This is a genomic window from Pseudomonas sp. GL-R-26 (genome assembly GCF_019947365.1).
Taxonomy (GTDB): domain Bacteria; phylum Pseudomonadota; class Gammaproteobacteria; order Pseudomonadales; family Pseudomonadaceae; genus Aquipseudomonas.
The window spans coordinates 287,059-331,974 of sequence record NZ_JAGYGI010000002.1 but is presented as its reverse complement, the minus strand read 5'-3'; the positions used below and the strand labels follow the sequence as shown (position 1 = coordinate 331,974).

The 44,916-nt window shown below is 60.3% G+C and carries 41 protein-coding genes (1 of these 41 only partly in view); 12 read left to right on the top strand and 29 right to left on the bottom strand.

Annotated features, from left to right (window positions below):
- From KGA96_RS04730 to KGA96_RS04680, 11 genes are all read right to left on the bottom strand, one after another.
- A partial coding sequence (locus KGA96_RS04730) for a methionine ABC transporter permease (protein WP_223511875.1) occupies positions 1-559 on the bottom strand: 559 nt, incomplete at its 3' end.
- Positions 549-1,670 (bottom strand): methionine ABC transporter ATP-binding protein, encoded by a 1,122-nt coding sequence (locus tag KGA96_RS04725; protein ID WP_046040757.1) that lies wholly within the window; start codon positions 1,668-1,670, stop codon positions 549-551. The genes KGA96_RS04730 and KGA96_RS04725, both read right to left, overlap by 11 nt.
- A gap of 2 nt (positions 1,671-1,672) precedes the next feature.
- Positions 1,673-2,482, bottom strand: coding sequence for a MetQ/NlpA family ABC transporter substrate-binding protein (locus tag KGA96_RS04720; RefSeq protein WP_046040758.1), 810 nt, complete (start codon positions 2,480-2,482; stop codon positions 1,673-1,675).
- A gap of 175 nt (positions 2,483-2,657) precedes the next feature.
- Positions 2,658-4,010, bottom strand: a complete 1,353-nt coding sequence (locus tag KGA96_RS04715) for an LLM class flavin-dependent oxidoreductase (RefSeq protein WP_046040759.1) — start codon at positions 4,008-4,010, stop codon at positions 2,658-2,660.
- Positions 4,011-5,204, bottom strand: a complete 1,194-nt coding sequence (locus KGA96_RS04710) for an SfnB family sulfur acquisition oxidoreductase (protein ID WP_046040760.1) — start codon at positions 5,202-5,204, stop codon at positions 4,011-4,013.
- 38 nt (positions 5,205-5,242) lie between these two features.
- Positions 5,243-6,475, bottom strand: a complete 1,233-nt coding sequence (locus tag KGA96_RS04705) for an SfnB family sulfur acquisition oxidoreductase (RefSeq protein WP_046040761.1) — start codon at positions 6,473-6,475, stop codon at positions 5,243-5,245.
- Between the two features lie 222 nt (positions 6,476-6,697).
- Positions 6,698-7,462, bottom strand: coding sequence for a hypothetical protein (locus KGA96_RS04700; protein ID WP_046040762.1), 765 nt, complete (start codon positions 7,460-7,462; stop codon positions 6,698-6,700).
- Between the two features lie 481 nt (positions 7,463-7,943).
- Positions 7,944-8,699: an L-cystine ABC transporter ATP-binding protein TcyN gene (gene tcyN, locus KGA96_RS04695; RefSeq protein ID WP_046040763.1), complete on the bottom strand. Its 756-nt coding sequence runs from the start codon at positions 8,697-8,699 to the stop codon at positions 7,944-7,946.
- 4 nt (positions 8,700-8,703) lie between these two features.
- Complete coding sequence (gene tcyL, locus KGA96_RS04690) at positions 8,704-9,369, bottom strand: cystine ABC transporter permease (RefSeq protein WP_046040764.1); 666 nt, start codon at positions 9,367-9,369, stop codon at positions 8,704-8,706.
- Complete coding sequence (tcyJ, locus tag KGA96_RS04685; protein WP_060543969.1) at positions 9,369-10,169, bottom strand: cystine ABC transporter substrate-binding protein; 801 nt, start codon at positions 10,167-10,169, stop codon at positions 9,369-9,371. Before tcyJ ends, tcyL begins: the two co-directional genes overlap by 1 nt.
- A 214-nt stretch (positions 10,170-10,383) precedes the next feature.
- Entirely contained in the window at positions 10,384-11,376 is a 993-nt protein-coding gene (locus KGA96_RS04680; protein ID WP_223511867.1) for a D-cysteine desulfhydrase, read from the bottom strand.
- 191 nt (positions 11,377-11,567) lie between these two features.
- Here KGA96_RS04680 and epsC point away from each other — a divergent pair, with 191 nt between their 5' ends.
- Complete coding sequence (epsC, locus tag KGA96_RS04675; protein ID WP_223511865.1) at positions 11,568-12,494, top strand: serine O-acetyltransferase EpsC; 927 nt, start codon at positions 11,568-11,570, stop codon at positions 12,492-12,494.
- 407 nt (positions 12,495-12,901) lie between these two features.
- Entirely contained in the window at positions 12,902-14,863 is a 1,962-nt protein-coding gene (gene betT / locus KGA96_RS04670; RefSeq protein ID WP_223511879.1) for a choline transporter BetT, read from the top strand.
- 9 nt (positions 14,864-14,872) lie between these two features.
- Here betT and KGA96_RS04665 read toward each other — a convergent pair whose 3' ends face one another.
- Together KGA96_RS04665 and KGA96_RS04660 are read right to left on the bottom strand one after the other, a co-directional pair.
- Entirely contained in the window at positions 14,873-15,133 is a 261-nt protein-coding gene (locus KGA96_RS04665) for a hypothetical protein (RefSeq protein WP_223511863.1), read from the bottom strand.
- Positions 15,134-15,197: 64 nt separating this feature from the next.
- The gene (locus tag KGA96_RS04660) at positions 15,198-15,938 is read right to left on the bottom strand and encodes an SDR family oxidoreductase (RefSeq protein WP_046040774.1); all 741 of its coding nucleotides are present in this window, start codon (positions 15,936-15,938) and stop codon (positions 15,198-15,200) included.
- A 120-nt stretch (positions 15,939-16,058) separates the two neighbouring features.
- Here KGA96_RS04660 and KGA96_RS04655 point away from each other — a divergent pair, with 120 nt between their 5' ends.
- Both KGA96_RS04655 and mgrA read left to right on the top strand, forming a co-directional pair.
- On the top strand, positions 16,059-16,949 hold the full coding sequence (locus KGA96_RS04655) for a LysR family transcriptional regulator (RefSeq protein WP_223465373.1): 891 nt from the start codon (positions 16,059-16,061) through the stop codon (positions 16,947-16,949).
- A 133-nt stretch (positions 16,950-17,082) separates the two neighbouring features.
- Positions 17,083-18,120, top strand: a complete 1,038-nt coding sequence (gene mgrA / locus KGA96_RS04650) for an L-glyceraldehyde 3-phosphate reductase (protein WP_046040777.1) — start codon at positions 17,083-17,085, stop codon at positions 18,118-18,120.
- 159 nt (positions 18,121-18,279) lie between these two features.
- Here mgrA and tauD read toward each other — a convergent pair whose 3' ends face one another.
- The 7 genes from tauD to KGA96_RS04615 all read right to left on the bottom strand — a co-directional run bounded on the left by tauD (position 18,280) and on the right by KGA96_RS04615 (position 26,688).
- Positions 18,280-19,122 (bottom strand): taurine dioxygenase, encoded by an 843-nt coding sequence (tauD, locus tag KGA96_RS04645; RefSeq protein WP_223511860.1) that lies wholly within the window; start codon positions 19,120-19,122, stop codon positions 18,280-18,282.
- Positions 19,123-19,167: 45 nt separating this feature from the next.
- Positions 19,168-20,001 carry a taurine ABC transporter permease TauC gene (tauC, locus tag KGA96_RS04640; RefSeq protein ID WP_223511850.1) on the bottom strand — a complete coding sequence of 278 codons (834 nt, stop codon included), beginning with the start codon at positions 19,999-20,001 and terminating at the stop codon, positions 19,168-19,170.
- A complete protein-coding gene (gene tauB / locus KGA96_RS04635; protein ID WP_223511845.1) occupies positions 19,998-20,792 on the bottom strand; it encodes a taurine ABC transporter ATP-binding subunit in 795 nt (264 codons plus the stop codon). Before tauB ends, tauC begins: the two co-directional genes overlap by 4 nt.
- A 15-nt stretch (positions 20,793-20,807) precedes the next feature.
- Positions 20,808-21,785: a taurine ABC transporter substrate-binding protein gene (gene tauA, locus KGA96_RS04630; protein ID WP_046040783.1), complete on the bottom strand. Its 978-nt coding sequence runs from the start codon at positions 21,783-21,785 to the stop codon at positions 20,808-20,810.
- Positions 21,786-22,080: 295 nt separating this feature from the next.
- Positions 22,081-23,664 (bottom strand): glutamate--cysteine ligase, encoded by a 1,584-nt coding sequence (gene gshA, locus KGA96_RS04625; RefSeq protein ID WP_046040784.1) that lies wholly within the window; start codon positions 23,662-23,664, stop codon positions 22,081-22,083.
- 316 nt (positions 23,665-23,980) lie between these two features.
- Positions 23,981-24,364, bottom strand: a complete 384-nt coding sequence (locus KGA96_RS04620; RefSeq protein WP_007972875.1) for a PaaI family thioesterase — start codon at positions 24,362-24,364, stop codon at positions 23,981-23,983.
- Positions 24,364-26,688, bottom strand: a complete 2,325-nt coding sequence (locus KGA96_RS04615; RefSeq protein WP_046040786.1) for a Tex family protein — start codon at positions 26,686-26,688, stop codon at positions 24,364-24,366. The genes KGA96_RS04620 and KGA96_RS04615 overlap by 1 nt, the downstream gene beginning before the upstream one ends.
- Positions 26,689-27,048: 360 nt before the next feature.
- On the opposite strand from KGA96_RS04615, the gene ompR reads away from it, so the two are divergent.
- Both ompR and KGA96_RS04605 read left to right on the top strand, forming a co-directional pair.
- Positions 27,049-27,789, top strand: coding sequence for a two-component system response regulator OmpR (ompR, locus tag KGA96_RS04610; RefSeq protein WP_046040787.1), 741 nt, complete (start codon positions 27,049-27,051; stop codon positions 27,787-27,789).
- Between the two features lie 115 nt (positions 27,790-27,904).
- Positions 27,905-29,218, top strand: a complete 1,314-nt coding sequence (locus KGA96_RS04605) for an ATP-binding protein (protein ID WP_046040789.1) — start codon at positions 27,905-27,907, stop codon at positions 29,216-29,218.
- 177 nt (positions 29,219-29,395) lie between these two features.
- Here KGA96_RS04605 and rimK read toward each other — a convergent pair whose 3' ends face one another.
- Entirely contained in the window at positions 29,396-30,301 is a 906-nt protein-coding gene (gene rimK / locus KGA96_RS04600) for a 30S ribosomal protein S6--L-glutamate ligase (protein WP_007972871.1), read from the bottom strand.
- Entirely contained in the window at positions 30,298-30,717 is a 420-nt protein-coding gene (locus KGA96_RS04595) for an ATP-dependent zinc protease (protein ID WP_235863954.1), read from the bottom strand. The genes rimK and KGA96_RS04595 overlap by 4 nt, the downstream gene beginning before the upstream one ends.
- Before the next feature lie 275 nt (positions 30,718-30,992).
- Between KGA96_RS04595 and KGA96_RS04590 the strand changes: the two genes are divergently transcribed.
- The 3 genes from KGA96_RS04590 to KGA96_RS04575 all read left to right on the top strand — a co-directional run bounded on the left by KGA96_RS04590 (position 30,993) and on the right by KGA96_RS04575 (position 34,470).
- A complete protein-coding gene (locus KGA96_RS04590; protein WP_008045331.1) occupies positions 30,993-31,400 on the top strand; it encodes an RNA-binding S4 domain-containing protein in 408 nt (135 codons plus the stop codon).
- Positions 31,401-31,845: 445 nt separating this feature from the next.
- On the top strand, positions 31,846-32,748 hold the full coding sequence (gene hslO, locus KGA96_RS04580; RefSeq protein WP_046040793.1) for an Hsp33 family molecular chaperone HslO: 903 nt from the start codon (positions 31,846-31,848) through the stop codon (positions 32,746-32,748).
- A 180-nt stretch (positions 32,749-32,928) separates the two neighbouring features.
- The gene (locus KGA96_RS04575; RefSeq protein WP_046040794.1) at positions 32,929-34,470 is read left to right on the top strand and encodes a phosphoenolpyruvate carboxykinase; all 1,542 of its coding nucleotides are present in this window, start codon (positions 32,929-32,931) and stop codon (positions 34,468-34,470) included.
- Positions 34,471-34,566: 96 nt separating this feature from the next.
- Here KGA96_RS04575 and KGA96_RS04570 read toward each other — a convergent pair whose 3' ends face one another.
- The 3 genes from KGA96_RS04570 to KGA96_RS04560 all read right to left on the bottom strand — a co-directional run bounded on the left by KGA96_RS04570 (position 34,567) and on the right by KGA96_RS04560 (position 36,044).
- A complete protein-coding gene (locus KGA96_RS04570) occupies positions 34,567-34,920 on the bottom strand; it encodes a DUF1493 family protein (RefSeq protein WP_046040796.1) in 354 nt (117 codons plus the stop codon).
- Between the two features lie 290 nt (positions 34,921-35,210).
- Complete coding sequence (locus KGA96_RS04565) at positions 35,211-35,507, bottom strand: hypothetical protein (protein WP_046040799.1); 297 nt, start codon at positions 35,505-35,507, stop codon at positions 35,211-35,213.
- Between the two features lie 246 nt (positions 35,508-35,753).
- Positions 35,754-36,044, bottom strand: a complete 291-nt coding sequence (locus tag KGA96_RS04560) for a hypothetical protein (RefSeq protein ID WP_046040800.1) — start codon at positions 36,042-36,044, stop codon at positions 35,754-35,756.
- A 448-nt stretch (positions 36,045-36,492) separates the two neighbouring features.
- On the opposite strand from KGA96_RS04560, the gene KGA96_RS04555 reads away from it, so the two are divergent.
- From KGA96_RS04555 to KGA96_RS04545, 3 genes are all read left to right on the top strand, one after another.
- Complete coding sequence (locus tag KGA96_RS04555) at positions 36,493-38,427, top strand: ATP-dependent DNA helicase RecQ (RefSeq protein ID WP_223511842.1); 1,935 nt, start codon at positions 36,493-36,495, stop codon at positions 38,425-38,427.
- A 142-nt stretch (positions 38,428-38,569) separates the two neighbouring features.
- Entirely contained in the window at positions 38,570-39,796 is a 1,227-nt protein-coding gene (locus KGA96_RS04550) for a 3-hydroxyacyl-CoA dehydrogenase (RefSeq protein ID WP_223511833.1), read from the top strand.
- A 190-nt stretch (positions 39,797-39,986) separates the two neighbouring features.
- A complete protein-coding gene (locus tag KGA96_RS04545) occupies positions 39,987-40,409 on the top strand; it encodes an acyl-CoA thioesterase (protein WP_223511831.1) in 423 nt (140 codons plus the stop codon).
- Positions 40,410-40,477: 68 nt separating this feature from the next.
- On the opposite strand, the gene KGA96_RS04540 is transcribed toward KGA96_RS04545, so the two are convergent.
- From KGA96_RS04540 to KGA96_RS04525, 4 genes are all read right to left on the bottom strand, one after another.
- Complete coding sequence (locus tag KGA96_RS04540; protein ID WP_046040805.1) at positions 40,478-40,966, bottom strand: glycine zipper domain-containing protein; 489 nt, start codon at positions 40,964-40,966, stop codon at positions 40,478-40,480.
- A gap of 357 nt (positions 40,967-41,323) precedes the next feature.
- Positions 41,324-43,672 carry an FdhF/YdeP family oxidoreductase gene (locus KGA96_RS04535; protein WP_223465542.1) on the bottom strand — a complete coding sequence of 783 codons (2,349 nt, stop codon included), beginning with the start codon at positions 43,670-43,672 and terminating at the stop codon, positions 41,324-41,326.
- On the bottom strand, positions 43,669-44,508 hold the full coding sequence (gene fdhD / locus KGA96_RS04530) for a formate dehydrogenase accessory sulfurtransferase FdhD (protein ID WP_223511822.1): 840 nt from the start codon (positions 44,506-44,508) through the stop codon (positions 43,669-43,671). Before fdhD ends, KGA96_RS04535 begins: the two co-directional genes overlap by 4 nt.
- A 92-nt stretch (positions 44,509-44,600) precedes the next feature.
- A protein-coding gene (locus tag KGA96_RS04525; RefSeq protein ID WP_223511820.1) for a LysR family transcriptional regulator crosses the window boundary here: on the bottom strand, positions 44,601-44,916 show its final stretch. Its footprint extends 572 nt past the window's final position; only the last 316 of its 888 coding nucleotides appear in the window; the start codon falls outside the window, past its right edge; it ends in the stop codon at positions 44,601-44,603.

Sequence of the window (44,916 nt, the reverse complement as noted above, 5' to 3'; positions counted from 1 at the left end):
GCATGATCTGGCTATCAAAGCGCTGATACCCATACCGATAGGCAATGTCCCCCAACCCACCCGCGCCAATCGCCCCGGCCATGGCCGATGAGTTGATCATGGTGACCAAGGTGATGGTGAACCCGCCGACAATCCCTGGCAGCGCTTCCGGCAACAACACATGCCAAACGATGTGCCAACGCCGGCAACCCATGGCTTGCGCTGCTTCTATCAGTCCATGATCGACCTCGCGCAAGCTGACCTCGGCAATGCGTGCAAAGAACGGCGTGGCCGCGATGGTCAGCGGCACTACGGCCGCCCACACGCCGTAGGTGGTGCCGACGATCAATCGGGTGAACGGAATCAGCGCCACCATCAAAATCAGGAACGGAATCGAGCGAAACAGGTTCACGAACGCGCCCAGTGCGCGGTTCAACGCCGGGGCTTCGTAGATGCCGCCCTTGGAGCTGGTGACCAGGATCACCGCCAGCGGAATGCCCGCCAACAGCGCGATCAACGACGACACGCCGACCATCAAGAATGTGTCGATAAAACCCTGCAGCAAGCGATCAAACCACATAGCCCAGTACCTCCACCTGTTGCGCCCAATGGGAGGCGCGTTGACGCAACTCTTCGGCACCGAGAGTCGAGCCGGTCACCGCCAGTAGCAGTTGCCCGAGGGCATGGCCCTGAATCCGTTCCACGCCGCCTTGCAGCAATCGCACACGGCCTCCGAGGGCACTGAACAATGCCGCCAGGTCCGGTTCGTCGCGTTGGCTGCCGGTGAACTGCAAGCGCAGGACCACGGCGGCGTCCGATGACTTTGGCTGCGGCTGCAAACGGCTTTGCAGCTCTTTCGGCAGTGCGTATTGCAACGGTGCCAGCAATGTCTTGCTGACCTCATGCTGCGGATTGCCGAACACTTCCCACACCGGCCCTTGCTCGACGATGCGCCCGTGTTCCAGGACAACCACGCGATCACAGATCTCACGGATCACCGCCATCTCGTGGGTGATTAGCACAATGGTCAGGCCCAGGCGCTGATTGATCTCGCGCAGCAGGCCGAGGATCGACTGCGTGGTCTCCGGGTCCAGCGCTGAAGTGGCTTCGTCGCACAGCAGAATTTCCGGGTCATGCACCAACGCCCTGGCAATGCCCACGCGCTGTTTCTGCCCGCCGGACAACTGCGCCGGGTAAGCCTTGTGCTTGGCCTGCAAACCCACCAGTTCCAGCAGTTCACGGACCTTCTGCTCGCGTTGTTCCTTCGGCACGCCAGCGACTTTCAACGGCAACTCGACGTTCTGCCAAACGGTCTTGGCCGACATCAGGTTGAAGTGCTGGAATATCATGCCGATGCGCCGACGTAGCGCCACAAGGCGGTCTTCGTCGAACTCGCCGATGTCCACTTGATCGATCAGCACCCGACCGCTGCTCGGCTGTTCCAGTCGATTGATGGTGCGGATCAACGACGACTTGCCAGCGCCGCTACGACCGATGATGCCGAACACTTCGCCGCGCTGGATCGCCAGGTCGATGCCGTGCAACGCGGCCACCGGGCCTTGCTGGCCGTTGTAGGTTTTGCCCAGGCCGATGAAGCGAACATGGGCATGGTTCAGTTCGGGATGCAGTTCAGTGTGCTCGGCGCTTTGCGGCTCTGGAATCTCCAGTCGCCGTTGGATGGCGGCGGTCATGTTCAGCTTTCCCAACCGGCTTGATAGAGCTTGCCGTGAGCTTTATCCAGTGCGGCGCGCACAGCGGGTGAGTGCTGGTAGATGTCGACGAACTTGATCAGGCGCGGATCGGTTTTGCTCTTGGGCTGGATCACGAACTGAATCACGTACTCCTTGTGATCGAGGCCGTCGAACAGCAATGCGGCGCCGGCATCGAAGGTTTTCGACAAGCGAATGTAGGCCGGGTAGCCCTGCACCAGATCGGCATCGTCATAGGCGCGTACCAGTTGCACGGCTTCGACCTGGAGGATCTTGATCTTCTTCGGGTTGGCGATGATGTCTTCTTCGGTGGCCTTGTAGCCGACGCCGGGCTTGAGGGTGATCAGGCCGGCCTTGGCCAGCAGCTGCAAGCCACGACCACTGTTGATCGGATCGTTGGCGATGGCCACGCTGGCGCCTTGCGGCAGTTCGTCGAAGCTTTTGTATTTCTTCGAGTAGAGGCCGACGTTGTTGATGATGCCCGGTGCGAACGGCACCAGGTCGAAACCCGACGCAGCCTTGGCGTTTTCCAGGAACGGGATGTGCTGGAAGTAGTTCACGTCGATGTCGCCTGAAGCCAGGCTTACGTTCGGCGCGATCCAGTCGCTGAACTCCACCAGTTCGACTTTCAGGCCTTGTTTGCCAGCTTCTTCAACCGCCGCTTCCAAAGGAATGGCGAAGGCGGCGGTGGTGCCGATTTTCAGCGGTGCGTCGGCGGCGAAGGTCACCGAGCTGAAGAGGCCGAGGGCCAGGGCCAGTGCTTTGACTGGGTGGGAGAAGTAGTTCTTTTTCATGATGAGTTATCCAGTCAATTATCAGTATTGGGTTCACATTTGTGGCGAGGGAGCTTGCTCCCGCTGGGCTGCGAAGCAGCCCTGAAGCATCCGATAAGGTGCGACAGATAAATCGGATCAGCAGATTTTCGACTGCTGCGCAGTCGAGCGGGAGCAAGCTCCCTCGCCACAGGGTTTAGTGTCGGTAGTGCGAGCCGGTGTGCTGTTCAGGCAAAAACGCCTCCTCGCGGAACAGCTTTTCTCGCAAGGTGCCGCTGTCATACGCCGTCTTGTACGAGCCCCGCCGTTGCAACTCGGGAATCACCAGCTCGATGAAATCCTCATAGCTTTCCGGCGTGACAATCCGCGTCAGGTTGAAACCATCGAGACCGGTTTCGGCAATCCAGGATTCCAGTTCATCCGCCACCTGCTGCGGTGAGCCGACCACGGTGATGTAACGCCCGCCGAGGGCGTGTTGGTCCAGCAGTTTGCGTCGTGTCCAATCATTGTTCTGAAGGTGTTTGGTGGCAGACTGGATCGCGTTGCTCTTCACGTACTGGATCGGCTCGTCGATTTCATATTGGGAAAAATCGATCCCGGTGGACGCCGAGAAGTGCGCAACGCCGGCTTCGGCACTGGCGTAGCTCAGGTATTCGGCGTGCTTGGCCCAGGCCAGCTCTTCGGTGGCGCCAACGATCACGTTCAGCCCCATGAACACCTTGATGTCCTCGGGATTGCGCCCGGCTTCGACGGCGCTGGCGCGCACCTTGTCCACCTGCGCCTTGGTCGATGCCTTGGTCTGGCCACTGATGAATACGCACTCGGCATGTCGCCCGGCGAACAGCAAGCCGCGATCCGAACTGCCGGCCTGGAACAGCACCGGCGTGCGCTGCGGCGAGGGTTCACACAGGTGATAACCCTCGACCTGATAGAACTCGCCCTTGTGCTCGACCTTGTGCACTTTGTCCGGCTGCGCGTAGATCCGCTGCTGCGGATCGTTCAGCACCGCGCCGTTTTCCCAACTGCCCTCCAGGAGTTTGTAGAGCACTTCCAGGTACTCGTCGGCCTGGTCATAGCGGCGGTCATGCTCGACCTGTTCACTCAGGCCCATGGCCTTGGCGGCGCTGTCGAGATAGCCGGTGACGATGTTCCAGCCAACCCGCCCACGGCTCAGGTGATCCAGCGTCGACAGGCGTCGGGCGAACAGATACGGCGCTTCGTAAGTGAGGTTGGCGGTCAGGCCGAAGCCAAGGTTTTTGGTCACCGCCGCCATCGCGGAGACCAGCAACAACGGATCGTTGACCGGCAACTGGATCGACTCTTTCAACGGCACGTCCACCGAGTTCTGGTAGACGTCGTAGACCCCGACGATGTCGGCGATGAACAGGCCGTCGAACAGCCCGCGCTCCAGCAGCTGCGCCAGTTCGGTCCAGTATTCGATCGTGTTGTAGCGGGTGGACGTGTCGCGCGGGTGTGTCCACAAGCCATGGTTGATGTGCCCGATGCAGTTCATGTTGAACGCGTTGAGCAGGATCTTTTTCTTGGCCATTCAGATGGTCCCCCGCAGTGGCGGGTTTTCATCGTTGAGGTAGTAATTGCCCACTGCGTGATACTTCCAGCGCACCGGGTCGTGCAGGGTGTGCACCCGGGCGTTGCGCCAGTGGCGGTCGAGGCCGTGTTCGATCAAGGTTGCCTGGCTGCCGGCCAGTTCGAACAGCGTGCTGCCGGCGGCCAGGGAGATTTCGGTGCTGAGGGCGCGGGCTTCGGCGACGGCAATCGACGCGGCGGCGACCGTCTCGGCCTGGGTGTCGTCCTGGGCCTTGTCGAGGTATTCACCGGCACGCTCCAACAGTGCTTCGGCGGCGTGCAGGCGAATGCTCAGGTGGCCGAAGCTCTTGAGGGTCAGTGGATCGTCCGTGGCTTTTTCGTGGGTGGCGTCGATCCACGGCCGGGTTTTGGTGCGCACGAAATGCAGCGCATCTTCATAGGCAGCGCGGGCGATGCCGGTGTCGATGGCGGCATGGAGAATCTGCGCCAGCGGGCCGACCGGGGTCGGGCGTTCGAAAGCGCTCTGAAAGGGGATGACATCTTCGGCAGCGACGTAGACATCTTCGAACACCACCGAACCGCTGCCGGTGGTGCGCTGGCCGAAGCCGCTCCAGTCGTCGATCACACTCAGGCCCTTGCTGTCGCGTGGGACGAACGCCAGTTGCTGCACGCCGTTTTCATCCACCACCGAGGTGGGAATGCGCTGGGCGTAGATCGCGCCCGTGGCGTAGAACTTGCGACCATTGATGCGATAGCCGCTGCCGTCACGAGTCAGGCTGGTGACGCGATCGTGTGCGGTTTTGGTGCCGAGTTCGGCCAACGCATTGCCGAAGCGCTGGCCGGCCAAGACTTCGGCGTACAGGCGTTGCTTCTGCTCGTGGCTGCCGTTCACCCGCAGTACTTCGAGGGCATAGAAATGGTTCTGCGGAATCTGCCCCAGGGAGCCGTCGGCCCGGGCGATCAAGGCGATGACCTTGGCCAGGGTGACGTTGGAAACACCGGCGCCGCCGTATTCCTTTGGCACGCTGATGCCCCACAGGCCCGAGCGGGAAAACACTTCCAGTTCCGGGTGTGGCAAACGGCGCTCGCGGTCGCGTGTGGCGCTGTCGCGTTTGAAGTCTTCGGCAAGGTCGCTGGCGACGATCAGGGCTTGCTCATCGCTGGTGATGACAGCGACGTGGTGAGAACTTGTCATGTGTTTCTCCAGAGCTCTGGCAAAAAGTGTTCTGGTCGTCAGATCCAGGAATGGCGATTAGGCAGCGTGCCGTTGAGGCGATAGGCGCCGACCGCGTGATACTTCCAGCGCACCGGGTCGTGCAGGGTGTGTACCCGGGCGTTGCGCCAGTGGCGGTCGAGGTTGAATTCGGCGAGGGTCGCGCGGCTGCCGGCCAGTTCGAACAGTTTTTCGCTGGCCAGCAACGAAATCTCGGTGGTCAGCACTTTGGCTTCGGCCACCGCAATCGAGGCGCGGGCGGCAGACTCGGCGGTGAGTGGTGCGGCGCTGACTTCATCGAGCACTTGTCCGGCCTTGCGCAGCAGCGCTTCGGCGGCGTGCAATTCGATTTTCAACTTGCCGATATCGGCGATCACGTACAGGTCATCGCTGGCCCGTTCGGCCTTGGCGTCGATCCACGGCCGGGCGCGGGTTTTCACGAAGTCGATGGCGTCGTCGATGGCGCCTCGGGCGATACCGGCGTCGATGGCCGCTTGAATCAGCTGCGAGACAGCACCCTGGATGTTCGGCGTGTCGTTGATCCGCCAGTTATCCACCACCAGTTCGGGATCGGCCTGCACGTTGTTGAGCAAAATCGTGCCGCTGGCGGTGGTGCGCTGACCAAACCCGGACCAGTCATCGACGATGCGCAATCCCGGTGTGCCGCGCCGGATGAACGCCAACACTTGCTTGCCATCATCGTTCAACGCTTTGACCGCGACCCAATGGGCGAACAGTGCGCCAGTGGAATAAAACTTCTGGCCATTGAGGACGCCGTCAGCGGTGATGCGTGCCTTCAGTTCCAGGGTGTTTTTGCTGCCGCGTTCCGGCCCGGCATTGCCGATGCGCCAGCCATCCAGGACGCTTTTGAACAGCTGTTTTTTTTGCGCTTCGGTGGCGCTGCCGAGCACCAGGTTAAGAATGCCGAACTGGTTTTGCGGGATCTGCCCAAGCGCCGGGTCTGCCGCGGAAATGATCGCGAAGACCTCGGCCAGGGTAACGAACGAAACCTGCGGGCCACCGTACTCGCGGGGGATGGAAATGCTGCCCAGGCCGCTGCGGGTGAACTGTTCTATTTCCGCCCACGGCAGCTTGCGCTGACGGTCCCGTTTGGCCGCTTGCAGGCTGGCGACTTGCGCCAGTTCGTGGGCCGCCTTGATGGCTTGAGCGTCATTGCGCAAGACTTTTGCGGGCAACAACAGGGGGGCGATGTCCAGGTCACTCTGGACGTTTGCATCTGCCAGACTGGACATCAGTGCCGCTCCTTGGCTGCACGCAATGCCCTGGCGATCTGCACTGGGGTGATTGTGTTCCGGACCATACCTACCTCACATCTTATGGAAGCGCCGCTTGTGGCCGCGCATGAAAACAAGGATGTCCGGTGGTCCGGTGTATATACCCTAAACGTGTATAAATATTTTATGAACTAACTTTTAGGAATATACATAGAAGGATGATCCCCCACAGAGGCTTCTTCATCGTCTACGGGGTTCAGCAGCCTTGAGGGGCTGTTTCTTCGGGACTTTCAGATAGGTATTTGCACACCCGATCTTCAGCGTACGGGCTGGCGCCCAGCGGGAGTTATTACCCACCCGGTCGAGAATGCAGTACGTCACTTCCAGCCGCAGGTCTTCGCCGGCTTCGAGGATGATGGCCGGCGGTATCCAGACCTGAACCGGCTGACCCACATCGGCGGACTTGAGCCGTGGCAGATCCATGCGCACATCGCCCCAGCGCAAGGTGATTTCGTCGTCGACGGCCATGTTCAGGTACGGTTCGATGGTCAAGGGAACACCGCGTTTGACCTGGCTCGGATTGACCCCCTGACGGCGAATCGCCTCGGGAATGCCCACCGGTGCCAGGCACTGGTTTTCATCGCCGCACAACGCGGAGGGTTGGCCGCCGGGGCAGTCGAGTTTGATCTGCACGTTTCGGCCGGCCGAAACCACCGGGTCTCGACCAACCTGCATGACCCGGTAGTGAATGTGCGAGGTACCGTTGGCGACAAAACTTTCAGGCACCCGCAGTTGCACCGGTTGGCCGGCATCGCTGGCCGTCAGCACGCGGGAGGCTACGTAGCAGTTGTCCCAGAACAGTTCGATCAGGTCGCCTTCGTCCATGGCGGGGTAGGGCGCCACATCGATGAGCAGGTGCGCCGCGCAAGTGACGTTGATGCCGGTCTTGTTGGATTGCGCCAGGGTCGGGGCCACAAGCCCGGATTTGTTCGAGGTGCTTTTCATGAAGTCTCCTTGAAGTCTTGCAACGAAGTCCGTTTCTGGGAATTCAAAAACTAAATATCGAGCAGCAAAACCATTCATTATTTTTAATTGAAATAATGGACTGGGCGTGATGAGTGATGTAGGTCGGAGACTAGATAAGAGTCAGGGTGGGCAAGTGTCAATGAGATTTGTTAGTTATGGCTGAAGTGTGATGTTATTCAGAAAGTTCCTACGGTGCTAAGTAAGTAAACCATGCCGGTGTGTCGAATTTGTCCGCTGAAAGTGGCTGTAAATTGGCAGTTTGGCGCGCGTGGTCGGCTAGGATCTGCGAAAGGAACCGGGTGGTGAGATGGAGTTTAATTGTTGCGACGCATATATATGTACCGCGTTCGCGTACAAAATATGTATATCGAATAGAGGGGGTTAGTTTGGTATTGGTAAAATATTTTTTCGGGGGGCGTCACTTCCGTCCATGGAAGGTGACTATTGTTGAGCGGGCTTGTTAGTTGTGGCTGTTGTTCAGGAATTTGCTGAGAAATTGTTTTGTCCGCTCTTCTTTCGGGTTGGCAAACAACGCCTTCGCTTCGCCTTGCTCGACGATCACACCCTTGTCGAAAAACACCACACGGTTGGCCACGTCCCGGGCAAAGCCCATTTCGTGGGTGACGATCACCATGGTGCGCTTCTCTTCGGCCAGGCCGCGGATGGTTGCCAATACCTCGCCCACCAACTCCGGGTCGAGGGCCGAGGTCGGCTCATCGAACAGGATCACTTCCGGTTCCATCGCCAGCGCCCGGGCAATCGCCACGCGCTGTTGCTGACCACCGGAGAGGCGACGCGGGTAGGCGTCTTCCTTACCCGCCAGGCCAACCTTGGCCAAGAGCTTTTTACCCAGGGCAACGGCATCGGCGTGCGCGATCTTCTTCACGATGATCGGGCCTTCGATAACGTTTTCCAGAGCGGTGCGATGGGGGAACAGGTTGAAGTTCTGGAACACGAAACCTACGTGCTGGCGCAAACGTCGCACCAGGCTCTGCTGCTGGTTCAGTGGGCGGCTGGTATCGATCTCGATATCGCCGACCTTGATCCGGCCGCTGGTGGGTTCTTCCAGAAAATTCAGGCAGCGCAGGAAGGTGGTCTTGCCCGAACCGCTAGGGCCGATGATCGCGACCACCTCACCTTCCTTGACCTCAAGATCGATGCCATTGAGCACGACTTGACCCTTGAACTGCTTTGTCAGTTTTTCCACGACAATCATTGGGTCAGGACTCCTGGTCGTGCCGATTGACCCGCGCTTCCAACTGGTTCTGCAGGTGCGAAAGCACCGTGGCCAGGACCCAGTAGATCAGTGCGGCGGCAAGATACATGGTGAAGATTTCGAAGGTGCGGGCGGTGATCAGCTGCGCCTGCCGGAACAGTTCTGGCACCTGGATGGTAGCGGCCAGCGCGGTGTCTTTGACCAGCGAAATGAAGCTGTTGCCCAGCGGCGGCAATGCGGTGCGCATCGCCTGCGGCAGGATGGCCCGGCGCAGGGTCTGCGCGCGGGTCATGCCGATACTGGCAGCGGCTTCCCACTGGCCGCGCTCGATGGAGCTGATCGCGGCACGCAGGATTTCACAGGCGTAGGCGGCCATGTTCAGCGAGAAGCCGATCAGGGCCGCCGGCAGCGGATCCAGTTCCAGACCCAATTGCGGCAAGCCGTAATAGATCACGAACAGTTGCACCAGCAACGGCGTGCCGCGAAAGAACGACACGTAGATGCGGGCGATCCAGCTCACCAGTTTGAAGCGCGACAGGCGCATCAGCGCAAGACCGAACCCCATCACGAGGCCGAAGAACATCCCGCCCAGGCTGAGGATGACCGTGTAATACGCGCCCTTGAGCAGAAAGGGCGCGGAGTCCAGTGCGAGTTGGAAAGCTTCTCCCATTATTGAGTGACGTCAGCGTTGAAGTATTTTTCCGAGAGCTTTTTCAGGGTGCCATCGGCTCGCAGTTTATCGATTGCCTTGTTCACCGCGGCCAGCAGTTCAGGCTCGCCTTTACGCAGGGCGATGCCGGCTTCCTGACGGGAGAACGCATCACCGGCGGCGGTGGTGTCCTTGGCCTTCTTGGCGTATTCGAGTGCGGCCAGACGGTCGATCAGAATGGCGTCGATACGGCCGACACGCAGGTCCTGGAACTTGGTCGGATCATCTTCGTAGGTGCGGATGTCAGCGGTCGGCACATTGGCTTTCACCCACTCTTCGTAGTTGGTGCCCAGGCCTACGCCGACTTTCTTGCCGGACAGGTCAGCGGCGGACTTGATGTTCAGCTCGGCGGCCTTCTTCGTCAGCACCAGCGCCTGAATCCCGGAAACGGTGTACGGCTCGGAGAAGTCATACTTTTTCTTGCGCTCTTCGGAGATGGTCACCTGGTTGATCACTGCGTCCAGACGCTTGGATTCCAGGGCCGCGAGGATGCCGTCCCATTTGGTCGGTTGCAGTTTGACCTTCACGCCCAGCTCTTTGGCCAGGGCTTCGGAGAACTCGACTTCGAAGCCGGCCAGTTTGCCGTCGGCGTCGACGAAACTGAACGGAGGGTAAGTGCCTTCCAGACCGACGTTGATCACGCCAGCGTCTTTGATTTTTTGCAGTTGCTCACCGGCAACGGCTTGGCCAATCAGGCCGGCGCTCAGAGCCAGGCCCAGCGAGCCCACCAGCAGATTGCGACGTAATGCGGAAAAATTCATGACAAGCCCCTGTGTTTTCTTATGGAAGACGCTTAAGGAAAGTTGGCAAATTCGGGATTCGGACGACTGCGATATCCTGCCCTAATGCAGCTTATGCGTCTCGCTGCAAATTCGCCTGCGGCGTGACTATAAGATGATGCCGTTAGATAGGAAAATAATAAATATTCTATTTGTTATTCGTTAATTGAATATGTCTTTCGTAGGAAAAGATCGCTTACAGAAAATCCTTATAGGCAAACAACGCCGGCGCCCCGCCGGTGTGCAGGAAGATAATCGGCCCCTCGTCGAAGCGCTGACGGCCGATCCCGTCCAGCAAGCCCGCCATGGCCTTGCCAGTGTAGACCGGGTCCAGCAGCAAGCCTTCCTGACTCGCCAGCAGCTTCACCGCCGCGAGTGTGCCGGCATTCGGCTCGCCATAACGCGGGGCGAAATACTCGTCCCACAACTCGACCTTGAAAGCCTCCGGCAGATTCACGCCCAGCAACTCGGCGGTGCGTTCGGCCAGGCCTTGAACCTTTGGCCGCTGGTCTTCATCGCTGCGCGAAACCGTCACGCCGATTACTGGCAGATCCGGCAGTGCTTCACTCAGGGCCAGTGCCAGGCCGCTGTGGGTACCGGCGCTGCCCGAGGCCAGGACCACGGCGGCGAAAGTCAGGCCGGTGTCCTTGATCTGCTCGGCCAGTTCCAGCCCGGCGCGCACGTAGCCCAGGGCGCCCAGCGCATTGGAGCCACCGATCGGCACCAGGTACGGCTTCTTGCCGTTGCTGCGCAGTCGGTTGGCCAAGGCTTGCAGTTGCTCGTCGGCGTTGTCGAGGTTTTCCACCAGTTCGACCTTGGCATCGAACAGGTCGAGCAGCAGCCGGTTGCCGTTGCCGGTGTAATTGCTGTCGTCAGTGCCGAGAGGGTTTTCCAGAAGGGCTACGCAGCCCAGACCCAACTTGGCGGCAATGGCGGCTGTCTGGCGCACGTGGTTCGATTGCAGCGCGCCCGCCGTGATCAAGGTGTCAGCACCCTGGGCCAAGGCATCGGCGGCCAGGTATTCGAGTTTGCGCAGCTTGTTTCCGCCCATTGCCAGCGGTGTCAGGTCATCGCGCTTGACGTACAGGTCTCGGCCCAGCCAGGTCGACAGGCGTTCGAGTTTTTCGAGGGCGGTGGGCTGACCGAGCAGGTCGAGGCGGTTAAAGCGGGCGAGCTGTTGTTTGATCATGAGTCCGTACTGGCGGTTGAAGATCTCAGGACTATAGGCACGCCAAAAAGTTGGGGCAACCGCCAATCGCTTATAGCCAATCGAACTGAGCACAGCACTATTGGTTCTTAATTTGCCTCGTGACCCTTGCCGTAAAGTAATCGCCGTCAGTGCGGCCAGACAGTCCGGCCGCCCGTGAGGAGTTTTTTACCGTGAGTGAGCGTTCCAGCCATTGGCAATTGCAGACCATCGTCAGCCAGCTGCGCACGGCACGTGAACAGTGGCGTGCACAAAACGGCCGGGCCAGCGGCGAGCAGGGCGGTCGAGAATTACCGTCCCGCGCAGCCATGGCGGACATTCTCGAAGCCCTGTGTGGTGCGTTGTTCCCGATGCGCCTGGGGCCGGTTGACCTGCGCGAGGAGAGCGAAGACTTCTACGTCGGCCACACCCTGGATGTGGCGTTGAATGCGCTGTTGGCCCAGGCGCGACTCGAATTGCGCTACGCCGCGCGCCACAGTGACCAGGCCGAAACTGAAGTCGAAGCCCGGACCATCCAGATCATTCAGGACTTTGCCCTCGCTTTGCCTGGGTTGCGCAGCCTGTTGGACACCGACGTGCTCGCGGCCTATCACGGTGACCCGGCGGCGCGCAGTGTCGATGAAGTATTGTTGTGCTACCCAGGGATTCTGGCGGTGATTCACCATCGTCTGGCCCATCATTTGTATCGCGCCGGGCTGCCGTTGCTGGCGCGGATCAGCGCGGAAATCGCTCACTCCGCTACCGGCATCGACATTCACCCCGGAGCGCAGATCGGCCGCAGTTTTTTCATCGACCACGGGACGGGTGTGGTGATTGGCGAGACGGCGATCATCGGCGAGCGCGTGCGGATCTATCAGGCGGTGACCTTGGGCGCCAAGCGCTTTCCGGCGGACGAAGACGGTCAGTTGCAGAAAGGCCAGCCTCGGCATCCGATTGTCGAGAACGACGTGGTGATTTATGCCGGGGCGACGATTCTTGGGCGGATCACCATCGGCCAAGGCTCGACCATTGGCGGCAACGTCTGGTTGACCCGCAGCGTGCCGGCGGGCAGCAACCTGACCCAGGCGAATCTGCAGCATGATGATGGGGCGCAGAAGTAGGCCTTTGGATCTCCGTTGACTGGTCTGGCCTCATCGTCGGAACGCCGCCCGGAGCAAGCTCGCTCCCACAGGGTTTCCTGGCGTTCACAGCTTTTGTGTTCAACCCGGATCCACTGTGGGAGCGAGCTTGCTCGCGATTGGATTTCAAGCCGAATCGAGTTGTTGGTCTTCAGCAAATTTCCTCCCTTGAGCTAGCGTAAGAACACCACCGCCGAGCCCTGCGATTAGTCCTTAGCCCCCTATTCATGTTTAACTTGAACGTTCATTCAAGTTAAACCGGCGGTTCGCTGCCCGCTCACAACAGGAGGCTTGCCTTTGCTGAGTCCGATTTCTACAGCCACGTTTTACCCCTTCGAGGTGCACCGAACATGAGTGCATCGTCCATCCCTCCAAGCGGTCTGATCCGCATGAATCCGCCGGTGTTCTGGTTCTCGGCGAGTTTCATCCTGTTGTTTGGTGTCGTTGTCATCGCCATGCCCGAGCAGGCCGGTGCCTGGTTGCTGGCGGCGCAAAACTGGGCGGCCAACACGGTCGGCTGGTATTACCTGCTGGCGATGACCCTGTATCTGGTCTTCGTGGTGGTCACCGCCTTGTCCGGCTACGGCAAGATCAAGCTCGGTGCCGACCACGACGAACCCGAATTCAGTTATTTGTCCTGGGCCGGCATGCTGTTCGCCGCCGGGATCAGCATCACCCTGTTTTTCTTCTGCGTGTCCGAGCCGCTGACCCACATGCTGCAACCGCCCCAAGGCGAGGCCGGTACGGCGGATGCGGCGCGCCAGGCGATGCAGATTCTGTTTCTGCACTGGGGCCTGCATGGCTGGGGCGTGTTCGCCTTTGTCGGCATGGCGCTGGCCTACTTCGCCTACCGGCATAACCTGCCACTGGCCCTGCGCTCGGCGTTGTACCCGCTGATCGGCAAGCGCATCAATGGCCCCATCGGCTACGCGGTGGATGGCTTCGGCATCATCGCCACGGTGTTCGGCCTCGGTGCCGACATGGGCTTCGGCGTGTTGCACCTCAACTCGGGCCTGGACTACCTGTTCGGCATCGCCCACACCCAATGGATTCAGGTCGGCCTGATCACCTTGATGATGGGCGCGGCGATCATCGTTGCCGTATCCGGCGTCGACAAGGGCGTGCGGGTGATGTCCGACATCAACATGCTGCTGGCCTGTGCGCTGCTGCTGTTCGTGTTGTTCGCCGGCCCCACGCAGCACTTGCTCAACACCCTGATCCAGAACCTCGGCGATTACCTCGGCGCCTTGCCGATGAAGAGTTTCGACCTCTATGCCTACGATAAACCCAGCGACTGGTTGGGCGGTTGGACGGTGTTCTACTGGGCCTGGTGGATTGCATGGTCGCCGTTCGTGGGCCTGTTCATCGCACGGATTTCCCGTGGTCGGACCATCCGCGAATTCGTTTTCGGCGTGCTGTTGATCCCGCTCGGCTTCACCCTGGCGTGGATGTCGATCTTCGGCAACAGCGCCATCGATCAAGTGCTCAACCACGGCATGAGCGCGCTCGGCATGTCGGCTATCGATAATCCGTCGATGACGCTCTACCTGCTGCTGGAAACCTACCCGTGGAGCAAAACCGTGATCGCGGTCACGGTGTTCATCAGCTTCGTGTTCTTCGTCACCTCCGCCGACTCCGGCACCGTGGTGCTGTCGACGCTGTCCGCCAAGGGCGGCAACCCCGATGAAGACGGGCCGAAATGGCTGCGGGTGTTCTGGGGCGCGATGACCGCATTGGTGACCAGCGCTTTGCTGTTTTCCGGCAGCATCGATGCGTTGAAGTCGGCGGTGGTCCTGACTTCGCTGCCGTTCTCGTTGATCTTGCTGTTGATGATGTGGGGGCTGCACAAGGCGTTTTATCTGGAATCGCAGAAGCAGATTGCGCAGATGCATTCACTGGCACCGGTCTCGGCATCCCGGCGTGGCAAGGGTGGATGGCGCCAGCGCCTGAGTCAGGCGGTGCATTTCCCGTCGCGGGATGAGGTTTATCGTTTCCTCGATACGACGGTGCGCCCGGCGATTGAAGAAGTGTCTGCCGTGTTCATCGAAAAGGGTTTGCACGTAGCGACACACCCGGACCCGGCCAATGACAGCGTCAGCCTGGAAATCGGCCACGGCGACCAGCATCCGTTCGTGTATCAGGTGCAGATGCGTGGCTACTTCACGCCGTCGTTTGCCCGTGGCGGTATGGGTTCCAAACAACTCAACAATCGCCGCTACTACCGGGCCGAAGTGCATTTGAGCGAGGGCAGTCAGGACTACGATCTGGTGGGCTACACCAAGGAGCAGATCATCAACGACATCCTCGATCAGTACGAACGGCACATGCAGTTCCTGCATCTGGTGCGTTGATCAAGGCCCTCACGTCTCGGTGGTCAACACCATGAACAACACCAGCGCCGCCACCGGGACACCGAACACGGCGCTACCGACCACCAGTTCGGTGCTCAATGGCTGGCCGGCATGCACTATGCCGACTGCGCCATTGATCAGCGTCAGCGCCAACCACAGCAAGATAAAACTGTAGGCCAGGGTTTGGCGGGTGAAGCCGATGTTCTCGCCGATGTAGAGCATCAGCGCCAGGAGGATCAGGCCGAAGGTGGTGATGATGGTGGTGTGCATGGTGAGTGCTTCCGCTGGATTTTTTGCCTGACAAACCGCTATCGCGGTGTCTGTTTGAGCATAGTTAAACCAACCCACCATTGACCCGCAAAATCTGCCCATTGACCCACGCTGAATCCGGCCCGGCGAGGAAGGACACGACACGGGCAATGTCTTCTGGCTGACCGAGACGCTCCAGCGGCGCCATCTTCGCGAAATTCTGAATCTGCTCCTCACTCTTGCCGTGCAAAAACAGCTCAGTCGCCACCGGTCCGGGAGCCACCGCATTGACGGTAATGTTGCGCCCGCGCATCTCTTTGGCGAACACCTGGGTCAGGGATTCCACTGCCGCTTTGCTGGCGATGTACACCGCGTAGCCCGGCAGGTTCATGCCGACGGTACTGCTGGAGAAGTTGATGATCCGGCCACCGCTGTTCAGGCGGGCCGCCGCTTCACGCAGGGTATTGAAGGTGCCGCGAGCGTGGATGTTGAAGTTCTGCTCGAACAGTTCATCGCTGTGTTGCGCCAGCGGCAGGACCTTGAGGATGCCGGCGTTGTTCACCAAAACATCGACCTTGCCGAACTGGGTTTCAACCTCGTCGAACATCCGGCGCACGTCGTCGGCATTGGCCACATCGGCCTTGATCGCTATGGCCTGGTGGCCGGCCTGACGTAGCTCCACCACCCGCTTCGAGGCTTCGGTGGCGCTGCTGGCGTAGTTGATGGCAACGGCGAAACCTTCGCTGGCCAGTTGTTTGGCGATGACCGCGCCGATGCCGCGGGAGGCGCCGGTCACGATGGCAACTTTCGGAGTTTGATGAGTCATGTTGGTGTTCCTGTCGATGGGGTGTGAAGTCAATTTCACATGTTTACTCAGGGCGATAAATGCACGAGAGTTGCCTTGACTGTTCAATAATCGCCAACAATCGAGTGCCTGGAGTGAGCTGTGGACCAAGTCAAAGCGATGAAGGTTTTTGTGCGGATCTACGAGCGCAGCAGCTTCACGCAGGCTGCCGATGACCTGAACCTGCCACGCGCGACGCTGACCCACACCCTGAATCAGTTCGAGGCCTGGCTGGGTACGCGTTTGTTGGAGCGCAGCACGCGTAAGGTGCGTCCGACGCTGGATGGCGAGGCGTACTACCTGCGTTGCGTGCAACTGCTGGCAGAGCTGGAAGAAGCGGAATTGGCGTTTCGCGGTGTGGCACCGAAGGGGCGGCTGCGGGTGGACTTGCACGGGACATTGGCCAAGCATTTCGTGATCCCGGCATTGCCGCAATTCATGGCGCGTTATCCCGACATCGAGCTGTCCATCAGCGAGGCTGACCGTCAGGTCGACCTGATCACCGAAGGTATCGATTGTGTGTTGCGCGCAGGAACATTGGGCGACTCCACGCTGATCGGCAAACGTGTCGCCAACCTGCGTCAGATCACCTGCGCCAGCCCCGCCTATTTGCGCAAATACGGCGAACCGAAAAGCCTTGCCGACCTGAGCCAGCACCGTGCGGTGAACTACGTTTCGCGCACGACGGCCAAATTGTTTCCCTTTGAATTCATGGTGGACGGTGAACTCAAGGAAGTGGCCATCGACGGTGCGGTCTCGGTGTTCGGCGCAGAAATCTACGCCGCCTCGGCGATTGCCGGACTGGGCCTGATCCAGTGCCCGCACTACCGGATGGAAACGCAAATTGCCCAAGGGTTGATCAAGGAAATCCTCACCGACACCCCACCGCCATCAATGCCGGTTTCAGTGCTGTACCCGCACAACCGACACATGTCGCCCAGGGTCCGGGTGTTTGTGGATTGGTTGGGTGAGGTGTTTGCGGGGGCGCGGTAGCTTGTCAGCGGGAAATATGTGAAACGTTTCAGCAATTAGTCGAATCAGGGGTTTTCTGGCGTTTGTCCGGGCGTATGCTGGGCGACTGGCGAAGCAGTCGATACCAGATTCAAGACAGACAAGAGAGGATTCGATGACTTACACCGCTGCCGAAAACCGCTACGACTCCATCCCCTACCGCCGCGTGGGCCGCAGCGGGCTGGTGCTGCCGGCGCTGTCGTTGGGCCTGTGGCACAACTTCGGCGACAGCACGCCGATCGATACCCAGCGCGCGTTGTTGCGCACGGCGTTCGACCTGGGCATCAACCACTTCGACCTGGCCAACAACTACGGCCCGCCGTATGGCAGCGCCGAGATCAACTTCGGCCGTTTACTGCGTGAAGACTTCAAGCAGTACCGCGACGAACTGATCATCTCCAGCAAGGCCGGTTGGGACATGTGGCCCGGCCCTTACGGTCAGGGTGGCGGCTCGCGCAAGTACGTGCTGGCCAGCCTTGACCAGAGCCTGCAACGCCTAGGCGTGGACTACGTCGACATCTTCTATTCTCACCGTTTCGATCCGGACACTCCGCTGGAAGAAACCGCCAGCGCGCTCGCCACAGCGGTGCAGCAGGGCAAGGCGCTGTACATCGGCATCTCGTCCTATTCCGGGGTGAAAACCCGCGAAATGGCGGCGTTGCTCAAAGAGTGGAAAGTGCCGCTGCTGATTCACCAGCCGGCCTACAACCTGCTCAATCGCTGGGTGGAAAAAGACCTGCTGGATACCACCGACGAACTCGGCACCGGCGTGATTGCCTTTACCCCGCTGGCCCAGGGTTTGCTGACCGACAAATACCTCAACGGCGTGCCGTCGGATGCGCGGGTCAACCGTCCGGGCGGTGGTTCGTTGCAGGCGTCGCATTTGTCCGAGGCCAACATTGCCCAGGTGCGGGCACTCAACGAAATCGCCAAGCGTCGCGGCCAGAGCCTGGCGCAACTGGCGCTGGCCTGGACCCTGCGCGATCCTCGGGTCACTTCGGCCTTGATTGGCGCGAGCCGGCCGGAGCAGATCATCGAGAACGTCGGGGCGTTGAAGAACCTGAGCTTCAGTGCGCAGGAACTGGCGGAGATTGACCGGTTTGCCCAGGAGGGCGGGATCAATCTTTGGGAGAAGCCATCTACTGCGGAATAGGTGATCGGCACTGGATTTCTGGTGCCTGTTCCGGCCTCATCGCGGGCAAGCCCGCTCCCACAGGTTCAGCTGTGTTCACAGATTATGTGTACGACTCGGACCCTGTGGGAGCGGGCTTGCCCGCGATGGGGTCAGATTGGTCAATAAAGAAATCAGGGTTCAGCGAAAGAAAGGCACATCCCCCAATACCGTCGCCCGCTGCATCACCCGCCGCGCCGGGCGGTAATCGTCCACCGCGTAATGCTGGGTCACGCGGTTGTCCCAGAACGCGATGTCGTCCTGCTGCCAGCGCCAGCGAATGGTGAACTCCGGTCGCGTTGAATGGGCGAACAGGAACTTCAGAATCGCCTCGCTCTCGGTTTCCGACAGCTCGTTGATCTTCGAAGTGAAGCCTTCGTTGACGAACAGCGAGCGGCGCCCGCTGACCGGGTGCGTGCGGATCACTGGGTGCGACAGCGGCGGATTCTTGCGCCGTGCTTCCTCCCACTGGGCCAGTGCCTCGGGCGTATTGCCATAGCGTTCCAGCGGAAACGAACGAGTGAATTCATGGGTAGCGGTCAGACCTTCGAGCAAGGTTTTCAGCGGCGCCGACAGAGCTTCATACGCTGCAATCCCGCTGGCCCACAACGTGTCGCCGCCAAACTCCGGCAGCAGTTTGGCACTGAGCACCGCGCCCATGGCCGGGGTCGGCAGGAAGGTCACGTCGGTGTGCCAGATCGCGTTGTCGCGCACGTCGGTGACGGCGGTGTCGAGGATCAGCACTTCGGGTTGCTCCGGCACATTCGGGTAGATCGGGTGAATGTGCAGGTCGCCGAAATTCGCGGCGAATCGCGCCTGTTGCTGTGGCGTGATCGGCTGGTCGCGAAAGAACAGGACCTGATGCTTGAGCAGGGCCTGTTCGATGGTATCGCGCTGCTCCAGGTTCAGCGGCTGGCTGATGTCGACGCCGCTGATCTGTGCGCCGAGGGCGGAGCTTAGGGGGACGATGGTCAAGTCACTCATGGTGGTTCTCTTCAATCTGGAGGTGCCAACTGTGGGTGCGAGTAATCAGTGAGTTTGGCCATGCCACGGCACCAATTTGCGTTGCAGGGCACGCAGGCCCAACTCCATCGCGAAGGCGATCAGTGCAATCACCAGAATCCCCAGTACCACCACATCGGTGACCAGAAACTGCGCGGCCGATTGCACCATGAAGCCCAAGCCGCTGGTGGCGGCGATCAGTTCGGCGGCGACCAGCGTCGACCAACCCACGCCGAGGCCAATGCGCACACCGGTCAGAATGTCCGGCAAGGCACTCGGCAAAATGACGTGGCGAATCAACTGCACGCGTGTTGCGCCCAGCGACTGCGCGGCACGCAATTTGGCCGGGTCGACCGTGCGCACACCGGTGGCGGTGGCGATGGCAATCGGGGCGAAGATCGCCAGGTAGATCAGCAGCACTTTCGACAATTCACCGATGCCGCACCAGATCACGATCAGCGGCAGATAAGCCAGCGGCGGAATCGGCCGGTAGAACTCGATCAGCGGGTCGAGCACACCACGGGCGATACGGTTGGCGCCGATGGCGATTCCCACCGGCACGGCGGTGAGAATCGCAAAGCCGAGGCCCAGGCCGATACGACTCAGACTCGCGTCGAGGTGCTGCCACAGGGTTGAATCCATATAACCCGAGGTCGCCAGCAGCCAGCCTTTTTGCAGCACGGCGGAGGGCGGCGGCAGGAACAGCGGCTCGATCAAACCGGTCGCCGTCACGGCCCACCAAATAGCAACGAGAACGACCAGCGTCAGCACACTGATCCAGCGAGTGCTCAAGCGGCGACTTACCGGAATCACGGCTGAGCCAGGCGTTATCGCGGCGACGGGAATTTCGTAGCTGCTCATGCGCGCTCCTGCCGCTGGGCGGCGCTGCGTTGGGAGAACACTTTGGCGAGTACGTGTTCGCGGGTTTCGATAAAACGCGGGTCGGACTTGATCGAGCGAGCCGACTCACCGGCGGCATAACGCTGACCGAAATCGAGGCTCAGGCGCTCGACGATTTGCCCCGGGTTGGGCGCCAACAGAATCAGGTCGGTGGCGAGGAACACGGCTTCTTCGATGTCGTGGGTAATCAGGAACACCGGCTTGGCGGTGCGTTGCCAGACTTGCAGCAACAGCTCCTGCATCTGCTCGCGGGTGAAGGCGTCGAGGGCACCGAAAGGTTCGTCCATCAGCAACACACGCGGATCGGCGGCGAGGGCGCGGGCCAGGCCGACACGTTGCTTCTGGCCGCCCGAAAGCTGCCAGATGCGGCGTTGTTCAAAACCGGAAAGATCGACCAGGGCGAGCATTTCCTGGGCGCGAGCTTCGCGTTTGTCCCGGACGATACCGGCCAGCTCCAGGCCGAACCCGACGTTGGCCAGAACGTCTTGCCACGGCAGCAGCGCGTCGTCCTGAAACACCACGCCGCGCTCGGCGCTCGGGCCTTTGACGGGCACGCCGTCGAGGGTGATACGCCCGGCGCTGGGTTCGACGAAACCGGCAATCAGGTTCAACAGCGAAGTCTTGCCACTGCCGGACGGGCCAAGGGCGACCAGCAATTGCCGGGGCCCCAGGCTCAGTGAGACATCCGCCAACACCGGTTCCGGATTGCCGGGGTACTGTGCGCTGATGCGCTCCAGCTGTAGCAAGGCCATCGCATTGACTCCCGATCAGTTGGTGATGAACTTGGCGCTGACGTACGGCGCGTAGTCCGGCAGTACCGCCTCGACCTTGCCTTGCTCCTTGAGGAACGCCGCGGTGTCGGTGATGGCTTTGGTGGTCGGCGCGCCGAGGGTGAGCACCTGGTCAGCCGCCAGTGGGTAGACGTTGCCTTGCAACAGCAATGGAATGTCGCTGGCCTTGGCGCCAGACAGTTTTACAAGCTTGTCGACGTTGCCCTGGTTGGCCAGCCAGGCTTGCGGGTCTTTGCGGTAATCGGCGTAGGCGTCCAGGGTCACTTTGGCGAACGCGGTGACGATCTCCGGGTGCTTCTCGGCGAAATCCTTGCGCACGATCCAGGCGTCGAAGGTCGGTGCGCCGAACTTGGCCAGCTCGCCGGAGGTGATCAGTACCTTGCCGTTTTCCTTGGCGACACCGAGGGCCGGATCCCACACGTACGTGGCGTCGATGTCACCGCGTTTCCAGGCGGCAATGATCGCGGGTGGAGCCAGGTTGAGAACGGTGACTTTCGACGGGTCGATGTTCCAGTGCTTCAGCGCGGCGAGCAGGCTGTAGTGGCCGGTGGAAACGAACGGCACGGCGATCTTCTTGCCGATCAAGTCTTGCGGGGTCTTGATCCCGGAGCCGTCGCGGGCGACCAGGGCTTCGGCGGCGCCGATCTGGGTGGCGATGAGGAAGGTTTCGACCGGGACTTTACGGGTGATGGCGGCGGTCAAAGGGCTGGAACCCAGATAGCCGATCTGCACGTCACCGGAGGCGATGGCGGCGATGATGTCGGCACCGTTGTCGAATTTGCGCCAGCTGATATCGGCCTTGGTGGCCTTTTCGTAAGCGCCGTCAGCCTGGGCGACTTTCGCCGGGTCAACGGTGGTCTGGTAGGCGACGGTGAAGTCGGCCGCCTGGGCAAAAAAACTCGCGGTAGCCAAGGAAGCGGCCGCCAGCAAGCGTAGAGGGAAAGTCAGTTTCATCAGAAAGCTCCTTGTCAGGCGACCGATTGTCGGCGTGAGAAAGAGACTAAATGATCTAAGAATTCGAAAATAAATAACTTTTTCGAATTAGCTTATGAGGGGAATATTGAGGAGCGACAGCTGAATTGTGGCGAGGGGGCTTGTCGGAGCGCCGAACCGCCCCGTTCGGCTGCGAAGCAGTCGTAATGCAGGCAACTCGGTTTACCCTAAATACTGCGGTGTCGGTCTGATCTGGGACTGCTGCGCAGTCCAGCGGGGGCAAGCCCCCTCGCCACAGGGGACCTGTGTTTGACGGTTAGTTACTGATCGCCAGAATGCTCGCCTGGTACGCCCCGACGAACACATCGAAATCACCGACTTCGTTCTGTTCCAGCTCAGCCTGCTGAGCCAGCGACGAACGCGCCCGCTCTTCAAACTTCGCCTGCTCCTCAGCCGGCAAAGGCTCGCTGCGGAAGAACTCGGCATGGGCCTGGCTCTGGCGCAGGGAGAACTGGGCGAAGCTTTCCTTGTGCTCGGCCATCGACGCCAATACCTGGGCCGACGGCGTCAGGGACGGGTCCTGGACCTTGGTCATCTGGGTGTCCAGCGCCTTGCTGTGGGCATCGCCGCCATGGCACTGGTCGAGCATCGCCGCCAGAGGGGCGATTTTTTCCAGCAGCTCGCCGGCCCATTCCTTCAGGTCAACCGGCTGGCCATCCCGTTGCAGTTGCAGGCCCGGACGACGACCTTCCTTGACCACGCTGAGGAAGTTCGAGGTCGCGTTGCCGCAACTGGTGTTGGTCAGCAGCGGGCTGTCATTGAGCGCGCAGTACAGCAGGAACGCATCGAGGAAGCGCGACTCGGTAAGGTCGATGCCCATCGGCAGGAACGGGTTGATGTCCAGGCAGCGTACTTCGACGTACTGGATGCCACGGGCCATCAGCGCCTGGATAGGACGTTCGCCGGTATAGGTCACGCGTTTCGGGCGGATGTTGGAGTAGTACTCGTTTTCGATCTGCAGGATGTTGGTGTTGAGCTGTACCCACTCGCCATCCTGGTGGGTGCCGACTTCGACATACGGCGCATACGGCGTGGCCACCGCTTTGCGCAGGCTGTCGGTGTAGCTGTTCAGATCGTTGTAGCACGGCGTCAGGCCAGCCTGGGCGTTGCTCTGGTAACCCAGGTCGCTCATGCGCAGGCTGGTGGCGTACGGCAGGTACAGGGTATGCGGGTCCAGTTGTTCCAACTGGTGCGAACGACCGCGCAGGAAGCCGGCGTCCAGTGCGGGTGAAGCACCGAACAGGTACATCAACAGCCAGCTATAGCGGCGGAAGTTGCGGATCAGCGCGATGTAGGACGACGACTGGAAATCGCGGTCGGTGCCGACAAAGCCTTCGGCCTGCTTGAGCAACGGCCAGAGTTTTTCCGGCAGGGAAAAATTGTAGTGGATGCCGGCAATGCATTGCATGGTCTTGCCGTAACGCAGGGCCAGACCCTTGCGGTAGACGTACTTGAGCTGCCCGATATTGGACGTGCCGTAATAGGCGATCGGGATATCTTCCTCGGCCGGCAACGGGCACGGCATCGATGGGCTCCACAGGTACTCGTTACCGAGCTTGCTGTAGGCAAAGCGGTGAATGCTGTCCAGGCTCGCCAGCGTATCGGCAGGATCGGGCAGGGCCGGGGTGATGAACTCCAGCAGCGACTCGGAGTAGTCGGTGGTGATCTGTTCATTGGTCAGCGCGGAACCCAATTCTTCCGGGTGCGGCGTTTGCGCCAGGCGACCTTCATCGGTCACGCGCAGGCATTCACGTTCGATGCCGTGAAGGCACTGTTCGAGCAGAGAGAGGTTAGCGCGCTCGCCGAGCAGAGCCAGGCGGCGGTTGAGAAGTTCGCTCAAGTTGGATTCCTTCACGCGTCAGTCGCCCCAATATGGGGGTGGGCAAGACGGTCTACAAGGGTGAAGTTAAAACTGGCGTTTTCGCCTGGTTTTGGAGCCGCACTGAACCGGTAAATAACTGATTGCAGTAATCCCTGTGGGAGCAAGTCTGTGGCGAGGGGGCTTGCCCCCGTTGGGCTGCGAAGCAGCCCCAAAGTCTCTCATATACCAGGATTTTGTGAGTGCTACGCACTCAAACGGGGGCAAGCCCCCTCGCCACAAGCCCGCTCCCACAGGTTGCGTACTGCCGAAATTAACTCAAATTGATGACGACTAGCTACAGGACAGCGAACGTGCCTTGTGCTTTTGCGACCAGTTTGTCGCCCTGCATCACATCGGCCTCGACCACCAGTGTGCGGCGGCCCGGGTGGATCACCCGCGCCGTGCACATCACCTCGCCATCTGAGACGGCTCGGATGTAGTTGATCTTGCACTCGATGGTCGCACTCTGCTGGTCAAAGCCGTGGGTGCTGGAACAGGCCAGCCCCATGGCAATGTCCACCAGGCTGAACAAGGCCCCGCCGTGCAGCTTGCCGCCGCGATTGCGCAGCTCCGGTTCCAGCGCCAGGGCGACTTGCGCCACCCCGGTTTCCAGACTGTGCAAGCGGCAGCCCAGCAGCTTGAAAAACGCGCTTTCGGTCAGCCCGGCGGGAATGTCCATCAGCGTTTCTTCAACTGCTTGGCATTGGCGAACAGCGAAGCCATGGCATTGTTGCTCGGTGCTGCCGCCGTGGTTTCCTTGCGCGGTGCGGTGTTCTGGGACTGGCGTGGCGCCGACCCCGGACGCGCGCCGCGAGCGCCGTCGATCTTCTCGCCCGGGGTGTCGCTCATGCGCATCGACAGGCCAACGCGTTTGCGCGGGATGTCGATTTCCATGACCTTCACTTTCACCACGTCACCGGCCTTCACCGCTTCCCGTGGATCCTTGATGAACTTCTCCGAAAGTGCAGAGATGTGCACCAAACCGTCCTGATGCACGCCGATATCGACGAAGGCACCGAAGTTGGTCACGTTGGTCACCACGCCTTCGAGGATCATGCCCAGTTGAAGGTCCTTGAGGTCTTCGACGCCTTCCTGGAACTCGGCGGTCTTGAACTCGGGACGCGGGTCGCGGCCGGGTTTTTCCAGTTCCTGGAGGATGTCGGTCACGGTCGGCAGACCGAAGGTTTCATCGGTGTACTTCTTCGGATCGAGGCGCTTGAGGAACGCGGCATCGCCAATCAGCGAGCGGATGTCACGGTCGGTTTCGGCGGCGATGCGCTGAACCAGCGGATAGGCTTCCGGGTGAACCGCCGACGAGTCCAGCGGGTTTTCGCCATTCATGACGCGCAGGAATCCAGCGGCCTGTTCGAAGGTTTTCTCGCCCAGGCGCGCGACTTTCTTCAGCGCAGCGCGGGTCTTGAACGCACCGTGCTCGTCGCGGTGGCTGACGATGTTCTGCGCCAGGGTCGCGTTGAGGCCGGAGATCCGTGCCAGCAGCGCCACGGACGCAGTGTTCACATCCACGCCGACGGCGTTCACGCAGTCCTCGACCACCGCATCCAGGCCACGGGCCAGTTTCAGTTGCGACACGTCGTGCTGGTACTGGCCGACGCCGATGGATTTCGGATCGATTTTCACCAGCTCAGCCAACGGGTCTTGCAGGCGACGGGCAATCGACACGGCGCCACGGATCGACACGTCGAGGTCCGGGAATTCCTTGGAGGCCAGCTCCGATGCCGAGTAAACCGATGCGCCGGCCTCGGAAACCATGACCTTGGTCATCTTCATGGCTGGGTATTTTTTGATCAGCTCAGCGGCCAGCTTGTCGGTCTCGCGACTGGCGGTACCGTTGCCGATGGCGATCAGGTCCACCGAGTGCTTGGCGCACAGGGCGGCGAGCACGGCGAGGGTCTGGTCCCATTTGTTGTGCGGCACGTGCGGGTAAACCGTGGCGTGATCCAGCAGCTTGCCGGTGGAGTCGACCACGGCGACCTTGCAACCGGTGCGCAGGCCCGGGTCGAGGCCCAGGGTGGCGCGTGGGCCGGCCGGGGCCGACAGCAGCAGGTCGTGCAGGTTATGGGCGAACACGTTGATCGCTTCGGTTTCCGCGCCATCGCGCAGTTCGCCCAGCAGATCCGTCTCCAGGTGGGTGTAGAGCTTGACCTTCCAGGTCCAGCGCACCACTTCGCCCAGCCATTTGTCGGCGGCACGGTTCTGGTTCTGGATGCCGAATTGCTGGCCGATCATGCCTTCGCACGGGTGCATGGTGCCCGGCAGTTCGTCGCCGACTTTTAGCGCTGAGCTGAGGATGCCTTCGTTGCGACCACGGAAAATCGCCAGCGCGCGGTGCGACGGCATGCTTTTGAGCGGTTCGTCGTGTTCAAAGTAATCGCGGAACTTGGCGCCTTCCTCTTCCTTGCCGGCAATCACGCGGGCACTGAGGGTGGCTTCCTGCTTCAGGTAGTTGCGCAGCTTGTCCAAGAGGCCTGCGTCTTCGGCGAAGCGTTCCATCAGGATGTACTTGGCGCCTTCGAGGGCAGCCTTCACATCGGCCACGCCTTTTTCCGCGTCGATGAAGCGTGCGGCTTCGGTTTCCGGGTTCAGGGACGGGTCGTTGAACAGACCGTCGGCCAGCTCGCCCAGGCCGGCTTCCAGGGCGATCTGGCCCTTGGTGCGGCGCTTCTGCTTGTACGGCAGGTACAAGTCTTCGAGACGGGTCTTGGTGTCGGCGAGCTTGATGTCGCGTTCAAGTTGCGGGGTCAGCTTGCCCTGCTCCTGGATGCTGGCGAGGATGCTGATACGCCGTTCGTCGAGTTCTCGCAGGTAGCGCAGGCGCTCTTCCAGATGACGCAATTGCGTATCGTCGAGGCTGCCGGTCACTTCTTTCCGGTAACGGGCGATGAAGGGAACGGTAGAGCCTTCATCGAGTAGCGCGACGGCCGCTTCGACCTGTTGTGGGCGTACACCGAGTTCCTCGGCGATGCGGCTGTTGATGCTGTCCATAAAACCACCTGACAAATTGTGAAAGCAGGCTCGCAGGCGCAGAGATAGGACCTGGGCGAGTCTGGTTGAGCGGCCTGGCCTGCGCCGCTACCTGGATCAAAAGGTATCCCGTTGACCCGTGAAATCGAACAATTACTGCCGACGCCATGAAAAAAAACGCGTCCGTCTGTAGTACCTGTCTGACGTTGCCTGACACAAAAGGCCGCGCATTATAACCAGCGTTCCGGCATTCGGGGACATCGCGGATTGCAGGTGCAATGGCCGGTTTTCTGGCGCTGGAGGAAAAATCTGCTAACAATGCACACGGTGCGTATAACGGCAGCTACGCCATAATGCGCGCCGAGATCAAAGGAGCATCCAATGAGCAGCACTGCACAAACTGCTGAAGGCGAAAAAATTCTTATCGTTGACGACGATCCGGGGCTCAGCAGCCTGCTGGAACGTTTTTTCGTCAGCAAGGGCTACCGCGCCCGCGCCGTACCGAACACCGAGCAAATGGATCGCCTGCTGGCGCGCGAAGTGTTCAACCTGGTCGTCCTCGACCTGATGTTGCCCGGCGAAGACGGCCTGACCGCCTGCCGCCGCCTGCGCAGCGCGAACAACCAGATTCCGATCATCATGCTCACCGCCAAGGGCGACGAGCTGAGTCGTATCAAGGGCCTGGAGCTGGGCGCCGACGATTACCTGGCCAAGCCGTTCAACCCCGATGAGCTGATGGCTCGCGTCAAAGCGGTATTGCGTCGCCAGTCGGCTCCGGTGCCTGGCGCCCCGGGCAGCGAAGACGAAAGCGTGACCTTCGGTGACTACGAGTTGTCCCTGGCCACCCGCGAGCTCAAGCGCGGCGAAGAAGTGCACATGCTCACCACCGGTGAGTTCGCTGTACTCAAGGCTCTGGTGATGAACGCACGTCAGCCGCTGACCCGCGACAAACTGATGAACCTGGCTCGTGGCCGCGAGTGGGATGCTCTGGAGCGTTCCATCGATGTGCAGATTTCTCGTCTGCGCCGGATGATCGAGCCCGATCCGTCCAAACCGCGTTACATCCAGACTGTCTGGGGCGTGGGTTACGTGTTTGTACCGGATGGTACCGCCACCAAGTGATTGGCGATTTGTAGGAGCGGGTCATGCGGACAGCGGATCAATCGATCCTGTCCGCAGACTCGCGATCCGCAATATGCGAGCATCGCTCGCTCCTGCAAGTGTTTAACGGTTATCCATGAAAACCCCCGTTTGGTTCCCCCAGAGCTTCTTCTCCCGCACCCTTTGGCTGGTGCTCATCGTCGTACTCTTCTCCAAGGCACTGACCCTGGTTTATCTGCTGATGAACGAAGACGTATTGGTGGACCGCCAGTACAGCCACGGTGTCGCCCTGACGCTGCGCGCCTATTGGGCGGCCGATGAAGAAAGTCGCGGCAAGATCGCCGAGGCCGCGACCCTGATACGGGTGGTGGGTGCCGGCGTGCCGGAAGGCGAACAGCACTGGCCTTACAGCGAGATCTACCAGCGGCAGATGCAGGCGGAGTTGGGTGCCGACACTGAAGTCCGGCTGCGCATGCATTCGCCACCGGCGCTGTGGGTCCGGGCGCCAAGCCTGGGCGATGGCTGGCTGAAAGTACCGCTTTATCCCCATCCGCTGCGCGGCCAGAAAATCTGGAACGTACTGGGCTGGTTCCTCGCCATTGGCCTGCTGTCCACCGCTTCGGCCTGGATCTTCGTCAGCCAGCTCAATCAACCTTTGAAGCGTCTGGTGTATGCCGCGCGGCAACTCGGTCAGGGTCGCAGCGTACGCCTGCCGATCAGCGATACGCCGAGTGAGATGACCGAAGTTTACCGCGCCTTCAACCAGATGGCCGAAGACGTCGAGCAGGCCGGTCGCGAGCGTGAACTGATGCTGGCCGGGGTGTCCCACGACTTGCGCACGCCATTGACCCGCTTGCGCCTGTCCCTGGAGCTGATGGGCGATCACACTGACCTGACCAATGACATGGTTCGTGACATCGAGGACATGGATGCGATTCTCGATCAGTTCCTGGCGTTCATTCGTGACGGGCGCGATGAGTCGGTGGAAGAGGTTGACCTGAGCGACCTGGTCCGTGAAGTTGCCGCACCGTATAACCAGACCGAAGAAAAAGTGCGGTTACGCCTGGAGCCTATCCAGCCGTTCCCACTGCGTCGTGTGTCGATGAAGCGGCTGCTGAACAACCTGATCGGCAACGCGCTGCATCATGCTGGCAGCGGTGTGGAGGTGGCGGCGTATGTATCCGGGGATACCAGCGCACCGTATGTGGTGCTGAGTGTCATGGACCGTGGTGCCGGTATTGATCCATCGGAACTGGAAGCGATTTTCAACCCGTTCACTCGCGGTGATCGTGCCCGGGGTGGCAAAGGTACCGGATTAGGTCTGGCGATCGTGAAGCGGATTGCTTCGATGCATGGCGGGAATGTTGAGCTGCGTAACCGCTCGGGCGGTGGGCTGGAAGCTCGGGTGCGGTTGCCGTTGGGGTTGATGTTGCCGCGGGATGCTGTTTAGCAAACACAGAGGCCTTTGTGGCGAGGGAGCTTGCTCCCGTTCGGCTGCGCAGCAGCCGCAAAACCAGACAACCGTGTCCGAAGTGCAAGAACACGATTGTGGGATTTGGGAGTCCTTCGGCCTGGAGCGCCAGCCCGGTCCAACGGGAGCAAGCTCCCTCGCCACAGTAGATGAGCCTCAGCCCTTCCCTTTGGTCCGCGTCATATTCGGCCCACCATTCTTCTCCAGATGCTCGATGATGATCCCCGCCACATTCTTCCCGGTGGTGGTCTCGATCCCCTCAAGACCCGGCGACGAGTTCACCTCCATCACCAACGGCCCGTGATTGGAGCGCAGGATGTCGACGCCTGCCACCGCCAGCCCCATGACCTTCGCCGCACGCAACGCCGTCATGCGTTCTTCCGGGGTGATCTTGATCAGGCTCGCGCTGCCACCGCGATGCAGGTTGGAGCGAAACTCGCCGGGTTTGGCCTGGCGCTTCATCGCTGCAATTACCTTGTCGCCGACGACGAAGCAGCGAATGTCCGCACCACCGGCTTCCTTGATGTACTCCTGAACCATGATGTTCTGCTTGAGGCCCATGAACGCCTCGATCACCGACTCCGCGGCCGTGGCGGTTTCGCACAGCACCACGCCGATGCCCTGGGTACCTTCCAGGACCTTGATCACCAACGGCGCGCCGTTGACCATTTCGATCAGGTCGGGAATGTCATCGGGGGAGTGGGCAAACCCGGTCACCGGCAAACCGATCCCGCGACGGGACAGCAATTGCAGCGAACGCAGCTTGTCCCGGGAACGGGCAATGGCCACCGATTCGTTGAGCGGAAATACCCCCATCATTTCGAACTGGCGCAGCACTGCGCAGCCATAAAAGGTCACGGAAGCGCCGATCCGTGGAATCACCGCATCGAAACCCTCCAGCGGTTTGCCGCGGTAGTGGATTTGTGGCTTGTGGCTGGCGATGTTCATGTAGGCGCGCAAGGTGTCGACCACCACCATTTCATGGCCACGCTCGGTACCGGCTTCGACCAGACGACGGGTGGAATACAGACGCGGATTCCGCGACAGCACAGCGATCTTCATGCAACACCTGTGGAGGAGGTAGATACCGGGAACACCGGCTTGTCTTGTACATACTTGATGCCCGGATTGACCACCAACTGGCCGTGGATCAGGGCTTTGGAGCCGAGCAGCAGGCGATAACGCATGGACTTGCGGCAGGCGAGCGTGAACTCGACCCGCCAGACCCGATCACCAAGGGCCAGGGTGGTGCTGATCACGTATCGCACCTGCGCGTGACCGTTTGAGCTTTTAATGGTTTTCATCGTCACCAACGGAGCTTCGCAGCGTCGGTGGCGCAGTTGTACGACGGAACCCAGGTGGGCGGTAAAACGCACCCACTGCTCACCATCGCGCTCGAACGGCTCGATTTCGGTGGCGTGGAGGCTTGAGGTGCTGGCACCGGTGTCGATTTTTGCCCGAAGGCCGGCGACTCCCAAATCCGGGAGCGCCACCCACTCGCGCAGACCGACAACGGTCAAATGGTCAAATGTCTTCAATAGTGCTCAACCGGTAAAACCGCTCGGGCCGCATACGGCCGGATTCGCGGTATTCACGCAGAATAATGATTAAAAGGCGACAGATATCTACGGCCCGGATTTCCAGCCTCCCAAGGAGGTTATGGAATGTCAGCATTGTAATCCGAGCCGGTGAAATTCTTGGTACGTCAGAAACGGTAGTACAGTTCACCAATATTTCAGAATGAGGAAATTCCATGGCACAAAAAAACGAAGAGGACGACAAAGTCCGCCTCGATAAATGGTTGTGGGCTGCACGATTCTACAAAACCCGCGCCCTGGCCAAGGCGGCGATTGAAAGCGGCAAGGTGCATTGCCGGGGCGAACGCTGCAAGCCGGGCAAGGAGCCGCGTATTGGCGACGAATTTGTGATTCGCACAGGTTTCGAAGAGCGCACGGTGGTAGTCCTGGCACTGTCGATCGTTCGTCGCGGCGCACCGCAGGCGCAAACCTTGTATGCCGAAACCCTGGCCAGCATCGCCAAGCGCGAAGAGGCCGCGGCGCAAAGAAAAGCCGGAGCCCTGGGCGTGAGCACCGACGGTAAGCCGAGCAAGAAGCAGCGGCGGGATTTGTTCAAGTTTCGTGGCAGCAGTAACGACGACTAATACAGATATTTCTTGGGCGAGTGCCAGACCGCTATCGCGGGCAAGCCCGTTCCCACAAGGGTTTGTGCCGTTCCTGTGGGAGCGTGGCTTGCCCGCGATCGAGTGCGCAGCACTCGCCAGGTTTCACCGCGCCTTCAGGCCAAGACTTGCAATTGACCCGGTGCGCATCCATATCTGTGCCTGGCCAGCAGTGCATCGCAAGGACGATATCGCCGCTCGTCGAAAATCACACACAGTCTCTGACCTGTAGGCCATAACCACATTGCCAGCAGTGCAGGACGGGAAACGACCCGGAACCCATCAGCGCTTGTTCCACCTTGCTTGGATCAGGCCCGGATTGTTCATAAAATGCCTTTCATGGCTGAACGTTGCGCACCCGAGGGGTGGCGCAAGGGCAATTTCTTGTTTCCTGTAACCTTTTTCACTACTTCAGATACCCAGACCTATGACCGATCACGCGGATAACGACTTCACACAACGCTTCATCTTCGATGACAGCGACACCCGTGGCGAGCTGGTCTCGTTGGAGCTCAGCTACGCCGAAGTCCTGGCCAAACACGCCTACCCGCAGCCGGTCGCGCAACTGCTCGGCGAGCTGATGGCGGCCGCATCGTTGCTGGTCGGCACGTTGAAGTTCGATGGCTTGCTGATTCTGCAGGCACGCTCCGAAGGCCCGATCCCGCTGCTGATGATCGAGTGCTCCAGCGAGCGTGACATCCGGGGTCTGGCCCGTTACGAGGCCGACCGCATTGCCCTTGACGCTACCCTGGCTGACCTGATGCCGGACGGCTCGCTGACATTGACCGTCGACCCGAAACGGGGCCAACGCTACCAGGGCGTCGTCGATCTGGATGGCGAAACGTTGTCCGACTGCTTCACCAACTACTTCGTCATGTCCCAGCAGATTGGCACCCGCATCAAGCTCTGTGCCGATGGTCGTCGCGCCCGTGGCCTGTTGCTGCAGCAACTGCCGGCCGACCGTTTGAAAGACGATGACGAACGCGCCGCCAGCTGGCAGCACATCACCACCCTGGGTGGTACGCTGACCGCCGATGAGCTGTTGAGCCTGGACAACGAAACCGTGTTGCATCGCCTGTACCACGACGAGCAGGTGCGTCTGTTCGATGTGCAGAAGCTGCGCTTCCGTTGCAGCTGCTCGCGCGAACGTTCGGCCAATGCGCTGGTCAGTCTGGGTATGGAAGACGCGCAGCAATTGGTGGTCGAACACGGTGGCAACATCGAAATCGATTGCCAGTTCTGCAACCAGCGCTACCTGTTTGACGCGGCCGATGTCACTCAATTGTTCGCCGGCGCGGGTATCGAGACGCCGTCAGATACCCGTCACTAAAACGGTTCAGCGCAGGTAAATTCACTGCCTTGCGCCGGATTAACGCCGTTACGACAGGAGGGGTCTACTTTTTTTGGGCTTTTCTGGCATAATCCGGCCCACTTTTTCCACGGTAGTAGTGCACGACTTTCTACTACAAAAACGTTTGGAGCACTCGGCCACTGGCCGACGGGGAACCTCATGACGCAAGCCAACAATGCCGTGTACACCGATCTGAGTGTTGATGATCTGGTTAAAGAAGCCCTCAACCGTGGTGAAGGCGAGCTTGCCGATACCGGCGCACTGGTTGTTCGTACCGGTCACCGTACCGGCCGTTCGCCAGTCGATCGTTTCATCGTTGAAGAGCCTAGCACCCAGGCCGCCATCGCCTGGGGACCGATCAACCGCAAGTTCCCGGCCGACAAGTTCGACGCCCTGTGGGCTCGCGTTGAGGCATTCAACAACGCGCAAGAGCATTTCGTTTCCTACGTACATGTAGGTGCGGCTTCCGAGCACTACCTGGCTGTGAAGATGACCACCCAGACTGCCTGGCAGAACCTGTTCGGCCGTTGCCTGTTCATCAACCCGGCTCAGTACAACCCGGCGGGTCGTGACGAGTGGCAAGTCCTCAACGTTGCCAACTTCGAGTGCGTACCAGAGCGTGACGGCACCAACTCCGACGGCTGCGTGATCCTCAACTTCGCACAGAAGAAAGTGCTGATCGCCGGCATGCTTTACGCCGGTGAAATGAAGAAAGCCATGTTCTCGGTGCAGAACTTCCTGCTGCCGGCTGCCGACGTACTGCCAATGCACTGCGCCGCCAACATCGGCGAAGAGGGCGACGTGACCCTGTTCTTCGGTCTGTCCGGTACCGGCAAGACCACCCTGTCGGCCGACGAAAGCCGTTACCTGATCGGTGACGACGAGCACGGCTGGGGCGAAGGCGTTGTGTTCAACATCGAAGGCGGTTGCTATGCCAAGTGCATCGACCTGTCCGAGAAAAACGAGCCGGTTATCTGGAAAGCCATCAAGCACGGCGCGGTATTGGAAAACGTCGTTATCGACGATGCCAAGCACGCCGACTACGCCGATGTCAGCCTGACCCAGAACAGCCGCGCCGCCTACCCGCTGGAGCACGTTGCCAAGCGCTCCGAGAAGAACCTCGGTGGCGAGCCGAACGCTGTGATCTTCCTGACCTGCGACCTGACCGGCGTACTGCCGCCAGTGTCGATCCTCAACGAAGAACAAGCGGCTTATCACTTCCTGTCCGGTTACACCGCTCTGGTCGGTTCGACCGAAATGGGTTCGGGCAGCGGCATCAAGTCGACCTTCTCCACCTGCTTCGGCGCACCGTTCTTCCCGCGTCCGGCCGGTGAATACGCTGAGCTGCTGATCAAGCGCATCCGCGGCTTCGGCTCCAAGGTCTACCTGGTCAACACCGGCTGGACCGGCGGTGGCTACGGCGTCGGCAAACGCTTCAACATCCCGACCACTCGTGCCGTGATCGCAGCGATCCAGAGCGGCGCGCTGATCGGTACCGAGACCGAGCACCTGGACACCATCAACCTCGACGTGCCAGTGGCCGTACCGGGCGTTGAGACTGGCCTGCTGAACCCACGCAACACCTGGGCCGACAAGCCATCCTACGACGAAGCCGCCAAAGCACTGGCCGGCCTGTTCATCGAGAACTTCAAGAAGTTCGAAGTGAGCGACGCGATCAAGGCAGCGGGTCCAAAGCTGTAAGCGCTGGATTGAGCTAACGAAGAAGCCGCCCCTCGGGGCGGCTTTTTTGTGCGCAAAATTCAGTTTTTCGTGGGCAAGTCAGAATGCGTAGGACCGTTACAGGCCCTCGAGCTCATCCGTGTCCCAGCGTTGGGCCTTGATGGCCCGGTAGAGCATGCCGATGGTCAAAGGCACCTTCTCGCCGCGACCCTTGGCTTTTCGCTTTAGATTCACGTCAAAGCCGTCGGGCTGGAAATAGCGATAGCTGTCGAAATCCACGAAATCGATGGCGAAGTGGTCTTCCAGGGTTTCGATCAAATGCCGGGCGTCTGCACCGTTGCAGCCCAGGTCGAAGTTGATCGAGGTGCCGAGGCTGATGGTTTTGCGTTCGGGGAAGCCGAGTTCTTCATGCAGCAGTTGCATGAGTTGCTGCATCAAGTGGTCGTCGGGGAGGTTGGGGGCGAGGTTCATTGAGGGAGATCCGTTTGGGCCTGAACGGATCTTATTGGTCGTCGGACTTGAGAGGAAGGGCCGGCTGAGTTGATTGCTTCTGGCTCAGCGTTTTCAGTTTGCACGGAGGACCGACGTTCACCCCGCAGGATCTCGCTCATTTGTTGCACGCTTTCCATTAGCTCATCAAAAAAACTGCTCATGGTTTCCTTCTGTATCCGATGAGGGAATTGAGTGGTTTGTTTCCATCGGAGCAATTCTTGTTTCTTGATCGCTCCTGCGCAGTGCGTGGGAGCGATCTCCATTAAAGATCAGACCGGGGCTTTCCAGTTGAGCATGCGTTGCTGGGCGACTTTGAGCAGGTCGCAGCCGTCCTGGGTCAGCAGGTAGAGGGCGTGGGTGATGTGCGGGATGTCTTTGATGTCGCCGTGTTTGAAGCATTGGCAGTGCAGGGTTTGCAGCAGGTCACTGGAGGCCCGGATGCGCTGGAGGGCGGCTTCGAGGATGTCTTGCGGGTTGGCCTCTGTGTCGATGATCAGGGGCGGGGTGTCGGTTAAGTTCGTTTTGAGTGGACGATATCGATTTGGAAATGGATTTGGTGTGGCCACTGAAGAAAACCTCTAGTAAGTGGAAATGTGCGTTCTCTCTTATTCGAGTGACCAAGCCCGAGTCGCTGATTTGGCAGCGACAGTCCGGACTATATGTTCGAGCCACTGGCTGGCGATAGCCGACAAGTTGTCTTGTTTTGTAGGACCTTGCCGAAGCTTTGATAGGGCGTTGCTGACAGACTTATCCACAAGTGCACCGCGTTATCGTTCTTCGCTAGCGGGCTCGCTCCCACAGGTGGTGGTGCTTCAGCCGGTGAATTTCGGCAAGCGCTGGCGGGCGATGTCGAGCAGGTCGTTGCCGTCCTGGGTCAGCAGGTACAGGGCGCCGACGATCTTGGGGATGTCGCTCGCTTCGGCCTGTTTGAAACACGTGCAATAAAGGGTTTCGAGCAGGTCGCTGGCGGCGCGGATGCGTTGTCGGGCGGCGTCGAGGATCTCGAAGGGGTCAGCCTCGGTATCAATGACCAGCACAGGGGTTTCGCTGTAGCGGGTCTTGAGCGGGTGATAGCGGGCTGTCAGCGTGTCGGTTTTTTTCATCGAGTGGGTCCTGTGCGAAATCGGCAAGTGTTCCCGGGCAGGCCGAGACACTGTTTTCAGCCGCGCCGGAAACTATAGAAGGGCGTGGTGTTGCGGGACAAGACGGCTGAAATGGACAGGCTTTGTAGGGTATTTATCGTGCTCCGAGGATAAGGCTTACACATTGTCGGAGATTTGTGCGACGAAGCCGCTGCCGGTAAAAATGCCTACTGGGTTATCAGTCGCTATTGAGCAAGTATTGGCAGAGGGGGGCTTTGGAAACTGTCGGGTATTCCGAGTTTTGCGGTGGGTGTGCTCGCGAAAGCGATCTGTCAGTCGCCCGATTCCCCAAGCCCTTCCCGCCATCCGCTGTATCATCCGGTATCGTTTTTGCCCCCGACCTTTTCTCGACTCGCTGCGATCGCCGGCTAGGCTTTTGACTCCGCAGCAGTCAACGGAGTGACAGCTTATGCACAACACCCTGGAACAGGTTTTCGGTTATCCACAATTTCGACCCGGTCAGGAGGCGGCCGTCAGTGCCGTGCTGGCGGGGCGCTCGGCGGCGGCGATTTTCCCCACCGGTTCCGGCAAATCCCTTTGCTACCAATTGCCTGCGCTGTTGCTGCCGCACCTGACGCTGGTGGTCTCACCGCTGCTGGCGTTGATGCAGGATCAGTTGGCGTTCCTGCAACGCCACGGCATCTCGGCGGGCAGTATCGATTCGGCCCAGAGCCGCGATGACGCCAGCGACGTCATGGCCCGGGCAAAATCCGGCGAGCTGAAGATTTTGATGATCTCCGTGGAACGCCTGAAGAACGAGCGCTTCCGGCATTTTTTGCAGCAAGTGCCGATCTCGCTGCTGGTGGTGGACGAGGCGCACTGCATCTCCGAATGGGGGCATAACTTTCGCCCGGACTACCTCAAGCTTCCCGACTATCAACGCCAGTTCAACATCCCGCAGGTATTGCTGTTGACCGCAACGGCGACGCCCAAGGTCATTGCCGACATGCAGGCGAAATTCGCCATCGCCGCCGACGATGTGGTGACCACCGGTTTCTACCGCCCGAACCTCAATTTGCTGGTGGAGCCGGTTCGCGGAGCGGACAAGCGCAGGCGTCTTGTCGAGTGGATGAGCCAGCGTCCGGACCAGCCGAGCATCGTCTATGTCACCTTGCAGAAAACCGCCGAGCACATCGCTGAACACCTGAACCGCAACGGCATTCAGGCCGAGGCTTATCACGCCGGGTTGCCCCACGAGCAACGGGAAGCGATCCAGCGCCGATTCATGGGCGGGCAGTCCAATTGCATCGTCGCCACCATCGCTTTCGGCATGGGCATCGACAAGAGTGACATCCGTAACGTGGTGCATTTCGACCTGCCCAAATCCATCGAAAACTACAGCCAGGAAATCGGCCGCGCCGGGCGTGACGGGCAGCCGTCGGACTGCCTGGTATTGGCCAACCGCGACAGCCTCAATGTGCTGGAGAACTTCGTCTACGGCGACACGCCCGAACTGGATGGCATCCGTTGCGTGCTTGACGAGATGCATGCCGCTGCAACCGAAGGCCAGTGGGAGTTTCTGCTGGGGCCGTTAGCAGACCAGAGCAATATTCGCCAGTTGCCGCTCAAGACCTTGCTGGTGCAACTCGAATTGCGCGGGCTGATCGCCCCGCGCTACGCGTACTACGCCGAGTACCGTTTCAAGTATGTGCAGGAGCCCGAGGTGCTATTGGCGCGTTTCGAAGGCGAGCGCAGGGATTTTGTCGCTGCGATCATCCAGACCTCCAGCCGCGCCCGGACCTGGGCCACGGTGAATTTCGAGGCGTTGTACGAGCAGCATCAGGCCGAGCGCAGTCGGGTGGTCAAGGCACTGGATTACTTCCAGGAAAAGGGCTGGGTGGAGCTCGAAAGCAAGCAGATGACCGAGGTCTACAGCGTGCTGCAAAGCGGGTTCGACAGCGCCGCGTTGAGCGAGGAACTGCACGGCTATTTCACTCGGCATGAGCGTACCGAGGTCGCGCGGATTCACGCGATGCTGGACCTGTTCGCCACCGACCGTTGCCTGGGTTATCGCTTGGCCGAGTATTTCGGTGATCACAATGCCCCGCAGCAATGCGGGCATTGTTCGGTGTGTCATGGGCAAGTGGCGCGGCTACCGGCTCCACCGGAGTTGCCGGCGCTTGTGGATAAGAATTTCGAGGCGCTGTGTGGCGGTTTTATCCACAGGCACGAGCAGCACACGGGCAACCTGCCATCGGCTGAACGCGTGACACGGTTTCTGTGCGGGATCAGCGTGCCGTTGTTCACAAAGCTCAAGGCGCGGTCGATTCCCGGGTTTGCGGCGCTGGAAGATTATCCGTATGCCGGGGTGCGCAGTTGGGCCGAGCGGCATCTTGCCGGCTGAACCAAAACCCTTTGGGATCTCAGGGCCTGGCAGTGCTACATCCATCCGCTGAATGTTGCTCATCACAGGAATAAATTTCAAAAAAACCCGGTGGCTGACTATGGTGGTGGCTGTCTTCGGATCGCCAACAAGAGAACAAAACATGAGCCAGACACCGTCGAATATTCAGCGCGCCGCCGTCATCGGCGCGGGCACCATGGGCCGTGGCATTGTCATGTGCCTGGCCAACGCCGGAGTGGCCGTGCAGTGGGTCGACAACAATCCGCAAATGCTGGAGCAAGCGCTGGCCACCGTGGCGGACACCTACGCTCACAACGTACGTCAGGGCCGCATTGATCAGGGCGAGGCCGATGCCCGTGTCGCGCGCGTGACTGCGGCAGATGGGTATGTGGCCATCCGCGATGTCGACCTGGTCATCGAAGCGGTGTACGAAAACCTTGAGCTCAAGCAGAAAATCTTCCGTGAGCTCGATGGCTTGCTCAAGCCTGAAGCGATTCTGGCGAGCAATACTTCGGCACTGGACATCGATGCCATCGCCGCAGCCACACGCCGGCCGCAGCAAGTGCTGGGCCTGCACTTCTTCAGCCCGGCGCACATCATGAAACTGCTGGAAATCGTCCGTGGCGCGCAGACTGCACCGGCGGTGCTCGACGCGGCGCTGGCGCTCGGCCAGCGCATGGGCAAGATCAGTGTGGTGTCGGGCAATTGCGACGGTTTCATAGGCAACCGCATGCTCAATACCTATGTGCTCGAAGCGCGGAAAATGCTGCTGGAAGGCGCTTATCCGTATCAGGTGGACGCAGCGCTGCAGGGCTTCGGTTTCGCCATGGGGCCGTTCCGCATGTTCGACGTGGTGGGCGTCGACCTGCAATGGCGCTCGCGCCAGTTGTCCGGTATCGGGCAGGATGCACCGGAGGTCCAGGTGGATAACCGTTTGTGTGAGCAGGGACGTTTCGGCCAGAAGAGTGGCAACGGCTTTTATCACTATGAACCGGGCAGTCGTCAGGCCGAACACGATCCGCAGGTCGACGCACTGGTGCTTCAAGTCAGTGAGGAACTGGGGTTCCAGCGCCGCGAGATCGGCCCGGAAGAGATTCTCGAGCGCTGCTTGCTGGCACTGGTCAACGAAGGCGCGAAGATCTTGCAGGAAGGCATTGCCGGGTCGGCTCACGATATCGATCTGGTCTACCTCAACGGTTACGGTTTCCCGGCGGACAAGGGCGGGCCGATGGCCTGGGCGGATCAGCAAGGGTTGGCGGACATTCATCGGCGCTTGATGGACCTTGAAACGCGTCAGGGCGATCACTGGAAACCGGCGCGGGTGATTGGCGAGTTGGCGGCGGCTGGCAAAGGCTTTGCTGACAAGTGATTGTTGTGGCGCCTGTGAGGGCGCCTTCGTCGGATCGCCGCCCGGAGCAAGCCCGCTCCCACATTTGATCTTCGGTGAACACAGATTTTGTGTACGACCGATATCCAATGTGGGAGCGGGCTTGCTCGCGAAGAACGATAACGCGGTTTTCGCCTTAGACTTGGCGACCCAACTCCAGGAATCAACACTGATGCCCCAACGCACCGACTACCCCCACTTCCAGCCCGTCACCACCCGCTGGCACGACAACGACGCCTACGGTCACGTCAACAACGTGACCTACTACAGCTTCTTCGATACGGCGGTGAACACTTACCTGATCGAAGTCGGTGGCCTGGATATCCATGACGGTGAGGTGGTGGGGTTCGTGGTGAGCTCTTCCTGTGATTACTTTGCTTCCATTGCCTTCCCTGACCGCATCGAGATCGGTCTGCGGGTGGGCAAGTTGGGCAACAGTTCGGTGCAATACGAACTGGCCGTGTTCAAGCAAGGGGAAGATGAAGCCTGCGCGGCGGGGCGCTTCGTGCATGTGTTTGTCGATCGTGCGTCGAATCAACCCGTGGCGATTCCTGCCGGGTTGCGCGGTGCGCTGGAGCGTCTGGTGGTTCAGTAAGGCAAAAAAAATCGCAGCCCTTGGGCTGCGATTTTTGATGTACCAGTTATAGCCAGGCGATGGATGCCTTAGTCGTCGTCGTGCCAGCGATGCTTGCGGTGGCCATAGGCATGGCCGCGGCCCGGATGGCCGTCACGGTAGTAACGACGATCACCATGGCCGCGATAGTAACGACGATCGCCGTCATCATCATTATCGTACTCTTTGCCCATGTGGTTACCCAGCGCGCCACCGGCGCCGCCGCCTGCTGCGGCGCCGATCAGGCTGCCGGTGGTGCCGCCCAAGCTGCGGCCGACCACGTTACCACCTGCAGCACCCAACGCGCCGCCAATGGCTGCTTCGCCACGGCTGTGTTTGTTTGCGCCGACGGCGCTACCACCCGCGCCACCCAGGGCCGCGCCGATGGTGGAACCTGTACTGCCGCCTAACGACTGACCGACGACCGAGCCTAAAACCCCGCCCAATGCGCCGCCTACGCCGGCTTCGGTAGTGCCGCCAGCAGACGCAATACCGCTGACCAGGCCAAGGGACAACAAGAGAATCGAGGAGAACTTCATGGAGGAACCTCAAGGGGATGACGGCGCGATCCTGAGGCTCTGGAATGGGCGTGACAATCGAAATCCGACGAATAACACGACCTGTATACAATATTGCAAGTTACTGTTTTTTGGGCGGAACTTAACGTTTTTTTGCCGGTCTTTTACTTATTCGCAAAGGCCGTTTTCATTAGGAAACGGCCTTTTTTGTGGGCGATTGGAAAGTGCAGGGTCCGGAGTCTTTGGTGATTGGTCTGGCCTCATCGCGAGCAAGCTCGCTCCCAACAGGGGACCATCGTCGAGCACAAATTTTGTGTCCGCTTAAGATCTGAATGTGGGAGCGAGCTTGCTCGCGATGGGGCCAGTTCAGACAACCTGTTACGCCGACCTGGCCATGATCAACCCGGTCTCACTCGCCGCTTCCAGCCGGATCGCCACAAACTTCGACGTCGGCGTATGGCTGCCATCGCCGGTGCTTTCCAGCGGCACCAACGGATTCACTTCCGGATAGTAGGCCGCCGCTTGCCCGGCCGGGATATCAAACGCCAGCAGCGTGAAGCCTTTTACCCGACGTTCCACGCCATCGTCCCAGAGCGAAACGATGTCGGCCTTTTGCCCCGGCTTGAAGCCCAGGCGAATAATGTCGGCTTCGTTGACGAACAACACGTCCCGCTGGCCTTTCACACCGCGATAACGGTCGTTGAGGCCATAAATGGTGGTGTTGTACTGATCGTGAGAACGCATCGATTGCATGATCAGGTCCGGCAGCACACCAGTGGCGCGGGTGCGTTCGTGCACCAGGTCTTTGGGCAGCGCGTTCGAGCGGAAATTGGCCCGGCCCGAGGCGGTGTCCCACTTGCGTGCACCGGCACTGTTGCCCAGGTAGAAACCGCCCGGGTTCTTGACCTTCTCGTTGAAGTCCTTGAAGCCGGGAATGGTCTCGGCGATCAGGTCGCGGATGCGGCTGTAGTCGGCCACCAGCCAGTTCCAGTTCACCGGGTGGCTGCCCAGGGTCGCGGCAGCGATGCCGGCCAGGATCGCCGGTTCCGAGCGCATCTGGTTCGACAGCGGCTGCAGCTGGCCATTGGAGGCGTGGACCATGCTGAACGAGTCTTCGACGGTTATCGCCTGTGGGCCTTCGGTCTGGATATCGATGTCGGTGCGGCCCAGGCACGGCAGGATCAGCGCGTCCTTGCCGTGGGTCAAATGGCTGCGGTTGAGCTTGGTGCTGATCTGCACTGTCAGGTCGCAGTTTCGCAGGGCCTGGAACGTGCGCGGGCTGTCCGGCGTGGCCTGGGCGAAGTTGCCGCCCAGGCCGATGAAGACTTTCGCCCGGCCTTCAGCCATCGCATGAATCGCCTCGACCACGTTGTGGCCGTTGTCGCGTGGCACCTTGAACTGGAAGCGCCGCTCCAGGGCATCGAGGAACGCGGCAGGAGGGCGTTCGTTGATGCCCATGGTCCGGTCGCCCTGCACGTTGCTGTGGCCACGCACCGGGCACAGGCCGGCGCCCGGCCGGCCGATGTTGCCGCGCAGCATCATCAGGTTGGCGATTTCCTGGATGGTCGCCACCGAATGACGATGCTGGGTGATGCCCATGGCCCAGCACATGATGACGTTCTTGCCTTTGGCGTACATGCGCGCCGCTTGCTCGATTTCCACCAGGCTCAGGCCGGACTGCTCGACGATCTGCTCCCACGGGGTGTCGTCGATGACGGCCAGGTAATCCAGCACGTTGACGCTGTGCTCGTTGAGGAAGTCGTGGTCGAACACCGCCGGCTCACCGGTTTTCTGCGCGTCGCGCTCCCACAGCAGGAGGAATTTCGCCATGCCGCGCATGATCGCCATGTCGCCACCCAGGGCCGGGCGGAAGAATGCGGTGTTGGTCGGCTTGTCGCCGTTGGTGAGCATTTCGATCGCGTGCTGCGGGTGCTGGAAGCGCTCCAGACCACGCTCCTTGAGTGGGTTGATGCACACCACTTGGGCGCCGCGCTTCACCGCTTCGCGCAGCGGTTCGAGCATCCGTGGGTGGTTGGTGCCGGGGTTCTGGCCCCAGACGAAAATCGCATCGGCGTGTTCGAAGTCGTCGAAGGTCACGGTGCCTTTGCCGACCCCGACGCTTTGCGACAGCGCGACACCGCTGGCCTCGTGGCACATGTTCGAGCAGTCAGGGAAGTTGTTGGTACCGTAGGCGCGCACGAACAGTTGATAGAGGTAGGCCGCTTCATTGCTGGCCCGGCCCGAGGTGTAGAACTCGGCCTGATCCGGGCTCGACAGGCCGTTCAGGTGTTTGGCGATCAGGGCGAATGCGGCGTCCCAGCTGATCGGCTTGTAGCGATCGGTCTCGGCGTCGTAGCTCATCGGCTCGGTCAGGCGGCCCTGGTATTCGAGCCAATAGTCGCTTTGTTCCTGCAGCGAAGTGACGCTGTGTTTGGCGAAGAATTTGGCATCGACACGGCGTTTGGTCGCTTCCCAGTTCACCGCCTTGGCGCCGTTCTCGCAGAACATCACCATGCCCTTTTCCGGAGAATCGCCCCAGGCGCAACCCGGGCAATCGAAGCCGCCGTTCTGGTTGGTCTTGAGCATGATGCGCAGGTTTTTCAGCGCGTTGTCGCTGGTCAACCAGGCCTGGGCCACGCTGATCAGTGCGCCCCAGCCACCGGCCGCGCCTTTGTAGGGCTTGTAGCGAGGGACGGGTTTCTGATCGGCTTGACGGTGTTGACTCACGCTTGATTCTCCAACGTTGGGCTGTAGACCCGCGGTGCATTCTTCTGTGGCAGATGGATGAGATTGAGGTTGTGGCGACGGGCCCATTGCACGGCAAGGCCCGTGGGCGACGACAGGCTGACCAGGGTCTGGATGCCGGCGCGCAAGACTTTCTGGATCAATTCGAGGCTGCAGCGGCTGGTGACAATTGCCAGGCCGCCAGCGGTCGGGATCTTCTGGCGGATCAATCCGCCGATCAGCTTGTCGAGGGCGTTGTGGCGGCCGATGTCTTCGCGACCGAGCAGCAACTCGCCTTTGTCGTTCATGAACACTGCCGCATGCACCGCACCGCAATGCTGGCCCAAGGGCTGGAAGGCGCCGATGCGCTCGCGCAGGCCATCAAGCCATTCGACCGGCGGCAACGGGGCGCCGGGCAGTACCTGAAGGTCCGGCAATGCCTGCTCGAGCGCTTCCACGCCGCACAACCCGCAGCCGCTGGTGCCGGCCAGTTGCCGACGCTGTTGCTTGAGGTTCCAGAACGCGCGATTGGCGATGGTCACTTGCGCGTATTGCGCCGACCCCGAGCCGCTGAGTTGCAGGTCGTAGATGTCCGTGGCGTCCTGGATGATGCCGCTGCCCAGGCTGAAGCCGACGATGAAATCTTCCAGGTCCGTGGGCGTTACCAGCATGACCGCCTGGCTGATGCCGTTGAAGGCAATCGCCAGCGCAACTTCTTCGGCCAGCGCGGTGCTGGCCGATTCGGAGTATTCGAGATTGCTATAGCTGTACGTCTGGCTGGCGGCGGGCGCGGGCGTTTCGAGGGCAGGCGCCGCGCATGCAGGGCGCTTGGTGTTCATGGCATCACCGACGGTTTGATCAGCTTTAAGACTAGGCGCGGCAAGTTGTCACGTCTAATCGCTAATACTGATCTACCGATAGATACCGTCGATCAAGCACCGATCAGCGATTGTTGATAGAGGGTAAAACAGGCTTCTGCCAGCGCTGAGCGCGGTGCGCTGCGACGCATGATCAGCCCCAGGCGGCCGAGGGTCTGGGCGTTCTCGATCGGTTGCAGGCGCAAGTGTTCGGTCAGCCCTTCGAGGCCGCCGTCCAATGGCATCACGGCGCAACACAGACCGCCGTGCACGGCTTGTAACAGTTGATGCACGGCATCGGTCTGCAACAACGGCTGCGGGGTCAGACCACGGCTGTGGAAGTTGTGGTCGATGGACTGGCGAAAGTGCATGCCGCTGGTGAGCATGCCC

What these genes read in the sequence shown, in the direction of transcription:
- KGA96_RS04725 (WP_046040757.1), bottom strand. Translation starts at nt 1,670, where the DNA reads ATGACCGCCGCCATCCAACGGCGACTGGAGATTCCAGAGCCGCAAAGC.
- KGA96_RS04720 (WP_046040758.1), bottom strand. Translation starts at nt 2,482, where the DNA reads ATGAAAAAGAACTACTTCTCCCACCCAGTCAAAGCACTGGCCCTGGCC.
- KGA96_RS04715 (WP_046040759.1), bottom strand. Translation starts at nt 4,010, where the DNA reads ATGGCCAAGAAAAAGATCCTGCTCAACGCGTTCAACATGAACTGCATC.
- KGA96_RS04710 (WP_046040760.1), bottom strand. Translation starts at nt 5,204, where the DNA reads ATGACAAGTTCTCACCACGTCGCTGTCATCACCAGCGATGAGCAAGCC.
- KGA96_RS04705 (WP_046040761.1), bottom strand. Translation starts at nt 6,475, where the DNA reads ATGTCCAGTCTGGCAGATGCAAACGTCCAGAGTGACCTGGACATCGCC.
- KGA96_RS04700 (WP_046040762.1), bottom strand. Translation starts at nt 7,462, where the DNA reads ATGAAAAGCACCTCGAACAAATCCGGGCTTGTGGCCCCGACCCTGGCG.
- tcyN (WP_046040763.1), bottom strand. Translation starts at nt 8,699, where the DNA reads ATGATTGTCGTGGAAAAACTGACAAAGCAGTTCAAGGGTCAAGTCGTG.
- tcyL (WP_046040764.1), bottom strand. Translation starts at nt 9,369, where the DNA reads ATGGGAGAAGCTTTCCAACTCGCACTGGACTCCGCGCCCTTTCTGCTC.
- tcyJ (WP_060543969.1), bottom strand. Translation starts at nt 10,169, where the DNA reads ATGAATTTTTCCGCATTACGTCGCAATCTGCTGGTGGGCTCGCTGGGC.
- KGA96_RS04680 (WP_223511867.1), bottom strand. Translation starts at nt 11,376, where the DNA reads ATGATCAAACAACAGCTCGCCCGCTTTAACCGCCTCGACCTGCTCGGT.
- betT (WP_223511879.1), top strand. Translation starts at nt 12,902, where the DNA reads ATGAATCCGCCGGTGTTCTGGTTCTCGGCGAGTTTCATCCTGTTGTTT.
- KGA96_RS04665 (WP_223511863.1), bottom strand. Translation starts at nt 15,133, where the DNA reads ATGCACACCACCATCATCACCACCTTCGGCCTGATCCTCCTGGCGCTG.
- KGA96_RS04660 (WP_046040774.1), bottom strand. Translation starts at nt 15,938, where the DNA reads ATGACTCATCAAACTCCGAAAGTTGCCATCGTGACCGGCGCCTCCCGC.
- mgrA (WP_046040777.1), top strand. Translation starts at nt 17,083, where the DNA reads ATGACTTACACCGCTGCCGAAAACCGCTACGACTCCATCCCCTACCGC.
- tauD (WP_223511860.1), bottom strand. Translation starts at nt 19,122, where the DNA reads ATGAGTGACTTGACCATCGTCCCCCTAAGCTCCGCCCTCGGCGCACAG.
- tauC (WP_223511850.1), bottom strand. Translation starts at nt 20,001, where the DNA reads ATGAGCAGCTACGAAATTCCCGTCGCCGCGATAACGCCTGGCTCAGCC.
- tauB (WP_223511845.1), bottom strand. Translation starts at nt 20,792, where the DNA reads ATGGCCTTGCTACAGCTGGAGCGCATCAGCGCACAGTACCCCGGCAAT.
- tauA (WP_046040783.1), bottom strand. Translation starts at nt 21,785, where the DNA reads ATGAAACTGACTTTCCCTCTACGCTTGCTGGCGGCCGCTTCCTTGGCT.
- KGA96_RS04620 (WP_007972875.1), bottom strand. Translation starts at nt 24,364, where the DNA reads ATGGACATTCCCGCCGGGCTGACCGAAAGCGCGTTTTTCAAGCTGCTG.
- KGA96_RS04615 (WP_046040786.1), bottom strand. Translation starts at nt 26,688, where the DNA reads ATGGACAGCATCAACAGCCGCATCGCCGAGGAACTCGGTGTACGCCCA.
- ompR (WP_046040787.1), top strand. Translation starts at nt 27,049, where the DNA reads ATGAGCAGCACTGCACAAACTGCTGAAGGCGAAAAAATTCTTATCGTT.
- KGA96_RS04605 (WP_046040789.1), top strand. Translation starts at nt 27,905, where the DNA reads ATGAAAACCCCCGTTTGGTTCCCCCAGAGCTTCTTCTCCCGCACCCTT.
- rimK (WP_007972871.1), bottom strand. Translation starts at nt 30,301, where the DNA reads ATGAAGATCGCTGTGCTGTCGCGGAATCCGCGTCTGTATTCCACCCGT.
- KGA96_RS04590 (WP_008045331.1), top strand. Translation starts at nt 30,993, where the DNA reads ATGGCACAAAAAAACGAAGAGGACGACAAAGTCCGCCTCGATAAATGG.
- hslO (WP_046040793.1), top strand. Translation starts at nt 31,846, where the DNA reads ATGACCGATCACGCGGATAACGACTTCACACAACGCTTCATCTTCGAT.
- KGA96_RS04575 (WP_046040794.1), top strand. Translation starts at nt 32,929, where the DNA reads ATGACGCAAGCCAACAATGCCGTGTACACCGATCTGAGTGTTGATGAT.
- KGA96_RS04570 (WP_046040796.1), bottom strand. Translation starts at nt 34,920, where the DNA reads ATGAACCTCGCCCCCAACCTCCCCGACGACCACTTGATGCAGCAACTC.
- KGA96_RS04560 (WP_046040800.1), bottom strand. Translation starts at nt 36,044, where the DNA reads ATGAAAAAAACCGACACGCTGACAGCCCGCTATCACCCGCTCAAGACC.
- KGA96_RS04555 (WP_223511842.1), top strand. Translation starts at nt 36,493, where the DNA reads ATGCACAACACCCTGGAACAGGTTTTCGGTTATCCACAATTTCGACCC.
- KGA96_RS04550 (WP_223511833.1), top strand. Translation starts at nt 38,570, where the DNA reads ATGAGCCAGACACCGTCGAATATTCAGCGCGCCGCCGTCATCGGCGCG.
- KGA96_RS04545 (WP_223511831.1), top strand. Translation starts at nt 39,987, where the DNA reads ATGCCCCAACGCACCGACTACCCCCACTTCCAGCCCGTCACCACCCGC.
- KGA96_RS04540 (WP_046040805.1), bottom strand. Translation starts at nt 40,966, where the DNA reads ATGAAGTTCTCCTCGATTCTCTTGTTGTCCCTTGGCCTGGTCAGCGGT.
- fdhD (WP_223511822.1), bottom strand. Translation starts at nt 44,508, where the DNA reads ATGAACACCAAGCGCCCTGCATGCGCGGCGCCTGCCCTCGAAACGCCC.